The 55,965-nt window shown below is 60.4% G+C and carries 52 protein-coding genes and 3 pseudogenes (2 of these 55 only partly in view); 35 read left to right on the forward strand and 20 right to left on the reverse strand.

Annotation, left to right across the window (positions count from 1 at the left end):
- The 3 genes and pseudogenes from trbJ to CS1BSM3_RS08235 all read right to left on the reverse strand — a co-directional run.
- A protein-coding gene (gene trbJ, locus CS1BSM3_RS08225) for a P-type conjugative transfer protein TrbJ (protein ID WP_072386508.1) crosses the window boundary here: on the reverse strand, positions 1 to 707 show its 5' portion. Its footprint begins 19 nt before the window's first position; only the first 707 of its 726 coding nucleotides appear in the window; the start codon lies at positions 705 to 707; its stop codon lies off the left edge, out of view.
- Positions 704 to 1,726: pseudogene (locus CS1BSM3_RS08230) on the reverse strand (conjugal transfer protein TrbE); the annotation flags it as partial. The pseudogene CS1BSM3_RS08230 and the gene trbJ, both read right to left, overlap by 4 nt.
- Positions 1,719 to 2,429 (reverse strand): annotated as a pseudogene (locus tag CS1BSM3_RS08235) (type IV secretory system conjugative DNA transfer family protein); the annotation flags it as partial. The pseudogenes CS1BSM3_RS08235 and CS1BSM3_RS08230, both read right to left, overlap by 8 nt.
- A gap of 840 nt (positions 2,430 to 3,269) precedes the next feature.
- Between CS1BSM3_RS08235 and CS1BSM3_RS08245 the strand changes: the two are divergent.
- The 6 genes from CS1BSM3_RS08245 (at position 3,270) to CS1BSM3_RS08275 (ending at position 7,456) form a co-directional block, all read left to right on the forward strand.
- Complete coding sequence (locus CS1BSM3_RS08245) at positions 3,270 to 3,590, forward strand: DNA -binding domain-containing protein (protein ID WP_174263650.1); 321 nt, start codon at positions 3,270 to 3,272, stop codon at positions 3,588 to 3,590.
- A gap of 95 nt (positions 3,591 to 3,685) precedes the next feature.
- Positions 3,686 to 3,907: a helix-turn-helix domain-containing protein gene (locus CS1BSM3_RS08250; RefSeq protein ID WP_072386511.1), complete on the forward strand. Its 222-nt coding sequence runs from the start codon at positions 3,686 to 3,688 to the stop codon at positions 3,905 to 3,907.
- A complete protein-coding gene (locus CS1BSM3_RS08260; RefSeq protein ID WP_083528433.1) occupies positions 3,900 to 4,589 on the forward strand; it encodes a S26 family signal peptidase in 690 nt (229 codons plus the stop codon). The genes CS1BSM3_RS08250 and CS1BSM3_RS08260 overlap by 8 nt, the downstream gene beginning before the upstream one ends.
- 241 nt (positions 4,590 to 4,830) lie before the next feature.
- The gene (locus CS1BSM3_RS08265) at positions 4,831 to 5,478 is read left to right on the forward strand and encodes a VOC family protein (RefSeq protein WP_072386751.1); all 648 of its coding nucleotides are present in this window, start codon (positions 4,831 to 4,833) and stop codon (positions 5,476 to 5,478) included.
- Between the two features lie 212 nt (positions 5,479 to 5,690).
- Positions 5,691 to 6,764, forward strand: a complete 1,074-nt coding sequence (locus tag CS1BSM3_RS08270) for a threonine aldolase family protein (RefSeq protein ID WP_072386512.1) — start codon at positions 5,691 to 5,693, stop codon at positions 6,762 to 6,764.
- A 206-nt stretch (positions 6,765 to 6,970) separates the two neighbouring features.
- Entirely contained in the window at positions 6,971 to 7,456 is a 486-nt protein-coding gene (locus CS1BSM3_RS08275; protein WP_072386513.1) for a GNAT family N-acetyltransferase, read from the forward strand.
- A 92-nt stretch (positions 7,457 to 7,548) separates the two neighbouring features.
- Here the strand turns inward: CS1BSM3_RS08275 and CS1BSM3_RS08280 are convergent, their stop codons facing one another.
- Positions 7,549 to 8,175, reverse strand: coding sequence for a LysE family translocator (locus CS1BSM3_RS08280; RefSeq protein WP_072386514.1), 627 nt, complete (start codon positions 8,173 to 8,175; stop codon positions 7,549 to 7,551).
- A gap of 928 nt (positions 8,176 to 9,103) precedes the next feature.
- The gene (locus CS1BSM3_RS08290) at positions 9,104 to 10,315 is read right to left on the reverse strand and encodes an MFS transporter (protein WP_072386752.1); all 1,212 of its coding nucleotides are present in this window, start codon (positions 10,313 to 10,315) and stop codon (positions 9,104 to 9,106) included.
- Positions 10,316 to 10,461: 146 nt separating this feature from the next.
- On the opposite strand from CS1BSM3_RS08290, the gene CS1BSM3_RS08295 reads away from it, so the two are divergent.
- The 4 genes from CS1BSM3_RS08295 to murA all read left to right on the forward strand — a co-directional run bounded on the left by CS1BSM3_RS08295 (position 10,462) and on the right by murA (position 14,164).
- Positions 10,462 to 11,076: a LysR family transcriptional regulator gene (locus CS1BSM3_RS08295; RefSeq protein WP_072386516.1), complete on the forward strand. Its 615-nt coding sequence runs from the start codon at positions 10,462 to 10,464 to the stop codon at positions 11,074 to 11,076.
- Positions 11,077 to 11,357: 281 nt separating this feature from the next.
- The gene (locus CS1BSM3_RS08300; protein WP_072386517.1) at positions 11,358 to 11,822 is read left to right on the forward strand and encodes an L-2-amino-thiazoline-4-carboxylic acid hydrolase; all 465 of its coding nucleotides are present in this window, start codon (positions 11,358 to 11,360) and stop codon (positions 11,820 to 11,822) included.
- A gap of 162 nt (positions 11,823 to 11,984) precedes the next feature.
- Complete coding sequence (locus CS1BSM3_RS08305) at positions 11,985 to 12,680, forward strand: nucleoside/nucleotide kinase family protein (protein WP_244540455.1); 696 nt, start codon at positions 11,985 to 11,987, stop codon at positions 12,678 to 12,680.
- 170 nt (positions 12,681 to 12,850) lie between these two features.
- Positions 12,851 to 14,164, forward strand: coding sequence for a UDP-N-acetylglucosamine 1-carboxyvinyltransferase (murA, locus tag CS1BSM3_RS08310; protein ID WP_072386754.1), 1,314 nt, complete (start codon positions 12,851 to 12,853; stop codon positions 14,162 to 14,164).
- Positions 14,165 to 14,398: 234 nt separating this feature from the next.
- On the opposite strand, the gene CS1BSM3_RS08315 is transcribed toward murA, so the two are convergent.
- Entirely contained in the window at positions 14,399 to 15,298 is a 900-nt protein-coding gene (locus CS1BSM3_RS08315) for a LysR substrate-binding domain-containing protein (protein WP_072386518.1), read from the reverse strand.
- A 107-nt stretch (positions 15,299 to 15,405) separates the two neighbouring features.
- Between CS1BSM3_RS08315 and CS1BSM3_RS08320 the strand changes: the two genes are divergently transcribed.
- From CS1BSM3_RS08320 to CS1BSM3_RS08330, 3 genes are all read left to right on the forward strand, one after another.
- The gene (locus CS1BSM3_RS08320; protein WP_072386519.1) at positions 15,406 to 16,800 is read left to right on the forward strand and encodes an SLC13 family permease; all 1,395 of its coding nucleotides are present in this window, start codon (positions 15,406 to 15,408) and stop codon (positions 16,798 to 16,800) included.
- Positions 16,801 to 17,119: 319 nt separating this feature from the next.
- Positions 17,120 to 17,482, forward strand: coding sequence for a GNAT family N-acetyltransferase (locus CS1BSM3_RS08325; protein WP_174263651.1), 363 nt, complete (start codon positions 17,120 to 17,122; stop codon positions 17,480 to 17,482).
- Between the two features lie 416 nt (positions 17,483 to 17,898).
- Entirely contained in the window at positions 17,899 to 18,387 is a 489-nt protein-coding gene (locus CS1BSM3_RS08330; RefSeq protein WP_072386521.1) for an NUDIX domain-containing protein, read from the forward strand.
- Positions 18,388 to 18,423: 36 nt separating this feature from the next.
- Here CS1BSM3_RS08330 and CS1BSM3_RS08335 read toward each other — a convergent pair whose 3' ends face one another.
- The gene (locus tag CS1BSM3_RS08335; RefSeq protein ID WP_348532893.1) at positions 18,424 to 19,149 is read right to left on the reverse strand and encodes an HD domain-containing protein; all 726 of its coding nucleotides are present in this window, start codon (positions 19,147 to 19,149) and stop codon (positions 18,424 to 18,426) included.
- 52 nt (positions 19,150 to 19,201) lie between these two features.
- Between CS1BSM3_RS08335 and CS1BSM3_RS08340 the strand changes: the two genes are divergently transcribed.
- The 3 genes from CS1BSM3_RS08340 to CS1BSM3_RS08350 all read left to right on the forward strand — a co-directional run bounded on the left by CS1BSM3_RS08340 (position 19,202) and on the right by CS1BSM3_RS08350 (position 21,684).
- Entirely contained in the window at positions 19,202 to 19,633 is a 432-nt protein-coding gene (locus tag CS1BSM3_RS08340) for a hypothetical protein (protein ID WP_072386523.1), read from the forward strand.
- Positions 19,634 to 19,785: 152 nt separating this feature from the next.
- Complete coding sequence (locus tag CS1BSM3_RS08345; RefSeq protein ID WP_072386524.1) at positions 19,786 to 20,385, forward strand: glutathione S-transferase family protein; 600 nt, start codon at positions 19,786 to 19,788, stop codon at positions 20,383 to 20,385.
- A 24-nt stretch (positions 20,386 to 20,409) separates the two neighbouring features.
- Positions 20,410 to 21,684, forward strand: a complete 1,275-nt coding sequence (locus CS1BSM3_RS08350) for an alkaline phosphatase family protein (RefSeq protein WP_072386525.1) — start codon at positions 20,410 to 20,412, stop codon at positions 21,682 to 21,684.
- A gap of 226 nt (positions 21,685 to 21,910) precedes the next feature.
- Here the strand turns inward: CS1BSM3_RS08350 and CS1BSM3_RS08355 are convergent, their stop codons facing one another.
- Together CS1BSM3_RS08355 and CS1BSM3_RS08360 are read right to left on the reverse strand one after the other, a co-directional pair.
- Positions 21,911 to 23,599: a hypothetical protein gene (locus CS1BSM3_RS08355; protein ID WP_072386526.1), complete on the reverse strand. Its 1,689-nt coding sequence runs from the start codon at positions 23,597 to 23,599 to the stop codon at positions 21,911 to 21,913.
- Between the two features lie 256 nt (positions 23,600 to 23,855).
- Complete coding sequence (locus tag CS1BSM3_RS08360; protein WP_072386527.1) at positions 23,856 to 24,917, reverse strand: serine hydrolase domain-containing protein; 1,062 nt, start codon at positions 24,915 to 24,917, stop codon at positions 23,856 to 23,858.
- Positions 24,918 to 25,186: 269 nt separating this feature from the next.
- Between CS1BSM3_RS08360 and CS1BSM3_RS08365 the strand changes: the two genes are divergently transcribed.
- Positions 25,187 to 25,792, forward strand: coding sequence for an HD domain-containing protein (locus CS1BSM3_RS08365; protein WP_072386528.1), 606 nt, complete (start codon positions 25,187 to 25,189; stop codon positions 25,790 to 25,792).
- Positions 25,793 to 26,054: 262 nt separating this feature from the next.
- Positions 26,055 to 26,588: an isochorismatase family protein gene (locus CS1BSM3_RS08370; RefSeq protein ID WP_083528437.1), complete on the forward strand. Its 534-nt coding sequence runs from the start codon at positions 26,055 to 26,057 to the stop codon at positions 26,586 to 26,588.
- Between the two features lie 295 nt (positions 26,589 to 26,883).
- Here the strand turns inward: CS1BSM3_RS08370 and CS1BSM3_RS08375 are convergent, their stop codons facing one another.
- The 4 genes from CS1BSM3_RS08375 to CS1BSM3_RS08390 form a co-directional block, all read right to left on the reverse strand.
- Entirely contained in the window at positions 26,884 to 27,261 is a 378-nt protein-coding gene (locus CS1BSM3_RS08375) for a DUF2200 domain-containing protein (protein ID WP_072386529.1), read from the reverse strand.
- A complete protein-coding gene (locus CS1BSM3_RS08380) occupies positions 27,258 to 27,620 on the reverse strand; it encodes a YciI family protein (RefSeq protein ID WP_072386530.1) in 363 nt (120 codons plus the stop codon). The genes CS1BSM3_RS08375 and CS1BSM3_RS08380 overlap by 4 nt, the downstream gene beginning before the upstream one ends.
- Before the next feature lie 60 nt (positions 27,621 to 27,680).
- Positions 27,681 to 28,178, reverse strand: coding sequence for a GFA family protein (locus CS1BSM3_RS08385; RefSeq protein WP_072386531.1), 498 nt, complete (start codon positions 28,176 to 28,178; stop codon positions 27,681 to 27,683).
- A 311-nt stretch (positions 28,179 to 28,489) separates the two neighbouring features.
- Positions 28,490 to 29,467: a hypothetical protein gene (locus CS1BSM3_RS08390; protein WP_072386532.1), complete on the reverse strand. Its 978-nt coding sequence runs from the start codon at positions 29,465 to 29,467 to the stop codon at positions 28,490 to 28,492.
- Between the two features lie 194 nt (positions 29,468 to 29,661).
- On the opposite strand from CS1BSM3_RS08390, the gene CS1BSM3_RS08395 reads away from it, so the two are divergent.
- The 4 genes from CS1BSM3_RS08395 (at position 29,662) to CS1BSM3_RS08410 (ending at position 36,574) form a co-directional block, all read left to right on the forward strand.
- The gene (locus tag CS1BSM3_RS08395) at positions 29,662 to 30,444 is read left to right on the forward strand and encodes a phage Gp37/Gp68 family protein (protein WP_072386533.1); all 783 of its coding nucleotides are present in this window, start codon (positions 29,662 to 29,664) and stop codon (positions 30,442 to 30,444) included.
- Positions 30,445 to 30,473: 29 nt separating this feature from the next.
- Positions 30,474 to 31,733: a three-Cys-motif partner protein TcmP gene (locus CS1BSM3_RS08400; RefSeq protein ID WP_072386534.1), complete on the forward strand. Its 1,260-nt coding sequence runs from the start codon at positions 30,474 to 30,476 to the stop codon at positions 31,731 to 31,733.
- Between the two features lie 142 nt (positions 31,734 to 31,875).
- On the forward strand, positions 31,876 to 32,493 hold the full coding sequence (locus CS1BSM3_RS08405; protein ID WP_072386535.1) for a hypothetical protein: 618 nt from the start codon (positions 31,876 to 31,878) through the stop codon (positions 32,491 to 32,493).
- A gap of 193 nt (positions 32,494 to 32,686) precedes the next feature.
- Entirely contained in the window at positions 32,687 to 36,574 is a 3,888-nt protein-coding gene (locus CS1BSM3_RS08410; RefSeq protein ID WP_143149108.1) for an nSTAND3 domain-containing NTPase, read from the forward strand.
- A 278-nt stretch (positions 36,575 to 36,852) separates the two neighbouring features.
- Here the strand turns inward: CS1BSM3_RS08410 and CS1BSM3_RS28550 are convergent, their stop codons facing one another.
- A complete protein-coding gene (locus CS1BSM3_RS28550; protein WP_174263652.1) occupies positions 36,853 to 38,907 on the reverse strand; it encodes an SEC-C metal-binding domain-containing protein in 2,055 nt (684 codons plus the stop codon).
- A gap of 991 nt (positions 38,908 to 39,898) precedes the next feature.
- Between CS1BSM3_RS28550 and CS1BSM3_RS08420 the strand changes: the two genes are divergently transcribed.
- From CS1BSM3_RS08420 to CS1BSM3_RS08445, 7 genes and pseudogenes are all read left to right on the forward strand, one after another.
- Positions 39,899 to 40,213: a cupin domain-containing protein gene (locus CS1BSM3_RS08420; protein ID WP_072386538.1), complete on the forward strand. Its 315-nt coding sequence runs from the start codon at positions 39,899 to 39,901 to the stop codon at positions 40,211 to 40,213.
- A gap of 3 nt (positions 40,214 to 40,216) precedes the next feature.
- Entirely contained in the window at positions 40,217 to 40,840 is a 624-nt protein-coding gene (locus CS1BSM3_RS08425) for a LysE family translocator (RefSeq protein ID WP_072386539.1), read from the forward strand.
- An 83-nt stretch (positions 40,841 to 40,923) separates the two neighbouring features.
- On the forward strand, positions 40,924 to 41,775 hold the full coding sequence (locus CS1BSM3_RS08430; RefSeq protein WP_244540456.1) for a creatininase family protein: 852 nt from the start codon (positions 40,924 to 40,926) through the stop codon (positions 41,773 to 41,775).
- A gap of 31 nt (positions 41,776 to 41,806) precedes the next feature.
- A complete protein-coding gene (locus CS1BSM3_RS08435) occupies positions 41,807 to 42,448 on the forward strand; it encodes a glutathione S-transferase family protein (RefSeq protein ID WP_072386540.1) in 642 nt (213 codons plus the stop codon).
- A gap of 361 nt (positions 42,449 to 42,809) precedes the next feature.
- Positions 42,810 to 43,631: a class I SAM-dependent methyltransferase gene (locus CS1BSM3_RS08440; RefSeq protein ID WP_072386541.1), complete on the forward strand. Its 822-nt coding sequence runs from the start codon at positions 42,810 to 42,812 to the stop codon at positions 43,629 to 43,631.
- 179 nt (positions 43,632 to 43,810) lie between these two features.
- Positions 43,811 to 43,948, forward strand: a pseudogene (locus CS1BSM3_RS28555) (N-acetyl-gamma-glutamyl-phosphate reductase); the annotation flags it as partial.
- A 272-nt stretch (positions 43,949 to 44,220) separates the two neighbouring features.
- Positions 44,221 to 44,934, forward strand: coding sequence for an alpha/beta fold hydrolase (locus CS1BSM3_RS08445; RefSeq protein ID WP_072386542.1), 714 nt, complete (start codon positions 44,221 to 44,223; stop codon positions 44,932 to 44,934).
- 268 nt (positions 44,935 to 45,202) lie between these two features.
- Here the strand turns inward: CS1BSM3_RS08445 and CS1BSM3_RS08450 are convergent, their stop codons facing one another.
- Positions 45,203 to 45,619, reverse strand: coding sequence for an ester cyclase (locus CS1BSM3_RS08450; RefSeq protein WP_072386543.1), 417 nt, complete (start codon positions 45,617 to 45,619; stop codon positions 45,203 to 45,205).
- 289 nt (positions 45,620 to 45,908) lie between these two features.
- Complete coding sequence (locus tag CS1BSM3_RS08455) at positions 45,909 to 46,487, reverse strand: TetR/AcrR family transcriptional regulator (protein WP_072386544.1); 579 nt, start codon at positions 46,485 to 46,487, stop codon at positions 45,909 to 45,911.
- Positions 46,488 to 46,566: 79 nt separating this feature from the next.
- On the opposite strand from CS1BSM3_RS08455, the gene CS1BSM3_RS08460 reads away from it, so the two are divergent.
- The 3 genes from CS1BSM3_RS08460 to CS1BSM3_RS08470 all read left to right on the forward strand — a co-directional run bounded on the left by CS1BSM3_RS08460 (position 46,567) and on the right by CS1BSM3_RS08470 (position 49,858).
- The gene (locus CS1BSM3_RS08460; protein WP_072386545.1) at positions 46,567 to 46,917 is read left to right on the forward strand and encodes a hypothetical protein; all 351 of its coding nucleotides are present in this window, start codon (positions 46,567 to 46,569) and stop codon (positions 46,915 to 46,917) included.
- A 62-nt stretch (positions 46,918 to 46,979) separates the two neighbouring features.
- Positions 46,980 to 47,948, forward strand: coding sequence for an NAD-dependent epimerase/dehydratase family protein (locus tag CS1BSM3_RS08465; protein WP_072386546.1), 969 nt, complete (start codon positions 46,980 to 46,982; stop codon positions 47,946 to 47,948).
- A 365-nt stretch (positions 47,949 to 48,313) separates the two neighbouring features.
- Positions 48,314 to 49,858 carry a serine hydrolase domain-containing protein gene (locus tag CS1BSM3_RS08470; protein WP_072386547.1) on the forward strand — a complete coding sequence of 515 codons (1,545 nt, stop codon included), beginning with the start codon at positions 48,314 to 48,316 and terminating at the stop codon, positions 49,856 to 49,858.
- 525 nt (positions 49,859 to 50,383) lie between these two features.
- Here the strand turns inward: CS1BSM3_RS08470 and CS1BSM3_RS08475 are convergent.
- From CS1BSM3_RS08475 to CS1BSM3_RS08485, 3 genes are all read right to left on the reverse strand, one after another.
- A complete protein-coding gene (locus tag CS1BSM3_RS08475) occupies positions 50,384 to 50,728 on the reverse strand; it encodes a hypothetical protein (RefSeq protein ID WP_072386548.1) in 345 nt (114 codons plus the stop codon).
- A gap of 30 nt (positions 50,729 to 50,758) precedes the next feature.
- The gene (locus tag CS1BSM3_RS08480; RefSeq protein ID WP_072386549.1) at positions 50,759 to 51,043 is read right to left on the reverse strand and encodes a hypothetical protein; all 285 of its coding nucleotides are present in this window, start codon (positions 51,041 to 51,043) and stop codon (positions 50,759 to 50,761) included.
- Between the two features lie 118 nt (positions 51,044 to 51,161).
- Positions 51,162 to 51,881, reverse strand: coding sequence for a hypothetical protein (locus tag CS1BSM3_RS08485; RefSeq protein WP_072386550.1), 720 nt, complete (start codon positions 51,879 to 51,881; stop codon positions 51,162 to 51,164).
- A 190-nt stretch (positions 51,882 to 52,071) separates the two neighbouring features.
- Between CS1BSM3_RS08485 and CS1BSM3_RS08490 the strand changes: the two genes are divergently transcribed.
- From CS1BSM3_RS08490 to CS1BSM3_RS08500, 3 genes are all read left to right on the forward strand, one after another.
- Positions 52,072 to 52,941, forward strand: coding sequence for a helix-turn-helix domain-containing protein (locus CS1BSM3_RS08490; RefSeq protein WP_072386551.1), 870 nt, complete (start codon positions 52,072 to 52,074; stop codon positions 52,939 to 52,941).
- Positions 52,942 to 53,236: 295 nt separating this feature from the next.
- Positions 53,237 to 54,244: a phosphotransferase gene (locus tag CS1BSM3_RS08495; RefSeq protein WP_072386552.1), complete on the forward strand. Its 1,008-nt coding sequence runs from the start codon at positions 53,237 to 53,239 to the stop codon at positions 54,242 to 54,244.
- Positions 54,245 to 54,447: 203 nt separating this feature from the next.
- On the forward strand, positions 54,448 to 55,080 hold the full coding sequence (locus tag CS1BSM3_RS08500) for a LysE family translocator (protein WP_072386553.1): 633 nt from the start codon (positions 54,448 to 54,450) through the stop codon (positions 55,078 to 55,080).
- 859 nt (positions 55,081 to 55,939) lie between these two features.
- Here the strand turns inward: CS1BSM3_RS08500 and CS1BSM3_RS08505 are convergent.
- On the reverse strand, positions 55,940 to 55,965 hold the final stretch of the coding sequence (locus tag CS1BSM3_RS08505; protein ID WP_072386554.1) for an IS110 family RNA-guided transposase. Its footprint extends 1,015 nt past the window's final position; only the last 26 of its 1,041 coding nucleotides appear in the window; its start codon lies off the right edge, out of view; it ends in the stop codon at positions 55,940 to 55,942.

Below are 55,965 nucleotides of genomic sequence, written 5' to 3' on the forward strand. Positions count from 1 at the left end.
CCGGACCCCGTTCCGACGAACGACTTGAAGCGCTGGCGGGCTTCGTCCTCGGTAGCGAGCTCGCGGGCACGGGCCGTGGTCTCGGCACGGGCTTGCGCAGCGAGCAGGCCCTGCAGCGCGAGGGACTGCTTGACGGAAAGGCCGGTGAGCTCGTTGCCGGCCTGGGTTGCTTCGAGCGCTCCCCCGGCATTGCGAGAGCGAGCCATGGCATCGCCGAGCAGAGTCGTATCAGCGCCGATGCTGTCGGCAATCTGGCCCTGCAGCAGCGCGGCACGGCGCAGGCTCGCATGTTCCTCCTCCCATCGCGTGCGGGCGTTGCGCACGACGTCGTCGGAAGACAGAGCGCTTGAAACCTGGCGCGGGAACAACCGCTCGTAGTTAGCTTGCGTCGCTTCGAGTCGGAGCGCGATGGCTTCGCCGGCACGGAGTTGGGTCTGGATGCCAGCAAGCGTGCGCTGCAGGTCGGGCGAGATCGTCGACCCGAGCGCGACCAGGTTCTGATCCATGCGCAGGATCATCTGCACCTGGTTCTGGAGAGCGCGCACCTGATTGTTGATCTGCTCCAGTGCGCGCGTAGCGGTGAGGAGGTTCTGGCTGTAGTTGGTCGGATCGAACACGGTGAACTGGGCGATAGACGGTGCTGGCGTGCTGGCCAGAATTGTGACGGCGATTGGCGTCGCGAGAAGTGCTCGGCGTAAAGCAGTCATCGCGTGCTCCTCTTGACCTTGGACGGGGGGACGCGGAATGGCGACAACCGTTGTGGCATCGAGCTGCCGCCAGGGAGACCCGGAAGGATCGGCCCATCGCTTGCTGGCGCGAATCGGTGCGGCGGTGTGGTGTTGGCTGCGTTTGCCATTTTGTCAGAAGCAACGTGCGCCTGCGGCAATTGCAGCGGTCGGGGCTCGGGCGGCGCGGCGCTCACCGCCTGCGGTCGGGCAGCCACGGATCTGGGAAGCGGAGGCGGCGTTGCTATTGGACGCCAGCGCTGGAGCAGCTCCCGGGTCCACGGGAGCTCCTTGGCGGCGAGGAAGTCGGCCGCGAACCCGTCCGATCCGGCGCTCCGCTGACACTGATCGATGAGCCGTTGGTCGTCGGGTGAAGACGATCCGCATAGTGCGAGCGCGACAGGTCCGAGGCCCAGCTCAAAGAGCCGATTGCCGCGCGCGGTCTGGGCATAGTAGTCGCGCTTCGGCGCTGCGACGCTGAGCGTTGCGATCTGGCGCGCATTGAGCCCAAAGCGCTCGTAGACGCCCCGTGTCTGTGGCTCCAGCGCGCGATCGTTGGGTAGAAAGATGCGCGTCGGGCAGCTTTCGATCAGAGCCGGCGCGATGGTCGAGCGCTCGACATCGGCGAGCGATTGCGTCGCGAACACGACGGCGACATTTCTTTTCCGCAAGGTCTTGAGCCATTCGCGGATACGGGCGGCGAACAGCGCATCGTCGAGAAAGGTCCACGCCTCGTCCAACACCATCAGCGTCGGGCGCCCGTCAAAGCGGGCCTCGAGGCGATGGAAGAGGTAGGTGAGCACCGGCGGGATCAGCGCCTTATGCCCCATGAGCGGCTCCAGCTCGACGTGCAGGACATCGGTCGTGGCAATCTGCTCCGAGGAGCCGTCAAGAAGCCTGCCGTAGGCGCCTTCGAGGGTGTAGGGCGACAAGGCCGCGACGAGCTCCGCGGACTGAATCAGCACCGCGAGTCCGGTCAACGTACGCTCCTGCGGCGCCGTCCGGGTCGACCAGGATGTCGGCGATGTTCTGGATGTCGCGTACCTCGTGGACGCCTTTGCGCACCTCCAGCAGCGGATTGAACCGCGCCGATCGCGGATCGGTCGGATCGAACAGCAGGCAATGAGAAAACCTGGAGCGCCAGCCGGCGGTCAGGGCCCAGTTCTCGCCCTTGATGTCGTGGATGACCGCAGAGCCAGTCCAAGTCAGCAGCGTCGGCAGCACCAGGCCGACACCCTTCCCGGACCGCGTGGGTGCGATGGCGAGGACATGCTCGGGGCCGTCATGTCGCAGGTAACGATCGTGATGGAGGCCGAGAACGACACCACGATCGTCGAGCAGGTGTGCTCCGGCGACGTCGGAAGCGTCCGCCCAGCGGGCAGAGCCATAGGTCGTCGCGACGGTCCTGCGGCTCGCCCGCCGGGCGGCTCCCCCAAGCGCGACCGCGCCGCCAAGCAGTCCCCCGACTGCAGCAACGGCGCCGGCTCGCGCGAACACATCAGGCGCCTGGTGGTCGAAGGCGATCCACCAGGAGAGCACCTGCCACGGCGCGTAGATCTTGATGCCGAGAATATCGATCCATGCTGTCCCGAGCGCCGGCTGATAGGCGAGCATCGCCGCGGCCCATTGGGTGCCAGCCCACAGGCAGACGATGGCGAGCGACAGGGCTGCAACGGCTTCCAGGGCGTATGTGCGGTCCAGCATGCGGGTTCTCATGAGCCAGTAGTGGATCGGTTCTGAGCATGAGCGCGGTCGCTGTTGCCGCCCATAGGGAAAGCAAGGGAAACGAAGGAAGCGGAAGGAGCGCGGAGGAAACCGGGGGAAGTCCGCGCGAAGGGTGTTGTGCCCGCAGTCAATGTCGACTGTGGTGCGGGGCACTGAGGTCGATATCGCCGGACAGCAGACCAGGAATTGGATTTTGCCGCGGCGATCTCGGCGTGGGCTCAGAGCTCTCCGCGGCTCAGCGAACCGAGACATCGGTCAGCTGGCCGATACGCTTTGGTCCAACTACCGTCTGTTAACGATCAATCCCCGGAGCTGAGCGGATGGCACATCCCCGTCACTACGTCGGGCCGGCGCGATGGCCACCTGCGCCCAACGCCTACGACTACGCACTCGAGCTTTGCCACAGCGACCTCGCCTGGGAGTATCTCCGCCGCCAACCGCTCTATCAGCGCGACTTCCAACTGAGCCGTGCAGGCCTCACACCTCCGATTCGACTGCGCTCAGGGCTATATCTCACGCGCGCACGCAAGCGTGCGCACCTCGCCACACGCTGGCTGCTCTGTTCCTTTCGTCGACCCAACGATCACGGCGCTTGAGGCACCGATCACTTGGCACAGCGCTTCCGCGGCGCCAACCATCCAGGTTGCAACGCGACACGCAGCCGATCCCGCGGCGCCCCATCTCTCATTTGGCCATCTGAAGACGTCGGTGCACGTCACCGCAGGACCGGGACAAACACAGCTTGTCATGCTGCGGGATTCGAAGCACGCACTCACACTACACTGCCGGGGTGCTCAAGTCTTGCGGTGCCCAGTCGATGTGACCCTTCAGTATGACGGTGTGCCGAATCCCGCCGACGTCGTGCAGTCCGTCGTCATCTTCGAGCACCTCATGCGCCGGCCAGAACACACCATCGATCGCTCCCTATGGCGCATCCTACGCCGCGACGGACTTGCCTGCCTCGACGGCAAGGCACTTGGCGCCACCTATCAGGACATCGCCAAGGTGCTCTATCCCCATCGCATGCGGGAAACTCGATGGACGCGGGACAGCAATCCCCTTAGAGAGCATCTGCGCCGCGCCTATGCCGTCGGCCAAGATCTACGCGACGGCGGCTACGTCGACCTTCTCAACGCCTAAGGGTGTCGCGGGTCATCCCAAAACTCCGACATACCCGGTCGTCGCCCATCTCGCCGATGATCAACCGGGGGGCTTCTTCGCTGTGAGAGGTCCACATGATCCGACGGCGCAGCTCGCAATTGCTCACAACCGCCGAGGCTGCGGTGGTGCTCCGCCTCAAGCCACACTCGCTCGAGAACATGCGCTGTGACGGCACGGGACCGCTATACCGGAAGCACGGCAATCGCGTCTTCTACCACCGCGCCGAACTCAACGCCTGGTCCAAGGGCCGCCGCCTGAGAAAGACGTCGGGAGAGAAGGGCGAGGCCAATGGATGATCAGGACAAGCCCGCTGCCACCCTGACGACCGCTGAAGCCGCCAGCTTACTCAATGTGCAACCGGACACGCTCCGCCGTCTGCGTCTGCGAGGGGCCGGACCGGCGTTCGCTCGATCGGGCCCCCGGGTTCTCTATCATCGCGCCGAGCTCGACGCATGGGCGACGGCGTCACGCCGGCGCAGGCGCGCGCGATGGTCGATCCTCATCGCGACAGCGGCCGTGCTGGCGCTTCTGGCCGTGCTCTATCTTGGCAAGCGGCCGATGTTTCTCTGGAACACAACGCCAAGCGTCCCACTCGGGCTGTACCTGATCACTTCTGCCCCATCCTCGGCCGGCAGCATCGTTGTTGCTCGATTGCCATCCAGCGCCGCGCAGCTCGCCGCTCGGCGCAGTTATCTCTCAGCGACAGCCTATCTGCTCAAGCCGGTTGCCGCGACGAACGGCGACCGCGTCTGCCGGTTCGGCGCGCACATCTTCGTTCGCCACAAGCTCGCCGCGCTGGCCCTCGCAACAGACCATCGTGCACGTCCACTGCCCCGCTGGCAGGGTTGCCGGACGCTGCGCGCCGGCGAGGTCTTCTTACTCGGGGCCACTCCCGACAGTTTTGACAGCCGCTACTTCGGACCGATCGGCTCCGAAATGGTCATCGGCACCGCAGCACTCATCTGGCAAGCCGGCTGACCGAGCAATGGTCCGCGTTTCGATCCGGAGCTAAGCAGAGTTTGCGTCGCTGCCGACCGGCGCCTTCCGCTGCTTACCGGAACCGGACGCAAGCGAGACGACTCGAAGAGCCAACAAGGGACATCGCTGCCGTTGACAGTCTGCCCTCGACGCTGGCATTTTGACAGAGTTGCAGTAGGGCGCATCGGTAGAAGCCGAAGGGGCTATGCCCACCTACGATCCGCGAACCGTAGTTGCGCCCATGCCGAATCTCGAAAACCTGAAGAAGCAGGCCAAGCAGTATCTGCGCTGGCATCGTGAGCGATATCATCCAGTCGCCGCGGAGATCAGAGCCTCACTGCCTCGATTTCAGCACCTGGATGACCATCAGGTGTTGGAGGCGACGTTCAAGCTCAGCGACGCACAGGAGCTTGTGGCACGCCAATTGGGGTTCGAGGGATGGCAGGCGCTCAAGGCAGGAGCCCTAGCCATGAATACTCAGGTCAAGCAGACAACGGCACGTACGATCCTCAGCAGGACGGAAGCCGTACTCTACGTCGCTGACTTCAAGGCGTCGTGCGATTTCTTCACTTCTAAACTCGGATTTGCAGTGGAGTTTGCCTACGGCGAACCGCCGTACTACGGCTTGGTCAAGCGGGACCATGCGCGGCTTTGCCTGCGCCGTGTTTGCGAGCCGGTCTTTGTCGGGGATATTCGCGAGCGCGAGCAGTTGCTGTCGGCCTCGATCACGGTGGATTCGGCAGCAGAGATCAAGCAGCTCTTCCTGGAGTTCCAATCCGCCGGCGTGAGCTTCCACCAAGGGCTCAAGAAAGAGCCTTGGGGCGCGCGGAACTTCATTATCCTCGATCCTGATGGCAATCTCATCTTGTTCGCGGGGCCCGCCGACTGAACGCAACTCCAGACAATGAGGCGAAGGCAGCTGCTAAGCCTTCGCCTTGTTCCGCTAAGGGGTCAGCAGCATCGGTTCGACCACCGGACGGCAGATTCCGCTCAACCTCCACGAACAGACATAGGCGGCAACGGGTTGCCACGTCGCAATGGGCCAGTAGACGACGTGGCGTGATGCTCAGTAATGTCGAGGCCGCAGAAAAGGAGCGATGAATGTCCGCCGTCCTGAAGCACGCCTGCGCAAAGCACCTCTCGTACGACCTTCCGGTACGCGCCGCCGATGTATTGCGCGGCTTGGCTGATTACGCAGGCGACGCCCTAGTCGAAACCCTAGGGCATGGGGCGTGGGCTGACCAATTGGCGGAGAGAGTGCGCTCGCTGCTCGGCTGTGAAGCCGCCGTGTTCATGCCCTCAGGCAAGACCGCTCAGAACATTGCCTTCAAGCTTTGGTGCGAGCGGCGGGGATTCCACGCGATCGCCGTGCATCCTCGATCCCACGTCGAGCAATGGGAGGGGAAGGCCTACGCACATGTGTTCGGGTTGAATGCCGTGGCTTTCGGTGATTACGACCGGCAGACATCGCCGTCAGACATCGATACGCTGCCGACGCAGTTGGGTGTGGCAAGTATCGAGCTGGCACTGCGCCCGCTCGGATGCCCTGTCATTCCCTGGTCGGATCTCACATCGATTTCACAGCGCTTGAGGACACTGGGCGTACCTTTCCACGGCGATTGCGCGCGGATCTGGGAGGCTCAACCGCACCTCGATCGTCCATTACCGGACATCGCCAAGCTCTTCGATAGCCTCTACGTTTCACTCTACAAAGGCCTCGGCGGCCTAGCCGGCGCAGTCTTGCTCGGCCCAGCCGACCTCATCTCGGAGGCTAAGACTTGGCAGCGGCGCCTTGGGCAACGGCTTCCGGGCGAGTTCCCCTTTCATTTGGCGGCACTCAAAGGCCTAGAGGAGCGGCTATCTTTGATGCCGGCGTTCCGTACCAAGGCACGCGACCTTGCCAAAGCCATTACGCGTATCGACGGCTTGCGCGTTACGCCAGACCCTCCGCACACGAATGCCTTCCAGGTCATACTTGGTGGACGCCGCGAGAAGATGGCCGCAGCACGCGACGAAGTTGCGCGGCGAATGGGTTTATGGCTCTACGAACTCACCCCACCCAATCCAGTCGATGGGCTTGTCACTTTCGAGGTCCATGTTCGAACAGCTGCGCTCAAGCTCGAAGAGAGTGAGGTTGCAGAGGCGATTGCGATGTTCAAGTCGCTGATCCGATAGCAACGCGTTGGGTTCGCCCATGCCCGAAACGGGTCATAAGTAAGGTCATCGATGATGTGCGTCGCGCTGACGAGTGGACTGCACAGGACCCGCCTGCAACCGACGTGTAGGGCCAATCGCGCTGGTGCAAACCACGCGGATATACGTCCAAGCTTCCATGGGGACAATGGGATGGGTCGAGGAGAGGCAATGTTGGGGCAACTTGGATGAGCGCAGCAAACTTCAGTATTGGCCCAGAGGATCCGCGCCATCCAGAAGTTCGCAAGTTAATTGCGGAGTCGGATTCTTATATGCAAGAGCGATATCCAACTGAGAGCAATCACCTCGTAGACGCTAGTGCTCTCGCTGGGCCGGGCACGCTATTCCTGACGGCTCGCCTCAATGGTCAACTGGTGGGGTCTATAGCATTTCAAACTTTTGCCCCTGCGCACGCAGAGATGAAGCGTCTCTTCGTGCGCTCGAATGCCCGCGGAGCTGGTCTCGGACGTCACTTGGTGGAAACCCTCGAAGAGATCGCGCTAAGTCGGCATATTTATCGCATCAGCTTGGAGACTGGAGTAAGACAACCAGAGGCAATCGGTCTCTATCGTGCATCTGGTTACATCGAGTGCCCACCTTTCGGCGCCTACAAACCAGATCCACTTAGTTTATTCATGACCAAGCAACTCAGCTCGCAACCAATTGGCGCATAGGGTACGCTACCGCCGCGCTCCTTATCTGACTTGCTCGCCGCTGCATCACATCAGAGGCGCACATATCAAAGAGTTCGCCTTTGATCATCGGGCTAACGAGTGAGTGCTAGGCGGAGCCCAAGGCACACCAGAAGCCCCCCCATTACGGCATTTATGCCGCGCTGCGCACGTTCATAATAGCTCCTGATTGGAGGAACTGTAAGAAATATCGCAACTGAAGCCCACCAAGCTGCTGACACAAGAATGGCGGTGGATACGGCCGCAGCCAGTAGCCAGTCCGGCGAGTCTTTTGGCATCACGACCGCGAAGATACTAGTATAATACGCCAGAGATTTTGGATTGGTCATGCTGGTCGTGTAGCCTGCCCGAAGCGCCAGCATCCCAGAATGAGGTTGCTTGTTTGCGCCCTGCTTCACCGCAGAATTTTCGCGAAGAGCTCCAATCAGCAGTTTTCCCCCAAACCAAATCAAGTAGAGCGCTCCTGCCAATTGCAGAGCTTGATACACATACGGCATTCGCAACATCACGACGCCAACACTGGTTGCAGCCAGTAGAGCCCAAGTGAGAGTTGCCAACAAGATGCCGCAGCTTGCAAGCAAAGCCAGCCGGCGTGAGCCGTTGATTGCATAACTCGTCACGATCATGAAGTTTGGCCCGGGACTGGCGGCCCCAAGGAACTGGACTACCGCGATAGTCAGCAGAATGCCGAAATAATCCATGGTGAACTCGCTCAGGTTCCGTCGATTGGTCGTGCTTAGCCTTGACCCGTGGAGACCTGTCGAACGTCGATCAAGTTCTTCACGGCGTTGATCCGTGTGACGTGACGAGCTTAAGCAGACGAGGTGACACTGCGCAATCTGGGTGCCTGCTATTTCCGCAATGGGTCAAAATCGTCGATCGCGCCGGTACCGATCATGTCGCTAGTGCGCCGGGTAGCTACCGCCAACTACGGTGCAGCGATCGGTTGCGATGGGCCAGCAGGAGAAGTGCGTCATGCTTCTGCAAATTCGCTTCAGCACCCGGAGCATGCAAGAGTATGCACATAGGATCGCCCCCCGGCTCGTTCTGGAACAGCATGCTCAGAACTCGACGCCTCATACTCACCAAGTGGGATGATTGCCACCGCGAAGCGTTCGCATTGATGCACGCCGATCCTGAAGTAATGGCAGATCTCGGAGGGCCTATTGATCGGTCAGAGAGCCATTTGAAGTTCGAGCGATACTGCGTAGCCGAGCGCGAGCACGGTGTCTCGCGATGGGCGGTTGAGGATTCAAGTGGTGCATTTATCGGCTACGCAGGTGTGATGCCTCGACTATCCAAGGATCATCCGCTGGGGCTGCATTTCGAAGTCGGCTGGCGGCTCGTTCGTGCGGCCTGGGGACATGGCTACGCCACGGAAAGCGCCAGGGCCGCTCTCCGTCACGCTATTCGTGACGTGGGGCTGAGTGAGATAATATCGTACACGAGCCCCGATAACCTCCGATCTCAGGCTGTCATGACGAGACTGAACTTGGTGCGCGACCCATCGCGCGACTTTACATTGCGCACCTCAACCGGCCAGCAGTGGCAAGGATGGGTTTGGGCTGTGCCACTGAGCGTTTAGACCGCTCTGGGCCAATAGCCGACTCTGAGTCGAGACATACTCCATCATCTCGACGCTAGCGCAACGCGCCCGAGCGTCTGCCGCAACAGCCAAATGACGATCACCATGTTCACGATGTTCCAGCCGATGCCATTGATGAGTGCGGCGGCGTAGGAGCCGGTCCAGTCGTAGATCGCCCCCGCCAGCCAACCGCCGAGCGCCATGCCGGCAAGCGTGGTCGATATGGCAAGGCTGACGCGAAGACCGGCTTCCCGCGCCGGGAACAGTTCGCGGATGATCACCGCGTAGCTCGGCACAAGGCCACCCTGCGCCAGACCGAAAGTGGCCGAAATGACGTAGAGCGAGACGAGCCCATCGAAAGGCAGATAGAGCGCGAGAGCGATGGCCTGCATGACGGAGCCCAGCAGCAGGGTCCGCAAGCCGCCGATGCGGCTGAACACCCAGCCGAAGATCAGACGGCTCGCCACGCCAAAGCCGAGCATGACAGCCAGCATCTCGGCGCCGCGCGCTGGGCCGTAGCCTAGATCGGCGCAGTAGGCGACCAGATGGACCTGCGGCATCGCCATGGCCACACAGCAGCACAGGCCGGCGAGGGTCAGGAGGGCATGTGCGACATTGGGCGGCAAGCCGATGGCCTGGTTGGCATTGCCGGCGCTTGCAGCTTCCATGGCCGGTTTGTGGAATACGGGCCGCCGCCGCAGAACGAGAGCGAGCGGCAGCATGGTGGCCATGCAGAAGATGCCGATGCCGATATGAGTGTGCCGCCAACCGACCTCAGCGATAAAGTGCTGGATGATCGGCGGCCAGACCACACCGGAAAGAGAGCTGCCAATAGTGGCCAAGGAGATAGCGAGGCCGCGATGCCGATCGAACCAAAGCGAGGCGTCCGCCACCAACGGTGCGAAGCTCGCCGCGCTGCCAAGGCCGATGGTCAGACCGGAGACGACGGCGAATGCGGGCAGGGTCGGGGCGTAAGCCGTCAGGATGTAACCGGAGCCCATGAGGATCGTGCCACCGGCAAATGGCGGTAGGATGCCGAAGCGATCCGCAAGCCGGCCGACCGTGATGCCGCCGATCATGAAGCCGATCATCGTGAGCGCGTAGGGCAGAGAAGCTCCGGCCCGTTGCACGCCGAAATCCGCCTGCACTGCCGGCAATGCAACGGCCAAAGACCACAGGCCAACGCAGCCCAATGTACTGAGAGTGATCGAGGCGAGGAGGCGGATCCAGGAATACGAGGTCTCGATCGAGGGCATTTCGGTCGGCGCTGGAGAAATCCATTGACGGGCGCGAAGGCTGCCATCCGTATGGACGGGCTTCGCCTGCGACAAAGCAGGATTTCTCCTTTGTCGCCCGAGTGGGCCTCATGCATGCTTGCGGGCCGCACCTCCCGGAGCCAGCCATGACTTACCTGCTGCCGCCTCTCAATGCCCTGCGCGCCTTCGAGGCGGCGGCTCGCCACCTCAGCTTCAAGCAGGCCGCGCACGAGCTGCACGTCACTGCAGGCGCGGTCAGCCAACAGGTTCGCCTGCTGGAGGAGCGGTTGGGCGTGCAATTATTCGAGCGGTTGGCACGGCAGGTGGTGCTGACTCCCGCCGGCGAAGCCTATCTGATCCCGATACGCAAAGCGTTTGGTCGTATTGCCGAGGCGACCGCCGAGCTCAAGCCCGAGGGCATCACGAACCTGTTGCATATCGGGGTACATGGCTCAGTCGACATCGACGATTTGCGGAGGCGCCTCGCGCAATTCCGCCGGGCTCAACCGCAGGTCGCTGCCCGCATTAGTCAGCCGGCAGGCCTGCACGAGTTGCTCGAAGGCAAGATCGATGTGCTGATCGAGGGTAGCCTGCGGCGCCATCCGGGCTACCGCTGCGACCCTCTGGAGAACGGTTTTCTGATCGCCCCGCTCGGCACGGCGGATTGTCCGGAGATCGAAACGCTGCGTTCCTGCCTGCTCGCTGTCAGTCCGCCTTCCACAGTGCAGCGACGGGCTGCGCGATCGCGCCTCACAGCATAGTGGGGCGGGCGGGATAGTCCCTCGTCGGGCTGTTCCGCTCGGGGTCAAACAATGACCGCCGTCGATGATGGGCGTCGCGCCGCCTTTGCCTCAAGGCGGACGGGCGCGGATGGGCCTCCAACCGAAGCGCAGGGCCGACAGCAGATTCGATCGGCCTCGCTCCTCTCAGCAGGAGCTTCAACCGCGCTGCGAGATTCGATTGATCGCGCGATGCGCGGACTCACCGTGATACATCGTTTTGAGAAAACCGACTCTAATGCGAACTCCCGAGGAGACGATACGTGGCGACTCCGGTCATCGAACAGGCGAAGATCCAGGCTCAGGTGTTGGTGCCGCTGATCAAGACGCTCCAAGCCGAACTGGGCGAGGAACGCGCGAACGCTCTTGTTCGCAAAGCGATTGGCGAGCTCTATCGTCGGCTTGGCCGGGACTGGTGGATCAGGAAAAAGTCAGAAAGTATTGGGAGCAACATGGCATCCGCATTTGCCTCGTTCGCCAAGGCCAACGCTCTCAACTACACAGTTCGCACGCAATCTGATGATGCCTACGAGATCGATGTCACTCGGTGCCAGTACGCGGAGTTCTACAAGGAATTGGGCGAGCCCGAGCTTGGCTTCCTGCTAATCTGCAGCGCGGACTTCCCGTTCGCTGATGGGTTCGGGGCTGAGGTGGACCTCACGCGGACAAAGACGATCATGGAAGGCGCCTGTCACTGCGATTTTCGATATTCGCGCCAGCGCTGCTGATGACTGCAACGGGTCATCTGCGTCGGTTCGGCTCGTGGACGGCCGTTTCCGCTCAACCGCCGCGAACGGGCACCCCGACAACAAGTGTCAACGTTGCGACGGGCCAGTTGCGGTCATACCAATCCTCAGTCAAGTTCTTCGACAAAGATAATAGGAAGCGCCATGACCATGGAAAGAGCGGTCGTCCTCGAAAGGCTCGCAGCAAGGCTCACAGGCCTTTCGTTGGGCCGACCTGTTAGGATAGCCATTGATGGCCGAACGGCCTCCGGTAAAACGACCTTGGCGGATGAGATCGCATTGCACGTTCGTCGCAACGGCTACCCCGTCATCAGAACGTCAATTGACGGCTTTCATCGCCCAAAGACCCAGCGCTATGCTCGTGGTCGCTATTCTGCTGAAGGCTACTACTACGATGCACGTGATCTGGCTGCGGTTATGAAGCTGCTGCTTGCCCCATTAGGACCAAAAGGAGACCGTCTTTATCGCACGCAATCCTTTGATCTCGAAAATGACGTCCCCGTCGATCAGGCACCGCAATTGGCGCCAACCAACGCTATTCTTATCGTCGACGGTACGTTTCTTCAGCGGCCCGAGTTGCGCGAAGGCTGGGACATAGCGGTCTTCGTGAAGACGTCGGAGCGAACGTCTGAACTGAGAGGCGTGTCCCGTGATGCTGATCGCCTGGGCGGTGAGGACATGGTGAGACAGCTCTATGCTGAGAGATATCGCCCTGCCTTCGATCTTTATGAACGCATATGCGCGCCAGAGAAGAGTGCTGACGTTCTGTTCGTCAATGAGCACTTGCAACTCCCGGAAGTTTATATACGGCACGACGGAAGGGTCGCGGACAGCGCTTGACCCGAGGGTAGACAGATTTCTCTACAGCAATCTGTTGCCGGTGATGACCGTTGAGGGCCAATAGGGTGCATGGCACGTACCACACAGTTCGTTGTCCAGTCTGATCGGGAGCAGACGTGCGAAAACTAGCAGTTGCTGCTATGTCGAGTTCGGGACAGCGGGGGCTTCACATGGCAACATCGAGCGCAACCGAGAACATCAGGTACGTCGTGGAAGGCGGGCATAAACTCTCAGGCTCAATAGAGCCGAGCGGGAACAAGAATGCTGCTCTGCCGATCATCGCGGCCACTCTTCTCACTGACCAGCCTGTTCGGCTGTCGAATGTGCCCCGCATTCGGGACACTGAGACACTGGTTGACTTGATTGGCTCGGTAGGGGTCACTGCGGATTGGACCGGACAGAATGAGCTGTCCATTCAGGCCAAAGAGGTTCGGCCAGCGAGCCTCGATCCCGAACTGTGTACTCGGATTAGGGCCTCTATACTGCTCGCAGGGCCTATGCTCGCGCGATGTGGCACGGTTGAGCTTCCACCACCTGGCGGCGATGTGATCGGTCGCAGGCGCGTCGACACCCATCTGCTTGCCTTGGAGCAACTCGGCGCAAGTATCACTGTTGATCAGTCGTACAGGTTCGTCGCATCGCAATTGCAGGGAGCCGACGTTTTTCTCGATGAGCCGAGCGTGACGGCAACGGAAAACGCGCTCTGTGCGGCAGTCGCGGCCAAAGGGACCACGGTGCTGCGAAACGCGGCGTCCGAACCGCATGTGCAGGATCTCGCGCGCTTTCTTTGTGTACTTGGTGCCAGGATAGAAGGCGTGGGTACCAACACACTCAGAATCCACGGCGGGCGGTCACTAGCGGGCGGCGACTTCCGCATCGGACCTGATCATATCGAGGTCGGCTCACTAATCGGTCTAGCCGCCGTCACACGATCAAGCATTACGATCAACAATGCCGGCGTCGAGCATCTGCGATCGACACTAATGAACTTTGATCGACTAGGCATCTCTTGTCGAATTCATGGTGACGACCTCCACATCAGCTCCGACCAATCTCGCAAGGTAAAAGAGGATTTCGGCGGTCACATTCCGAAGATTGAGGACCAACCCTGGCCTGCGTTTCCTGCAGACACGATGTCCATCGCCATCGTCACGGCAACGCAGTGCGAGGGCGTCGTTATGATGTTTGAAAAGATGTTCGAAAGCCGCTTGTTCTTCGTCGACAAGCTCATCGCAATGGGCGCGCGAATTGTGTTGTGTGATCCTCACCGCGCAATCGTCGCCGGCCCATCGAAACTGCGGGCGGCGCGCCTCGAAAGTCCCGACATCCGAGCAGGCATGGCAATGCTTCTCGCAGCGATGTGCGCCGAAGGCACCAGCACAATCAACAATGCTCAACAGATCGAGCGCGGTTACGAGCGGATCGATGAACGATTGAATGCCTTAGGTGCAAAGATCATCCGGCAGCCTTCCCGCGATGAATGAGATCAGCCGCTTGAGAGGCAGAAGCAGGCATTGCCAGCGTGTTGGTGCAATCCCTCACTATGACCGCAACGGGTCATTCGCGAAGCGCTCGCGAGGCCGTGCATTGACCGTTGATCTGTCAGCCGACACCCCGGTACTGAAAGCATGTCGCAAGCGCTCGGAGCAATCAAGCAACGACGACGCGATCCTCCAGTGCGGCCGTGTTGAAGCACAGATTCCCGCAAGCACGTCGCACTATTGCCGCGGGCCGACACCGTGCCGCGTCTGTGCCTTGATCCAGGCGCGAAAGGCGGTGGTCTTCTCCAGGCTGGGCGTCCTCCTCGGATGCAGCAGGCAATAGGCGTTTCCGCTCACCACAAAGCCGAAGGGCGCCACGAGCCGCCCGCTCTCGAGGTCGTGCTGCACAAGGGGATAGGAGCCGATGGCGGCGCCGAGACCGCTCACAGCCGCCTCCAATAGAAAGTAGGTATGCTCGAAGCGCGGGCCCTTGGCCGGATCGAGTCCGTCCGCACCGGCAAGGCGCTGCCAGTCCGCCCAGGCCTGGGGCCGCGTGTCCGCGTGCAACAGCGCCACGCGGCCGAGATCGGCCGGCCTCTTGATGCGATGACGCGCGAGCAGCGCGGGCGCGAGTACCGGCCCGACGTGATCGGCGAGAAAGGGATACGCGGCGACGCCGCGCGGCCAAGGCGGCTTGCCGAGACGGATTGCGACGTCGGTGCCGCCGTCTGCGAAGGACACCGGCGCGTGGGATGCAGAAAGGCGCACCTCGATGCTCGGATGGGTGGCGTTGAACGCATAGAGCCTCGGGATCAGCCAGCGCATCATGAAAGTCGCCAGACATGAGACCGTCAGCGGCCCTTGCCTCGTGTGCGCTGCCACGCGTGCGGCCGACGTCTCCAGCACCTGCATGGCCTGCCGCACGGCCGGCAGGAGCTCAGCGCCGGCAGCGGTGAGCTCAATGCGGCGGTTGAAGCGCCGGAACAGCGCCACACCGAGATGGTCCTCGAGCGACTTGATCTGGCGGCTCACCGCGCCGTGCGTGAGGCGGAGCTCCTCGGCTGCAGCGCTGATGCTCGCGCGCGTGGCGGAAAGCTCGAATGCGGGAAGCGTCTTCAGCGGCGGGAGCCGGCGCATATCCTCTGCCCTTCTTCGTATGATTTTATCTCACATGACAGGGACAAAGCATCGCTTGTCAATTGCCGCCTCTCCGGCCCTCATCTGGAGGGCTATTGGGGGCGACCATGTCGGATACGAAAATGTTTCACGCCAAGCTGCTCTGGGTGGCCTTGGCGCTTGCGGTGTTCGCTTCAGCGCGACTCGCGCCGCCGCTCGATGGTCTCACACCGCTCGGTCAGTCCGTTCTCGGCGCGGTACTCGCCGGCACCATTCTCTGGGTCTCCGAGGCGATCCCCCTGGGGCTCACCGCCCTCCTCGTAACCGCGCTCCTCGGGCTATGCCCCGGGCTGCGCCTGCCCGATGTGGTCAACGGCTTTGCCGGCGAGGTCGTTTTCTTCCTGATCGGCGCGGTCGGTCTTGGCGCCGCCGTGGAATCGAGCGGACTTGCCGCTCGTGCGGCGCGCTTTCTCTCCCGTAGCGCAAGGGGCAGCCCGGCGCGGCTCTATGTTCAGATGATCGCCGGCTTCCCGGTTCTGGCGCTGTTGATCCCATCGGCCATTACACGCAACGCCGTTCTGATCCCCGCCTATCGCGATGCGCTCGGCGCGATGGGCTTGGACCAATCGAGCCGCACCGGGCGCGCCATCATGCTGGCGCTTGGCATCCTCAATCCGCTCGCCTCCTCCGCTTTCCTGACCGGCGGCATCACGTCGATCACGGCGGCCACGCTCATCGGTGGCTTCTCGTGGCTCGGCTGGTTCTCGCTCATGGCCGTGCCCTACTACGCTTTGTTGTGCGGCGGCGCGATCCTGCTGTGGGTTCTGGTCGGGGGCTTCGAGAGCACAGGCCATGTCCGTGAGGCGGAAAGGGCGCGGCAGCCCTATGCGGCTGCCGAAAAGCGCACGCTCGTTGTGCTGGTGCTTACCGCCACCCTGTGGCTGACGGATTCTCTTCACCAGCTTTCGCCGGCAATCCCCGCCATGATTGGTGCTGCGATCCTGTTGCTGCCGGGCGTCGGCGTCATCTCCTGGAAGACCTTCGAGACTCGCCTGTCATGGGGCCTCATCCTGACTGTCGGCACGTCGCTTTCTCTCGCAACCCTCATGACGAGCACAGGTGCTGCAGCGTGGCTCGGACAGCTTCTGCTTGGGCATCTGTCCGGGCTGGCGTCCGCGCCGCTCCTGCTGATCGCGGCCCTGATCGTCGCGGCCGTGCTGGTGCATCTGGCGATCACGAACCTCGCCGCCTGCATCGCGCTGCTACTGCCGATCAACGCGACGGTAGCGACCGCTGCCGGCCTGAACCCGACTGTGACGGCGCTCGCGCTGACCATCGCCGTGGACGCGGTGATCCTCTATCCGGTTCAGACCGCGGCCAACCTCATGGCCTACGAGGCCGGATACTTCAGACGGACAGACGTGGTGAAGATGGGGGTCGGCATGCTGGTCCTGACGCTCACGGTCGTCATGCTCGTCATACCCTACTGGTCGATGCTCGGGTTGACTCTCAGAGCACAGTGATCGCTTCCGACAGACGTGGGCAGTCGAAGGTCTGAGTCTCCTCCTTCGATAAGTGCTGCCATCTGCGTAATGTTTCCAACGCGCAGGCAGACGAACCAACCGCCTGACAGTCGAGGTTGCATTCGTCGGCTTCGGAGGGGACAATGAAGCGATCTGCCATACCGTATCGCCATCCATGCAAATTCGGGCACCAATGAAAGCACCGGACAACCGACCGTTGATACGCGCTGCCGGCTCAGACGACGTTGCGCGGATGCGTGCGATCGCGCAGGCCGCCTATGCTAAGTATGTGCCACGCATAGGCCGAGAGCCCTCGCCCATGATGGCCGACTATGACGGTGAGGTCGTCGCGGGCCGTGCCGTGGTCATAGAGGTGGATGGAAGCGTGGGCGGCTATATGGTCGCCTGGCCGGAAGGGGACGCCTACTACATCGACAACATTGGCGTCGATCCGAACAGGCAGGGCGCGGGTTTGGGACGGCGGTTGATCGAGCACGCCGCGGCCGAGGCACGGCATCTTGGTCTGCCAGCGCTGCGGCTCTACACCAACGTGGCGATGGTCGAAAGTCTGGCCATGTACACGTATCTCGGGTTCGTCGAAACACATCGCGGCACAACCGAGAAGGGCTTCGACGTGATCTATATGCGCCGGAGCCTGATTGCCTCACCGCCGCCTGCCTAACGGTCCAGCCCTGACGCGGATACTTGATCGCCAACGAAGAAGCGGTGGTAATGCCTCACGCCTAGCATGACCACCTCAATGAGCAATCCGCGTCGCCCCCTCGTTCTCTTGCCAGTGTGCTAGCCGTAGGCGAGGCGCTATCCCGAACGGCGCGCCCAGCAGCGACCCCCGGGAATCTCCCGGTGGCGATAAAGGCACGTGCCTGCTGCCGGCCACCTTTGGCGAGGACTATCCTCCGACAAAGACGAAGCTTGTAGCGTGAACTTCCGTCAGCGAAATTGCGAACCGCCGCTTCTACAAGCTCGATGCCGCAAAGTGATGGCCGCTCGCAAGTCTGCTTTGCGTCACGCGTTCCCAGACAAGGCCTTGCGGTACTATGCTGGTCATGTCATCTCCATCTGACCGCAGGCGCGCCCATGCCCGATTTTGCCAGCAGCTATCTAGGACAATTGCGTAAACTTGTTGGCACTCGTCTCCTGCTGGTTCCAGGTGCGCGCATCGTAATTGAGCATCCGTCGCGAGAGATTCTCCTGCAGAGGCGGAGCGACTTCGGTCTATGGGGCCTCCCCGGCGGCAATGCCGAGGACGGCGAGAGCCTCGAGACGACGGCTGTTCGCGAAATCGCCGAAGAGACCGGCCTGAAGGTCTTCGATTTGAAACCGTTCGGCTTTGGTTGCGATCCAGGGATCGAGACCTTTACTTTCAACAATGGGGATCGCTGCCAGTACTTCGTACTCAACTTCTATACCCGCTCGTTCTCGGGCTCCCCAAGAGTCGCCGACACGGAAAGCACCGCAATCGATTGGTTCCGGATCTCACACCTGCCGGACATGCTCCCAAACATGCAGCGAAGCGTCGAGGCATACGCGCGCTTCCTGCGAACGGGCGAGTTCCAAATGATCTGAGCATAGTTCTGATTTGGGCTGAGATCGGGACAGGGCTCAACTCAGGCCCAGTCGCCTTTTTACGGCATCAACGTCAACGCCCGCCGCAAGCATCTTGGCTTCCGCCTGCTCCTTGACCGCGCCGCACAACTCGACAAGAAAGGCGTCGTGTGCGCAGACCTTATCCATCTTTGTGTAGACGAGATCGTATTCGACCGGCTCCCAGGTATCGAGGTCAGCCAGATTGTGCTGCATCTGGACCTCAAGATAGTCCAGCGCCCCCGCAAACCTCGCCTCTAGGGTCTCTCGAGCTTCGAACTCATGCCATAGATCATGGATCTCCTGGCCCGTCTCTCCCCCAACCCGCGATCGGATCTCCTCGATGGCTGCCAGCTCCCTGGCCGCCTTCGCTTGCTTGCGCTCGCCGACCTCGAAGAATGGAACATCACCCGCAAGCGCTTCCACGAGATCGTGCACAATGATCATCTTGAGAACAGGCTCGATCCGAACGGGCACCTCCAGGTGCCGATGCGCCAGAAGGGCGAGCAGAGACATATGCCAGGTGTGCTCCGCAACGCTTTCCCTTCGGCCGTCGGAAAGCCAGCTATGGCGGAGCTCTCGCTTGATGCGCTCCGCAATGACAAGAAATTGGAGGATGTTGGCGGCTGTCTTTTTCATGATCGAAGGATAGCAGCAGCGACCGGAAGGGCAATCATTTGCACGGCCAGTGAGAATGGCCTTGGAATAGCCGCCTTGGGTGGCGAGAGCCACTGCTCGCGCCATTCAAGAACCACGGTGCCGCAAATCCATCCCATTGCGCATCCATGTTGGAGGAATGATCTACATCGCCATCTTGACAGAGAAGTCGGCCGATGAGGTCAATGCCGTGTGCCGTCGAATTGCCGAGAGAGTCTCGCAATTCGTGGAAGACTATCCCGACCGGGAAAACACGTTCGTCGAGCCTTGGCTGGAGGCACCGGACATCTATGTTCAGCAAGCGCGGGCGCGGAGCGGTTTGACTGCGGTTATCGAACGCCGGCTCGATCGTTGCGCACGCGTCCTCTATTTTGAGGGACCCGGCAACCCCCACGAGTGCCCCGATCAAGTCTCGATCCTCAAGCTCTATCTGGAAGCTCTTGCGGGCTCGGTGATCGAATGGGGAGACATCGACTACGGCTGGCCGCTCATACAGCTATCGGAGGATGCACTGGCATCCCTGAGCGCGCTTCCCGATGAGCCCCGGCTTTCCGCGTATGACATCGCGTAGAGCAAATGGTCTCCTTAGATCTGTTGCCGTTACGGTGGGTTCTTCATCGGAAGCTGCCGACCATCACCGATGTCAATCCAATCTCGATGGGCCGATAGGTGAATTGCCGAATGCGAGTTCCGCGAACGGGCTTCCCTCTATAGAGTGGTTGCATGAAGCTCATCGGCCGCTATGACTCGCCGTATGTCCGTCGCGTGGGGGTAACGCTCCACGTCTTGGAACAGCCGTTCGAGCACGTTCCGCTATCACCGTTCTCTCAGGTCATAGAATTTCGCAAGCACGCCGCGATTGGCAGGATGCCAGTGCTGATACTCGATAGTGGCGAGACGTTGATCGAGAGCGCCGCAATTCTCGACCACTTGGACGAGATCGCGGGCCCGTCAGCCGCACTCATTCCCAGCGGGGGGCCGGAACGAAGGAGATCATTGAAAATTTTAGCGTGCGCGACTGCTGCTTGCGACAAGGCTATTGCGATCAACTACGAGCGACGGAGACCAGTCGAGCGGATTCTTGATGATTGGATCGAAAGATGCCGGACGCAACTGGATGCTGCCTTTGCAGAACTTGAGTCCTTCCATCTGGAGCTTCGCGGTCATCGGAGGCTGCAACAGATCGAGATCACCACAGCCTGCGCCTACGCATATGTCAGACGCGTTGAACCGGATGCGGTGCAGGCGAAGCGCTACCCATGGCTCGAGAGGCTGAGTTCGGCCTGCGAGCTGCGCCAGCAGTTCTTGGCGTGTCCCCAGTAGTTTGCCACCATATCTCTTTCGAACATGATCAATAACCACACGCTTCGCCAATTCGAGCCGTTCAGCAAAGGGCTCGTGCGGCCGATTTACGACGGCTATTCGTTTGCGCTGCTGCCGGCGACCTTGCACTTCCTATTGACCGGAGAGCGGATCGGTCCTTTGCTGGCGGCCGATTGCTTCGGGGGCGACTATCCGAAGCCAAGACGCGTCATCCTGTTCTTCATCGACAGTTTCGGTTGGCGATTCTGGGAACGTTACTGGGATCGCTCAGTGCTGTTGCGCCGGGTCGTCGAGCACGGTGTGTTGACGCCGGTTTCAGCACTGTTTCCATCCACGACTGCTGCTTCCGTAACAACCCTGCACCTCGGCGTGCTGCCAGCACAGCATGCTGTCTACGAATGGAACCTCTACGTCCCGACCTACGGTGAAACGATCCAGTCGCTGGCCTTCGCCACGCTCGGCCGCGACAGCATCTCGTGCCTGCGCAAAGGCTATGACATTGGCGAGATGATCGTCGGACGCGAAACGGCGTATCATCGCCTCGCCCGGCATGGCGTGCGCTCGATCCAGCTCGGTCATCGCAACTACATAGATGGGCCGTACAATCGCGTCGTCAGCGCGGGAGCGGAGGTTCGCGGACACCGTTCATGGCCGGAGGCGCTAACGCACCTGCGGGACGCGCTCGATGAAACATCGAGCACAGGCGATGCGGCCCTGATCAATCTTTATTGGGGCGGATTGGACCTTGCCGCGCACATCCATGGTCCGGGTTCGCCAGTGCATGACGCCGAGGTCATTGCGTTTCTGGCCGCGATGGATGCGCTTCTCGCTGATGTACGGGCAAAGGATGCACTTGTCATCTTCACCGCCGATCACGGACATGTCCGAGCGATCGATGACAAGACCCACTATGTGAACGAACGCTGGCCCGAGATCTCGGGTTGCCTCACCCGCAGCTCAACCGGTGGGACGATTTGGCCGAACGGTTCGCCGCGCGACATGTTTTTGCACGTCGCACCAGAGTTCCGCGATTTGGTCGTCGAAACCTTGCGCAATGGGCTGGAGGGGCAGGCCGAAGTCCTGTCGATGGATGATGCCGTCGACGAGGGCCTGTTCGGGCCGCGGTCCATTTCCGACGATCTGCGTCGGCGTCTCGGCGATGTTCTCGTGCTGCCGCGTCCCGGCCACTTCGTTTGGTGGCGCGAGCCTGGACTGCTCGAGAACCCCTTTCTTGGCCATCATGGTGGACTGTCGATTGATGAAATGGCGACCGTGGTCGGCGTCATGGACGGGTTGTGATCGAGACAATCAGCAATCCGACGTGATCGGAGGACAAACGGATCCTCTCTGAATATTCGATTGTAGGGCAGAGATGGGGTCATCAGCATTGATCCGGCTTGTAAACGACCATCTCTGCTCAACCTCGACGAACGGACACTACCGACAACAGGTGCCGCTGTTGCGATGGGCCACGAGCGGACTGAACTTCTTTTTGGCGGGATGCCGCTCGGTTCGCACGTCGACTTCACGCCAATGCACGGTTGCGAAAGGCTGCAATGGCGGCGTAGTTCAGGTCCAAAAGCGGCAGATCAATTGTCTTGCCAAAGAGGCTGAAGCTCTTGTTGCTCCACCCCTTGATGGCAGTTGAGCGAAGAGCATCCAATTCCTCAGCCACGGCCCCATCGAGCTTTACAAATGAAAAATCGCCTTGTTCGACCAGCTTGTTGAGCGCGACCCGGAGCAACACGGGGTTCAGCGGGATGTAGCCGGAGATGCCGATCCACGCCTTCTCCGTGCCAAGACATGTGCGGACCAGTATCGCGCTGCTCCACTCGACACGATCAAGCTTTCTGCCGATGGCCGCCGATGCGATCGCATCTCTCTCTTTGCCACTCAGATTCAGAAAGCGGCGTATCTGTTTGGCGCCTTCCAAGGTCCGTGACTCGATTTGTGCGACCATCCGGGCGCCTTGGGGTGGTACGGCAGCTTTCGCCTGCACGTGAAGGGCCGAATTCGATGCCTCGTGGTACGCCAGTAGATCGATCTCCCCGCGCTCCCACTTCGCGTTCTGCTTGATCTCGACGCCGGGTATTGCCGACAAGCACTGCACCGCATCAGCCAGCAAAGCAGGTTCAAGGTGGTGGGAAACAACCTCGTCAAACTTGGCGCGGTTCGTTCGCAGCAGTGCGTACAGAAGGTTTCTTTCGGGCATCATGCGCTTGACGGCATGGGGGGAGAACAGCAAGGCGTCATCTAGCTTCAAAAATGGAGGAAAGAATCCTTCTCCGCCGCCCGTATGCGCGAGGTTGTCAAGGTCGAGAGTGAATGTGTCGACGATCTGCTCGGCCACGTCCGGATCTACGCCAGCAAGGGCTGCATTGAATCCAATCATGTGGTTACGTTTGAGCAGGGGGGATATCCATTCAAGCACTTCCTGTGTGTATTTCTGCCTCCGGGGACTCGTCACGGCAGATGCAGCGAAGAATTCCGCCGCGTCGGCTATGCCAAGACAATAGTCCGCGTAGGCCATGAGCGCGGCGCGCTGGTGGATGAAATCGTGTCGCGAGAATCCAAAGCTTTCCGTGAATGCTTCCGCGCTGATAAGAGGCAGCTCGAGGACATTGTTGAGGTAGTGGTGATAGGCTGCCTGCAGCACGTGGACGAGGTCATCACCCGGAACAATCGGCAAGGCCTTCGCCATACGTTTGTAGGCTTCGATAGGGTGGGGTGGAAGCCTGACATCGTGGGGTAGGGCCAGCTCCGAAAGAAGAACGTCATTCTCCTCCAGGGTAGCGAACTGTCGGTTCGGATGATGCAAACGAAAGCCGGACGCCGTGCTTTCTACGCTGAAGGCACCACGCCGCACTAGCGGCATGACCTCGCAAAAATGGCCGTAGCCAAATAGGTTTTCGATATCGACTTTCATACTCACATCGAGCGCGCTCAGCGCGTCATCGATGTTGGCGCCGATCTGGCGCGTCCCTCGCTCGAGTAAGTTGATGACATGGGACATGCGAGTGATGATCGCTGTCCCTGCTTCATCGTCTATGAGGCCTCTCTTACGCTTGAAACGTTCCCCAACGTACCGGCTGTCTGCAGCCAAGTAGATCGCTGAAAGAAGGCTGCGAACGGGCTGTCGCAAAACGGGCAGTTCGACGACAGCGGCATCCGCGTGCTTTTCAAACTCTGTTAGCTCTTGCAAGGCGTCTGACATTTGAGGACTCGTCCGAACAAGAGAAAAAAATAACAATCCCCTCGTTCTGGGGGCAAGTGAACGCAAACCGACGACTATAGGCGGCGAATTTCCGCTCAGGGTCACCAACGTCGGCGCGAGCAGCTTACAGTAGCTTCTGCTCAACCTCCACGAACGGACACTACCGACAACGGCTGCCACTATTGCGGCGGGCCAAGAGCACACGTAGCCAGCGCAGCGCAAGGCGCACCGCAACCAACTGCCTGTCTCCGCCCAATCAAGAAGCCATAGCAGCGGGGAGGACAAACTCGTTCAGCAAAATGGACTCTGGAAGACTCATATTGTTCGGCAGCCATGCATGGACAAGCATAACGATGCCCAGGTCCGGAACGATCATCAATCGCTGACCAGCCCATCCCATCGCACCGAACCATTCGATGATACTTCCACGGCAGAACGAGCGTCCGAGCCACCAATGATAACCGTACAGGAACAATCCTGGTCCGTTGTTGTGAGGCTTGATCGACTCCGCAATCCAGGCCGACGGGACAATTTGTCGGTTATTCCAGAGGCCGCGGTTCAGCACAAGCTGACCAAGCTTCGCCCAGTCGCGCGGACGTGCCCGCAGCGCACCGCTCGCCTGCGGCTGGCCATCCGGCAATCTGCGATGCCATTCGACATCGTTGATGCCCAGCGGCCCGAATAATTCGTCCCTCTCCAGCGTATCAATCGACTTGCCACTCACCCTTCGCAGGACGGCGCCAATTAACTCGGTCGCTCCGCTGTTGTAGTTGAAGGTGCGGCCCGGCGGCGCTTTGATCGGCCGTTCCAGAACGTAGCGATACGCGTCGTTCGCGCCACGCATCTTCCCGAGGCTATCGAACGGCGGCTTGAGCTCCGACCAGTCAAGGCCGTCCGACATCGTCAGTAGATGATGAAGCGTGATCGCGCTCCTTTCCGGCGTGGCCAGATCGGCATACTCCGGAAAGTAGTCAAGAACCGGCGTATTCAGTGCTTTGATCCACCCGCGCTCCAACGCGATGCCGACTAGAAGCGAGGTCACGCTCTTCGCCATTGAGTTGCCGTTATGCTTGGTCGTCGCATCAAAAGTGGTATGCTGTGCCGCTTCTATGCCGTTCTGGTCCTGCCCGGCCGCGTACTGCTCGTAAACGAGTACACCATCACGCGCGACAATGATGGCATGGACGTTGTCGAGCTTGCCCTCGACGACACGCCGCCGCATCTCCTGAAGAAGTGCAGAATCAAACCCGTGCCTTGCGGGATGTCCGACAGGCCAGCCGTCGTCGAGTTTCGCAGGATGGTTATCCTCTGAGTCCATCGCGGCTCCTCCGGACCTTCCATGAATAGAGAATGCGGAACTGGATTTTCTGACGGGAGTGCTATGTCCGCAATGGGCCCACAAGCGGCCATGACGGCCTTAATTTCTCGACTGTCAGCCCCGTCGGTCTTGCGGAAGAGCAGGCGTCCGGCATCCGCTTGGTCAACAGCATGTGGCACCTCCGTTATTAGCCGCGGCCGAAGAGCCAGCACACGGGACACTGGCTTTGCCGTCTGGTAGGATGCGCGGCAACCGCAAGGCTAATTGAAATGCCAAAATCCGAGAGCGACGCGCTCAAGAAGCAGCTTGAATTCTTGCTGGAACTTGACCGACTGAAATTGATCGTCCGCCAATCACATCTAGCGAATGGTGCTAGGCGGGAGAACTCGGCGGAGCACTCGTGGCATCTCGCAATGTTTGCGCTGGCACTGAGTAGTCATGCAGATGCGAAAGTTGATGTAGCTCGCGTCATCCAACTCCTGTTGCTGCACGATATCGTAGAAATCGACGCCGGCGATGCGCCTATCCATGCGGCCAATGGTTCGAAAGCCGATCTCGCAGCCGCAGAACAACGAGCTGCAGAACGCATTTTCGGCATCTTGCCGTCTGATCAGGCCGCGGAGTTTTGTTCAATCTGGCTTGAATTCGAGGCCGGTCAATCACCAGAAGCGCGGTTCGCTAAGGCATTGGATCGGCTACAGCCGCTGCTGCTCAACGTGGCGGTCGGCGGCGGTACGTGGAGTGAAAACGGAGTCGGTGTGACGCAAGTCATCGAGCGGTATGGGCCAGCGATTGCGGGAGGATCGACGATGTTGTGGGAAGCCGCCCGAAAGCTTGTCGAACAGCATTTTTCCAAGGCACCATCTGGCGGGTAACTGCGAGGTGCGGCCGTATCTCATGTCTCAGATTGGCAGTGACGCAATCGACAGACAACCGGACGCAATCGCAGCAATTGGCGAAAGGTCGATACGGGTCACAATGCTGCTCCCTGAGTACGACTGGCTTGGCTGCTCAGCCACTATGAGCTGACGTTCGGACGCGCCAGTACTGACGCAGTGTCGGACCAGAAGGAGACATGGACTCAGGTACTGCAGCCAACGCAGTTTCTTGCTAGAATAATTGTGTGCTAAGGCAGAGATGATGGACGCACTGATCGTCGTCGACATGCAGGTGGGGCTCCTGAATGGCGCAACCAACCACGACTTGCCTAGCGTCATCAATCGCATCAATTCTTTGTCGAGTATGATACGAAAGGGCGGAGGCAAAGTCGTCTGGATCAGGCATTGCGGCAAGGCCAACGACGGCTTCGAAAGAGGCACTCCTGGTTGGGAATTCCTTCCAGAACTGGGCCGCCACGATGACGACCTCGTGGTGGAGAAAACCTTGAATGACCCCTACGTTGGCACGCCTCTCGCTGAATTGCTTGCTCGAATGCGGCCACGTCGGGTTTTGGTTGCAGGTTGGGCAACGGACTTCTGTGTTGATGCGACGGTCCGATCAACCGTTTCACACGACCACCACGTCGTTGCTGTCAGTGATGCCCACACTCTCAGTGATCGGCCCCATTTGCCTGCCAAGGCAATTATCGCACATCACAACTGGCTTTGGAGCGACCTTCTCACAAACCGTACTGTCACCGTAGTCTCGACAAGCGAGCTCCTCGTCGAGTAGCGCGGCTGCAAGTGCTGCAAGATAGCCGTTGTGGGTCATCGGCGTCGGCGCGGACAGTGGACGGCAGCTTCTGCTCAACCTCCACGAACGGACACCACCGACAACGAGTGCCAACGTCGCGATGGGCCAGTAACCGACATTCGGTCCACGTAGATCTGTTTCGCGCGGATCGGTGCACGTATACAGAAGCAGACATCGAAGGAGGCTGACTCGACGCCGTCGTATCGTAAGAATGGCGTGTCCGCTCTCGAAGGGCTTCGGCGGAAAAGGCCCCCGCAATCCACCGCGCGCGAGGCTATTTGCGAAGGATCTTTTCCATAGCCTTGCCCTTGGCGAGCTCGTCGATGAGCTTGTCGAGGGAGCGGATCTCGCGCATCACCGGCTCCTCAATCTCCTCCACGCGGACGCCGCATACGACGCCGGTGATCAGAGATCGAGACGGGTTCATCTGCGGCGCGTGCGCGAAGAAATCCTCGAAGCTCGTCTTCTTCGCAAGCTCGGCTTCCAGCGAGGCCTGGCTGTGGCCGGTGAGCCAGCGGAAGATCTCGTCGACCTCGGCCCGGGTGCGGCCCTTCTTCTCCGCCTTGGCAATATAGGAAGGATAGACGCTCGCAACGGGCATGGCATAGACGCGGCGCCAGTTAGCGGCGGCCCTGGCTGTTGCTTGCTTCATGGCGGCTCGTCCTCTGGTGGCCCTGTGACGACAGGCATGACGTCGATACCGTCGCCGGGGAAGATGGTGATGTGCGGATGGTCCTGGAAGAGGTCGGCGGCGGCGGTGATGTCGGCGGCTTCGACGATCAGAAAGCCCGCGATCTGGTTCTGCGCATCGGCGATGCCGGATTTGGTGACGCGCCTGGTCTTGCCCACCATGACGTCGGTCGCCACGATGGCGACGGCATTGCGCTTGCTCCACGCCTCCCACGCCTTCAAGCCGACCTTGTCGATTGCTTCCTGCTCGGATTTGGGGCGCTTGCGGAAGGCGGCGACGTCTTCCGGCTTCATGGTGTAGACGGCGACGAAGCGAGGCATGGGCGTGCTCCGGACTTGGTGGGATGCCCATCATAGCAAGGTGCCAGCAACGCTCGCATCTCACGGCTCGAAGGGCATGTCGGGCGCCGTGGGACGTTTGCGCCGTTTCGGTCCAGTCCACATGACGCCCGGATACCCTTTTAAGGGGCGCAGCCTTTCGTAGCGATAGGCCCATTCCGGCGAGTCCTCGATGGCGACGTGATAGAGCAGTTCGCGACCAGTCCGGCCGTCGAACAAGGCGCGCGGTATATTCACCATCTTCGATGACCGCCCGCGCGTATACGCAACGGGGGTGCCGCAGCGGGAGCAGAATGCGCGCGTGTCCCCGGTCGCCTCGTCTTTGAAGCGGGTAAGCTGGCTCTCGCCCTTGGCCACGCGGAAACGGCTGCGCCAGCAGCCGACATACGTCGCGTAGGCGGCGCCATGCGCGCGCCGGCTGGCCCGCGAATGGTCATGCCACGCCCAGAACGCTGGAATCGTGATCTCGACCTGCACCTTGCCGCACAAGCACTGCCCCGTGGCGATGCCTGCTGGCGCCTTGCCGAACGCCTTCAACATAACCCGGCTCATGTCACACCTCTGGAAGGACTAGCGCCATGGCGGCGCGAATGGCCCAGCTATACATAACCAGGCACTGGCGGGCGCACCCGTCAACGCTTCGACTGCGCCGATGGACACTGTCCCTATCGGGGGCAGACGCGACATCCCAAGTAGCTAACGTAGCCCAGTGACTGACATCGGTTGGCAGCGGCGCTCGCCCAAGGTCCGCTCTTAAAGCATGAGCGGCGTTGAATTGGAGAATGAGGTCATGTGACGAGCTTGGACAGCGTCAGTGGACGCAATAACCCGTCTTCTCGAAGTGAGGCCAGCTACCGTTGTTTCGGATACGAGCCAGCTTGTTCAATTAGGTCAAATATTGGCATAAGGTTCAACTGCGTTGCGCGACCACCGCCCGACCGCTTCGGATCGTCGAGCACAATGACAATCTTGCGCAACGACGGGGAAGGTGCCGCGAGCCAAAATGCCAATCGCTGCGTTTTGGGCGTGATCGTTCGTGGCAGCCGGTTCACAATGCCCCTGACCGGCAGTGACGAAACGTTTGTCAAAGCGGTGATCAACTCGCATGTCGCTCCGGCTGCGAGGTCTGCGATGGCCGCGCTGTCTTCAATGAAGAGCGTGCCATCGTCGCTCTGGGTTGTCCCAACGCGAATATGACCGAGATCGTGGGCGGCCAAGTTCGAATAGACATTCCCAAAGAGCTTAGTGAGCTCTGTGAGCTGACGCTCGTTGGACGCTATCTCGTCCTGATCCACAATCCAGTATACGTTCTGGCCATGGCTGCTCGTTTCTCTTACGCACAAGGCCGCCAGGTACAAAATTCGTGTCAGGTGCTCATGAACGCTGAGCTTCCAGGACGAGAGCGCCGATCCCGATTTCGCTGTCGCCGCTGAAAGAGGTCCGAAGTTTTTGGCAATCGCGAAGACAACGAGCGAACCCTCGATCTCGTCTACTGCTCGAAGAAACTGAGGCAGTACGCGTTGGCGCACCTTGTCGTTCAACGACTTGAACGACATTCTTCGACGGCCGAGCTGCTCCGAGCTCCGCAGTGACTGTTGCAGCCAACGCCACCTCGCGTTTCGCTCCAAGTCGAGATGAAGAAAGGCGTACGTATAGAACTGCGCCCCAGTATGTAGACCGCCGAAATCGCCGATCGAAAGGTGGGTCTCGCCTCGTTGTGAGTGTAGGCGGCGCGCATCGATCAGCGCATCAGCCAATATCTCCTGCAAAGCACCTAGCAGATTACGCGACTGGCGAGGAGCAAGCTCGTCTTCTCCAGGGTCTGCCATTGGTAGCGTCGCCTATCTCACAGGACTTAAAGGGCCACCGCTGAAACCAGCGTCCCCATGTCTGGAAGGCACATACGAGCATCGCTCCCATCATCGAAGATCACCTTTGGCGCGCGCGATTGCGATAGCTATGATATTCCTGATTCGTTCTATCGGAAATCCTTTCCGATTTAGATGTCGGAGCGCTCGTCGGCATGGCGACCACGGAGATCGAATGGACTGATGCGACCTGGAATCCAGTGGCGGGATGCTCGATCGTGTCGAAGGGATGCACTAACTGCTACGCCATGGCATTGGCGCGGCGCCTGGAAGCGATGGGCGTCGACAAGTACGAGGGGCTGACGCGCCAATCAGGCAAGCGCGTGGTCTGGAATGGCGTCGTCAGAGAAGACCACGCAGCGCTTACCATTCCCTACGCGTGGAAAAAGCCCCGGACGATTTTCGTCAATTCCATGAGCGATCTGTTCCATGAGCTGGTCAGTGATCGATTCATTGAGGCAGTCTGGCGGGTCATGAGGGAGACGCCTCGACACCAGTACCAAATTCTCACCAAGCGCCCCGAGCGGATGGCGCAATTCGTGAAACAACGCATTCGGCATGTGCTGCCCAATGTTTGGCTCGGTACCAGCGTCGAGAACGCGGAAGTGGTCGATCGTATCGGCCATCTTCGCCGCGCGCCGGCTACCATCCGCTTCATCTCCTTCGAACCGCTTATCGGGCCGGTTGGCAAAGTCAATTTGAAGAGCATCCACTGGGCAATAGTGGGGGGAGAGAGCGGTCGCGGGGCGCGCCCCATCCGCGAGGAATGGATCGACGCCATCTATGAGCAGTGTGTGGCAAGCGACACCGCGTTCTTCTTCAAACAGTGGGGAGCCTGGGGAAAGGACGCGAAGCGTCGGTCGAAGAAGGCTAACGGCCGTGAATATCGCGGCAAGATATGGAATCAAATGCCCCTACCGGCCGCCACTGCTGACTGAACGCCATCCCGCAGGCCAATGGTAGTCCCATGACCGAGAAGCCATATAACTGGTCGGACGGAGCCGAGCTTGCCGAGCACTCGCATCGCAAGCACAAGATCGTGCGCGAGTATTTCTCGGACTATTTGCATGTTCGCTGCCGGTTGCCCCAGCAGTCGAAATTTCGCCTCGCCGTCGTTGACGCCTTCGCAGGTGGCGGGCGTTATGCGTGCGGAACTCCTGGCTCCCCCATCATCTTTATCCAGGAGCTCGAGCGCGTGGTCGAAGCGCTCAACGTCACGCGCGCCACGAACGGCATGGCGACGCTAGACGTCGAGGCGCTGCTCATCTTCAACGATCGAGACGTCGCTGCCATCGCGGCCTTGAAGCAGGTCGTTGCCCCCCTGGAAGCCCAGATCAAATCGTCCTGTTCGCGCCTTCATCTGCGCGTCGAGTATCGCAACGATACGTTCGAGAACGTCTACCCCGACATCAAGGCGCTGTTGCGTCGGGGTCAATTCTCCAATGTGCTATTCAATCTCGATCAATGCGGTCACACTCACGTCGCCACACCCACGCTGACCGACATCCTTCTATCTTTCCGCTCCGCCGAGATCTTCTACACGTTCGTCATCGACACTCTGGTCAACTTCCTCAACACATCGAAACCGGCGATCTTGCAGGCCCAGCTCTCGCCTCTTGGCATCGCGCCGGAGCAGATTATCTCCCTTCAGAGCGCCATGTTGAGCAGGCAAGAATGGCTTGGAGCTGCCGAACGAATTGTGTTCGATGTGTTTAAGGGGTGCGCGCCTTTCGTTAGCCCGTTCTCTATCAACAATCCCGAGGGCTGGCGCTATTGGCTCATCCACTTCGCTAACTCTCCCCGCGCCCGGCAAGTCTACAACAACGTTCTGCACGACAATAGCTCTATGCAAGCACACTTCGGGCGTTCCGGGCTCGACATGCTTGTCTACGATCCGCGCCATGATGCCCCGGATCTCTTCCTATTCGATGGGCCGAGCCGGCAGCGTTCAATGACCCAACTGCTCGACGACATTCCGCGGCTGGTCTCTGCACGCGGCGATGTCATCTCGGTCGAGGAGTTTTACCAAGCTGTCTACAATGTTACGCCTGCCCACTCTGATGATATCCACGCAGCCATCGCCGATCACCCGGATATGGAAGTCATCACTCCCACAGGTGGCGAGCGACGCCGAGCCAACACGATCACCATTGGTGATACCATTCGGCTAAAAAATCAGAGAAGCTTCTTCCCAATGTTTGGGCGAACTGGGCACAACAGCAAATAGGCGTATAGCGGCATTCTGCCGAACACAAATCCACAGAAACAAGGGGAAACATCCACGTGTACAGGCCGACTCTGCCGCAACGACTTATGCTCGTTCTGGCGCCTTGGTTTCTCGACTGAACGAGAGCTCCAAAGGGGGAGATATGGACGCTGCGACCTACAGGATTGCGCCCGGCTATTCGTCCAAGGATTGGAAGCGGCTCCGGCTGGATGAAGAGAAGCCGGACTCGGCTGATTGGCAGCGCGCAGTGGAGATGTTCAGGAATCGCATCAACGGGAGATTTTTCGCACCTGTCGATACGCTGGTTGGCCTTCAAGAGGGCTGCAACCAAACATTTGGCTTCGCCATACTTGCCCTCGATTGTTTGGTGATCGAAACGATCCAGGGCTTCCGCCGCGGTATCGTGAATCATAGCGGGAGGAGCAAGGAACTCTTCGTTGAGTTTCTCACAGGATGGTCGCTTTTCAAGGTGGCCTTGCCGAGGGGCGCCGACGCCCTCGCGCTCGCCAAGCTCGTCTATACGGATTGCCGATGCGCCCTGCTCCACAGTGGCGCCACCGGCGGCGGACTGCTCGTCGGCATATCCGGCAATGCGTTCGCCTTCGGGCGTGCCGGCAGCCTTAGGATCAATCGCACTGCTCTGCACAACGGCCTCAAAGAGGAATTTGAAGTCTATCTTGCTGGGCTGTTGGATGTGAACGCCGTCGTTGCTCGGCAAAATTTCAAGAAGAAGATGAATGCGCTCTGCGGCGTGGACTGACACGGCAATAGGCTTGGTCTCGTGCAAGAGCCTGCCAGCCCAGACGCACAGATCTGTCCTGGCGGGTTGAGACGCCCGACTGGGTAAAAGCGAGCTCAAAACGAGCGGGTTCAAGAGCGTGGCAAGACAGGCCAAACGAGCAGCGGGCGGATCGGGTGGCGAGGCAGTCGCCGGATACGAGTATCAGATCGATGTGTCGGTCTGGCTTACCTTGGATCTATTGCTTGAGGCGAAGCTGGCCGATGAAGTGGTCCTCGAGCCAGCGAGCGAAGAGGATCTTGAGGCTGAGCTCCGAGAATACGAGCCGGGCTCAATCACCGGCCAGGTAACGATGGGTGACTACCAGCTCGTCGTTCAAGCCAAGCTTCGGAGAGGCGACGCTTGGACAGTCAACGGCCTCAAAAACCTGCTGGTCCATGGTGGCGAGAGCCGTCAATCGGCAGCCAAACGTTTAGCGAATCCAACGACCAAATATTTACTCGTGACCAGCGCCGCACTGAACGGCTTGACGCGCGATCTCGGCGTGCACAGCGCAGGTGTCTGGCCGAAGGCGCCTCTGCCGAAAAGCATCGCACCGCTGATATCTTGTGATGCCACGGGACGGGTTGCAGTCATCGGCAGCCAGGATGAGGCTCGCCTCAAATCAGAAATCAAGCGTTTGCTCACGGAGAGCTTCCGCGTTCCCAATGCCCGATGGCAGGCCTGTTGGACGAAGCTGCGCGAGGAAGCGCGCGTGCGGATCTTGGGTGGAGGGGGAGGACGCTGGCTGCGTTCCGAATTGGAGCATCTGATCACGGTGCACGATGGCTACTTAGCAAGCTCACCAGAGCTTGCCCGCTACGTTCATCCCACCAACTGGCACGAGCTGCGCTCAAGGATCGCCGAACGCCATGCGGCACTAATCATCGGGCAATCCGGCACCGGCAAAACCCTAGCGACCAAGAAGCTCTTCGAGGAGCTGCGCAAAGAGATCCCTGGGCTAGCCCATGTCCAGATCACCCATGGCCCCCATCAGCTGCGGAACGATCAAACACCGCCGCCGGTACTTTATGACATCGAGGATCCTTGGGGCCGCTTCGATTTCGATCCCAACAGCCGGCCGTGGAACGACCAAGTCGCCGGTCTCCTGGCCGGTGCTCGCGCTGACCGCATGATCATCGCTACCTCCCGACTCGATGTCGCCAACAGTGCGGATATCCTGAAGGACGTGAAGCCGTGGATCGTCGCGCTCGAGGCGGAGCACTACGGAAAGCGCGAGCGCAGCCGGCTCTACCAAGCACGCATTGCCGATCTCCCACGCGCGCTGCAACTCCTGGCAAAGCAAAGCGAAAAGCGGGTTCTCGACGAGCTGGCAACACCGCTCGAAATTCAAAAATTCTTTGACGCGCTGACCACTCTCGATCGCACGGAACTCAACAATCCGCCCGGCTTCATCAGGACGGCCATAGCGCGCGCCCACGAAACGTCCATCGAGCGGACTGTCATCGACCAAATCGAGCAGCGCAACGACGTGCGCGCGGCAGCCGTCATATGGGGGATGTTGAAGGCTAGCGACAAGCTTTCTCTGGGGGTATTGCGCACGCTCGAAGAGGGTCTGATTGATCGCGACCCTGAAATGAGCAACGGAGTTCGCCGGCTCGTTTCTTTCTTTGTTGCGGCACGCAATCTGCGACAGTCGGCTGAGGTCATCACCTACTACCACCCTCGGGTGGAGGCAGGAATCGAGCGGACTCTGGAAAAGCATGACGCCCCCACGCGCCGAACGCTGCGCCACTTGATCGACGTCCTGATGTCGCCGGACGGTCCCGACGAGGCGTGGGGCGTCTCGGCTGCGGCGCGCCTGGTCGCTGCTGCCGATCAAAGTGCAGATCTCAAACCCAAGCCGTCCCCGAAAGCGCAGGCCAAGATTGATAATTGGCTTGCCAACGCGCTGCAAACGGCAGGCAGGGAATTGGAAGCGTATTTGGCACTGGCGGCAGCCGCGGGATCCGCCGATTGCAACGTGTCTGAAATCGCGCGGTATATTCTGCATCGGCCGGACAAATCCTTCCCGGCTTTCTTAACCTGGGGAAAGCCAGAGCACGGAGATGACTGGTACGCCCGCATCAAGGCGGACCCGGCCACCAAGCCGTTACTCGAGTCCTTCATTCGCGAGGTATTGCCAAGCGATCGCCACAACTACGGCAAGGCATTTGCACAGGACGTGGAGCGGCTCGCTCCGAATCTATCCGCAGCATTCCTCGCTGCTGCCGCAGAGGCTGCGCACTACGGAGTTTCCAACGCCACGGAAGCAATTCTGCACGGCGCCTTGAAGGACTTGGATGGCTTTGAAGCGGTGGTTGACGTGGCAGTTGATGTGCTCGATCCCGCTCACGGCGATGGGCAGCGGGGCAGCGAAACATGGCTCGCGATCGTCAATGAAGAGTATAGCGATGACTACGCAGAGCATCTCGCCGACGATAGTGGATACACCGCCCGCGAGTACCTTAAGGCGTATGCGGGCGCGATCCGACGCCGCCGCGGCTGGCAAGCACTCGCTCAGCATCGCCATATAGCCCGACTGCGCTGGTATTGGTTCCGGGCTTTGAGAAATGGCGAGAAGCCGAAGCCTCTCCCTGAGGAGATCGCGGGGGCTTTTGCCTCTGGATATGGCACAAACGATGAAGATGACCTCTGGCCGCTACTGGAGAAACATTGGGACCCCCAGTTCCGGAGCCCGCTGAAGGATAGAACAATCGCGGGGCATGCATCTAAGGACATTCGACTCGCCGCGCTAAGCTGCCTTGTCGCATGCGCGACCGACGATATCGCAGACATTGTCGATCGCTTCGTTCGTGACGATAGTCGGTCTCGTCTTGTTCAATTGGCACTTGATCTCGCGAGCCTGCTCAAACGAAGTCAAGGCATGGAGGCACATGGCGCTGTTGCGGCGGTCAAAGTGGCGATGACGACACTGCCGAGCCCGTATAGCGACATCAGTGGAGCCGCCCTCACGCTCGAAGCGAACGGAGTTCCAAGCCTTGGATCTGAAGGGCGGCAACTCTTGGCATCGATCGCTCCTGTTGACGAAGAGCTGCGATGTTTCCGAGTGCTATTGGACAAGCATCTTGAGCTGCCAATTGAGGACGACGTCCGCTGGATCCTGGAGCATTCTGATGACAGGGATGCCGCGGTGACCGCCATCGAAGCAGCCATCCGGCACGAGATGGGCCCCGAGATCCAAGCGGCCCTGACGCATCGCTTTGCCCACGTTAGCGCTCGGGCCCTCGAAGCCGTTGCGACCTCACTGTCCGCTCCATTGCCAGCCCACATCCTGTCCTTGGTCAACATAAAGGGCAGCCCAATGCGCAAGGTTCTGGTCGCATTGCTCGATCGCATGCCACACGTCGACCATCTGCCGACGCTCGTCGAAATGGCGAAGGACACTTGGTCGAGACATGCCAGCTATGAGCACGAAAACCAGCACTATCCCATCGCACAAGCTGCAGTAAATGCTCTCGCAAAAATCGGACCTTTGCCCGCTCCAGTTGCTCAGGCGCTTCTTCATGTCGCAACAGAAAGTGACGATCCAAGATTGAGGGCCGGTCTTCTTACGGAGCTTGTGCGCTTCGGTGGCAGGGACATGCAAGATCGTATTCTCGATCTCGCTCTCTTACCAGGGCGCTTGGCAATAAGGCGTGCAGCCGCAAACGCACTGGTTGTCGTAAGTGATGCTCTACCCCACGAATTGGTGGCCCGGATTATCCCTGATTTGCTGATCTCCCGGACAGAATCTGTTGCATCCATGCTGGCCGTTTTGCTGTCCCTGCGTGGCGATATGATGAGTGTCGATGCGGCAGCTCAGAGGCTGTCGACGAGCGCCGAACGGCGCGTATTTCTGGTGCTCATGATCTGGAAGCTCAATGGCCGTGATCCATCGGCGGCTGGCCGTGTCGCGAAGTTTCTGCCGCGCGGACACATTGCGGCCGCATGGGCGCTCGGTGCTCACACCGGCATTGTCGCCAACGACGCACTCGATGACTTAGGTAGTCCGGCTGCAGTGGCCCAGGTGCTACCGCATTTGAAGCCCGCCAAGCCGTAGCCGTCCTATCCGGAATGTGCTGACTGGCTCACGCTTTCGTGCTGGGTCGCCGATAAGTCCAGCGCATTCCTGCATCGTGGCTCATCCAATATCTCTTGGCTGACACTCCCAATGCGCTTCGCAGTGAGGACTGCGACGCGACTTCGATCCGGTGTCTTACCAAAATCCCACTTGCAGACCTTGGACACTCCACGATCTACGGCGCAGCGAGCACCGCCAGCCAAGTCCGCTATGTTACGCATTGTGTCAGTGATCAGAGATCGATTTCTCGCGTCACTTCAGGCCATGCAGCATCGCTTATATTTTCTTCCGCTACCGCAGGGGCAGGGATCGTTGCGACCTGGCTTGTGCCGAGCCAGTGGGCGAAGCCTGATGTCCTTCTTTCCCTGTGGCAGATGCCGGACGACCGCGTCCATGTGCGGGTCGGAGCTCCAAGGGAAGTCGAGCTGCAGGCCGAAGCGCGTCGTTCCGGTGTCGGGCCGGAGCACCAGCCCGAACCACGTTCGAGCCTTGCTGGAGTACTTGCGCGCCTCGCAGTGTCGGCGCAACGCCTCCGCGGCCTCCGGGTCAGGCGCCGGATTGCAGTGGATGGTGATGCCGCTCGACGCCGTACCGAATCCCAGCGTGATGTCGTGGTTTCTTCCATCGCGTGCGGCAGCGTTTAAGGCGAGACGGATGCCCCTGTTGAGGTCGTCGGCAGATCGCTCGTTCATCTGAACCAATAGCAGCCCGAGGCCGATCGTCGACGGGTCGGCCCGGGCCTCGATCTCGGCAACAATCTTGCCAACCGGAGTGTTGACCAACCGGGTCAGGATGCCGACCGGTGTTCGGCGCCCCGGCAGCCCCTCACGGCGTACCGCCATGGCGATGTCGAGATCGGCGGCGATGTTGTCCTCGAGTGACATGCTGTCATACTCGTCGTCGACCCAAAGATTGCGCTTCAGGTGGTACGACAGCATCATGTGCTCATGCATCGCCGTGATCTTCGAGCTGAACCGGGCTCTAAGGTCGATATAGCTCAGCATGTGGAGCGGCGCGGCCAGCATCTCGGTCATCGCGTCGAGAGCGAAGACGTCAATGACGAGTGCTGCACTGATGACGTTCGTGGGATGCTCCCTGAGCAACTCCTGCGCCTGCGCTGCGAGCGCCGGATAGTGGTCCGAGACGAGGCAGACGGGATAAATGATCCTCGGTGAATGCTCGATGGCAATAGGATTGCCGTCAGCGTCCGTCAGCAGCGGCGAGCCCGCCGCAATTTCTGATGCGCACAGCAGGGCCTGGTCGTACGCTTCCTGAACCGCCTTGCCGAAATCCTGCTTGATCCGCTGATCATTACCTTTGCGCGCCTCGAGGGTGAGCTTCTTGGACTTTGCCTGCAGCACGACGGCGCGGTCGCCGAACAGCACTAGGCAGTCGATCTCGCCGAGCTTGTCGCCGCCCTTCCTCTTCCACACATCGACATTGACGTGTGCGTGCTCACCGAAGATCACCTTCAACCGCTCGAAGGCTAGCTGCTCGGTAAAGTGTCCTCTATGCTTAAAGGCGGTCGGGGCGTACTTCTTGTCGGCGCCCATCCAGTAGAACGGTGCGTCGTAGAGTGCCTCGAACAATGAATACTGGTGGAACAGAACATACTGCTGCGGCGCAGGACACAGCAGTGGCGTACCGTTCACGGCATTGTAGTCATTGAGCGTGGTGAAGCTTGCGTTGAGGTTGCCTGGCGGCAGACAGAACGCCGCAAGAACACGATCGACAACCGATGGGTCGAGCGCGCAGAGTGCGGCAAGCTCGTCCGGTGTGATCGTGAAACCGGGCAACATCGTCCACTGCTCCGGCGCCGATGTCCGGAGCGATTTGAATGTGGCAAGAGCCTTCTGATCCTGAAGCCGTGCGACGGCTGCCACGACGTCGCATGCGTCGGCGATGCGGAAGCCCTTGTTCGCCAACAGCCAGTCGTCGTCCCTGGCATACTTGCAGCGAGCGAACTCGCGATACTGAAAGCCGTATGCGGACTCTCCGCCATAGAAGATCGGTTCGCGCAGTGCATTTCCCGATTTCTCCGGATTGACGATCAGTGTGCCATCCGACACATCGAACATGTCGGCGAACATTGCTGACGACAGGTTCTCGTGCAGCTTCGCCAGCAGCCGATCACTCTCGGATATCAGGCGGTCGATCTCGGCGATGCCAGGGTGCGCATAGTCAACCGGTTGGCGCACCATCAGACCGAGCAGCGTCATTATCTCTGTTCTGATAAGCCGCGACCGGGAGAACATGTGCTCCATGTCGGCCGTCTTGATCTCACGGCCGTAGCGCACGAAGTTGTCGCGCAAGCAAAGACCCGCTAGCGCGTGAACGTAGCCCGGAGACGCGCAGAGGGCTGCAAGCTCCTGAAAGATGGCTGGCTCAGAGGTCACGGCGGTTCTCGAGTGTCTCGAGTTGGGCAATTCGCATTCGACCCTCGATGCGACTAATGGCCTACTAGCCGCCGCACTACATCGATTCGCGAGTGAGATTGAGAACAGACCTCTCTGCACCCGCTCGGAGCTCCGGTTGCACCCCGGGAAGTCTGCTTGCTGCAAGTATGCAGACGACGTCTGCGCCTCCTGTCGCGCATCTTGAGCACCAAGCCTCCATGTCCGGAATAAATCTGCGAAGCGACGTTGTATGCCGCGAGGAACCGAGCGTCGCTGAGGTCTGTTACGGGTCAAACTGAGAAAGACTTTTCTGAGCATATTGCGTCCGAGATACCTCAGAGAGCCGACGTCTTGGTGAGATGACGTGCATTGTTTGGGGCCCATCCCCGGCCGTCCCGGCCGGGGACCGCGCCCTATCGCGCGGCCGGCATTGGCCGCGCGACCGAGCCCCGCTTGGCCGGAGGCCGCGGGTCTCGGCACATTCGTGTGACGGTCGCTTGTCCGAAGACCTACGATCACTCCGCGCGTCACGCCCCGAGCACGCGACGAACCATGACGTTACGAGTGCCGGCATACGCACTGCGGTGACACCGCCTATCCAGTTCCTCTTTTCGGTCTCAGCACCGGTGTGCAGCAGTCGTCAAGGATGGCTCATTGCCGCCGAAGACCTATCGCTGCTCTTGACTCTAGCCGGTCACTACGAGCTGACGCATGACGACTTGACACGAGCACAGGCAGGTGCGATCTCTCCAGCCCATGAGCAAGCCGTCGACCATCATCCGACGCCGTCGCCGCACCGGCCGAAGGGCGCGAGCGCGATGACGCTATATGCGTTGAACCGCGAGCCGCGCCTCTGAGCGCGGCTTTTTTATTTCCGAGATCAGATATCCAGACCGAGGAGGCGACCATGCTCGAGAAGCATGAGCTCAAGACCCTTTCCGATGCTGTGAGCGACGCCTGGAAGAACGTCAATTTCGCAAAGGTGAACGGGCTCGATGTGCGCCTTCGGATCGTGACGGATCGCGCTGCAAACTTCCACACACACGAGGACAGTGACGAGCTTTTCTGCTGCCTCGAAGGCGTTGCCAATTTGGATACGGCTGATGGTGATACGACGACTCTGAAGCCCCAAGAGCTGGCCATCGTCCCCCGCAATACGTCGCACCGCCTCAGGGTCGAGGGCAGAGCCGTCCTGCTCGTCATCGATGCGATCGAGGGGTGAGCCATGGCGGACATCCAGACCTTTCTCGTCTTCCTGGCAGCGGCATTGCTTGTGGCGGTCACTCCGGGGCCTGGAATTTTCTACGTTGCCGCGCGAACGCTTGCCGGCGGCGGGACCGAAGGGCTTGCGTCGAGCATCGGCCTCGGTCTCGGCGGTCTTGTGCACGTTTTCGCCGGTGCGGTCGGTATCTCCGCGCTGGTCATGGCGAGCGCCGAGGCGTTCACAATGCTGAAGCTCGCCGGAGCCCTTTATCTCATCTGGCTCGGGTTGAAGATGTGGCGAGAGGCTCGCATCGTCACGCCAACCGAGGTAAGGACGACCGGCGCGCGTCGGGCATTTCGCGACGGGATCATCGTCGAAGCCCTGAACCCGAAGACAGCGGCCTTCTTTCTCGCATTCATCCCGCAGTTCATCGACCCGACGCAGCCCGTTGCTCATCAGTTCGTTGCTCTTGGCCTTATCTCGGTTTTCCTGAACACCACCGCTGATCTCGTTGTCACCTACTGGGCAGCGATCGCTCACAGCGCTGCGGAGAGCCGACCCGCGCTCGTCATGCGAGCACGGCAAATCTCCGGCGCCGTAATGTGCGCGTTGGGCGCCTCTTTGCTCTTCGCGCGACGCTCCTGACGCCACATGCGTCGCCGCCCTCGCCCCGCAACTCTTGCGCGCGGGCCGTCCCCGCCAACCCGAACCTACGAAAGAAGCAACTCATGGATCTCCAAACCACGCCGCCGGTCATGGATACCACCGCTCGAACGGATATGACCAAAGATCAAAGCTCCACTACCGAACTGGCCTGGAACAGAATGACTGCGCAGGAGCTCGTTGCGGCCGCCGAAGCAGATGCCGTAGTGCTTCTGCCCGTCGCATCTACTGAGCAGCATGGTCCACACCTGACGACCGGTGTCGACACGTTCCTGGTAACTGAGGGGTGTCGACGCGTCGCGTCGATAGTCAGCAAGCAGCGCGCGATCGTCGTCGCTCCGACTGTATGGATGGGCCTCGCCGAGCATCATGTCGCGTTTGGCGGCACGTTCTCTCTATCTTTGACAACGTACCATGCTTTGCTGCGCGAGCTGTGCCGATCTATTCTCCGTGCGCGCTTTAAGAAGATCCTGATCGTGAATGGCCATGGCGGCAACATTGCTGCATTGGCGGCCATGACAACGGATCTCGCGCAGGAATTGTCGGCTCCGATCGCAACCACGACCCTGTACGATTTCGCGCATCAATCTGACGCCTACGTGTCGATTTTGGAGGATCAGACGGGGGTGCAGCACGCATGCGAGGCGGAGACCTCGATGATGCTCGCGGCGTTTCCCGATTGTGTGCGGACTGACCGGATTAGCGAGGCTTTCAATCCCCGTGGCGTGCAAAAGGATCGAAAGCTCGGGAACTCGACGCCTCCGCTCAACCGTTGGCGCTCATTCTCAATGATTGCGCCCACAGGTGTGATGGGGGATGCCCGCAAGGCAACAGCAATCAAGGGAGAGTGTCTGCTCGACGTGGCCGCCGAACTTCTCGCCGCACGCCTGATAGATGGTCAGCCTTGGTCGGACTGACTGCGTCAATCCTTGGAAGGAATTGCATCCCATGTATCGCCTTCACTGCTTCTGCCAGTCGGGTAACAGCTTCAAGGTAGCCATGATGCTGAATGCTGTGGGCGTGCCGTGGACTCCCGTTTTCGTGGATTTCATGAACGGAGTGACACGAGAGCCGAATTGGCGGCAGGCAATAAACGAGATGGGCGAAGTGCCGGTGTTCGAAGATGGCGCATTGCGGCTTACACAGTCGGGCCTGATCCTCCATTATCTGGCAGAAAAGCATCAGCAGTTCGCAGGTCACGGCCAGGATGAAAAGCGCGAAGTGTGGCGATGGATTCTGTTCGACAATCACAAATTCAGCAGCTACTTCGTGAGCTACAGGTTTCTCAAGTCCTTCGTAGCGAGGCCTCCCGATCCCGCCGTGATGGCGTGGCTCAAGGGCAGGATCGATGCCGCGTTCGCAATCGCCGACAGGCATCTTGCAACGCGTTCGTTCGTTGTCGGCGAGCATCCGACGATCGCCGACATGTCTATGGCGGGATACCTGTTCTATCCGCCCGAAGAAAGCGGCTATGAATTGCAGAGCAGCCATCCCAACATAGCGCGCTGGCTGGAGCGGGTCCGTGCCATCCCTGGCTGGGCACATCCGTACGACATACTTCCAGGCACTCGAATTCAACCGTTCCACTGATCGCGCCCAAGAGAACGCTATCGCAATCGCCGCGAGATCGAGCAAATGGTTGCTGTCCTGGACGACATCCTCCGCAACATGAATGAAGGCACATAACATCTAGAGTTAAGTTCACTTCTGGGCCTGCTAACCGTGTTAGGTTGCTGCCGGCTGCAATGGTGGCCCCTGGGGCTGTCTTCCTGGCGTCCTCCGCTTGCACCGTTTCCGGCATGGTCCTTCGCGCTGCAGGTGGACGCTTCTCTGCCGCAAAGTGGACTGGCAGCACCGGTATCGATCTGGGAGCCGACCCAATAGGACCCGAGGTGATAGCTGCCCGCTGGCCCGAAATTTTAGGCTCCCAGCTACGAGAGGCGAACCGCCGATGGACACCTGCGCGGACTGGCGAGAGCTCAATCGCGCCATGTGGGACGCGAAGACGCCCGCACACCTGAGATCACCCATCTACGATGTGGATGGTTTCAAAGCAGGGCGGCTTTCGCTCCGATCGCGCGAGATTATCGACCTCGGTGACGTCAGCGGAAAGGATCTCGTCCACCTACAATGCCACATCGGGTTGGATACCCTCTCCTGGGCCCGCCTTGGCGCCAGAGTGACCGGATTGGATTTCTCGGAGCCCGCTGTGCAGGCGGCGACTGCCTTGGCCCGAGACATCGGGGTCGAGGCGCGCTTCGTGATGTCAGATGTGTACGACGCGCCCGCGGCTCTGAACGGCAGCACTTATGACATCGTTTATACGGGCGTGGGTGCGCTCTGCTGGCTTCCGGACATGAGCCGATGGGCCGGAGTGGTTCGCGATCTGCTTCGACCCAAGGGCCAGCTCTACTTGTTCGAGTTTCACCCCGTGATCTGGATGCTGGAGAGCAGCTCAACGACCGAGCTGGAGATCCGGTACAGTTACTTCACGCCCCACGAAGGTCACCGGGAAGCGGGTGCCGTCGACTATGCAGATGCCAGCACTCCTGCATCTGCAGAGTCCACGGTGCAATGGAACCATCCGATCGGCGAGGTGGTGACTGCGCTCACCAATGCAGGGCTGCGGATAGACTCACTACACGAGCTCGATCGAGAGGTCCTTCGCCGATGGGAAATGATGGAGCCCGCCGAGGACGGCCTGTTTCGGATGCCGTCCATCAAGCCATCACTCCCACTCATGTACGTGCTGCGCGCACACCGCCCCGCATGAAGGCCCTCAACCGGGATCAGCTTCACTTGTAGTATCCAAAGGATCGGCCGTCGGCTCGCCCCTCGCGCGCAGCCTTAGTCGTCGCTCATCGCAGCTGCTGGGCGGACGACAAGGAACTACCGGACCGCCCCAAGTCGGCGTGCCATCGCAGCAATGGTTCCCGCCGTTTCGGCGGGACGGAGCCCAACTTGGTGATCGCGATGGGCGTAGTTGACAATCTCGGCAAGGGAGCGGCTGGTCAGGCTATGCAGAATGCGAACCTGATCTGCGGACTACCCGAAACCGCAGGTCTGGACAGCGCACCTGTTTGGCCGTGAGATCGTAGGTTCGCTACAGTACCTATGAGCGGACACCATATCAGCGTCGGCATCCAACGGTTGACGGTCGAATCTGGCCCTTCGCGGCAATCGTGCGACGCATTGGTCACGTCAGCTGCTTGCTAGTGAGCGGAAACATTCGCCGGTCCGCGCAAACGACGTCGCGGACGGCGGAGAGGAGCAGGTCATAACAGCAACCATCCACTTTCGACCGTCGCTGACGCGACTAAGATGGCCTTGCCCTTCGTCCGCTCCTCCGTACTATTGCCGACATGACACCAAGCTACCTTCTCGTCCCTGGCCCGCCTGTACGCGCCTCAAGTTGGCAGCCGACTGCCGAACTGTTGCGCAACACAGGATTCTCGGTTCAGGTGCCGGACGTATTGGCTGGCAATGCATCTCCACCAAGCTGGAGTGCATGGACGAGCCACTTGCTCGAACTGATAACTCTGGATGAGAGCTCGATTGTTGTCGGTCACAGTTCCGCGTGTGCACTAGCGGTAGAGCTGGCTACCAAGAAAGCCGTGCGTGGCGTCATCCTTGTGGATGGCGACATTCCTCCGCCTCAGGGCGCCGCACCACCGGTTCGGCCTGCGTTGCTTGAGTTCATTGCAAGCATTGCGGACGAGACCGGTACATTGCCACCTTGGTCCCGCTGGTTTGCCAATGACGCGGCTCGCGCATCGCTTGTGGGCATCGATGTCTTGCAACAGGATGCGGTTGCCTTTGCGCGCTTTGAGCAAGAGCTTCCCAGGCTGCGTGTCGAATGGTTCAACGACGTAGTTGAGCTTGGCCGATGGGATCACGTGCGCGCTGGCTACATTCAGGCTTCCCAGATTTATGATCATGCGTCAGCTGAGGCCATTCGGCGGGGATGGCCAGTTGCAAAGCTGAATGGCACTCACCTGGATCCTACGACCCGACCAGTTGTGATGGCTGAAGCGATCATCTCGATGACACGCTTAGTGGGATTGGTTCAGGACTGATGGAAGTACATCCGAGCGCCTGTCGCCATTTTCGCAAGCAGACAATCGGCGGCACATAAAGCCGACAAACTCCGATGTCTCTTGCGGGTCAGGAGCACGCACTATGCCGTCCTGCATGTAGGTCTGCTGCATCTGCAGAAGCCGCCGTACGGCTCGAAAGTGTCTGCTTGGCCTCGACGACCGGAAGCGGGCTGCGCTTCGCCGAAGGTCCGCGTCGGGCCAGCAGCGGAAGTCCGGCATCTGTGAACATGTGGGGGTCGACCACACCTTAGGGGACAGAGCTAGTCCATGTTTCCTGAGCAACCGCATCGGTCCACGCAGACCCAATGGGCTGAAGCACAACCCAGGTTTCAGCGAGTTTGCTGTCTTCGATGCGATAGGATTGCATTCCCGCGTGCGTCCGCACTTCACCGCTTTGTGGGTCCGTCCACTTCATTGTGAAGCGGTACCAGGCGCGATCACCGCCAAACGCGTGATCGTAAACGATGATGCGGATGTCAGGCCGGTTTCTCTTCAATTCTGCAAGCTCATCTGCATAAGCCTCGCGCGTGACGGTCCGGTCGCCCGCTTCGTCGTGGCGGATGTAGCGTGGCGCAACGCAGGTTGCCACAAGGTCGAATTCTCCCCGATGCCAAACGCGCTCCCAGTAGTCAAACAGGTCTCGAAGCGCCGCTTCCTTGCTCATCCTTGAGTCCCTCCATGCTCAGGCTCACGATGCAACAGAGCTACTGACAGCATTACGTCAGCAGCACGAAGGGCAAAGAGCGCAAAGGTGAGGACATCCTCACCCGAGAGCTATTCACGCGCTGGAATACGATGTATCCGGCTTCACATACGACCATCTGCTGGCTGCGATTGCCGATATTCGAGGTGGTCCAATAGCGTCCGTCGGCTAACCGGTGCTACGGGCCATAGCTTGACATAGGGCTCGCTCGTCGCCGCTGCCGCGAATGCCGCGAAGGGGACGCGTTCTTTTACGCATGACGGCGCCGCGCAGCGCCGTGTCCGGCAGTTCGCGCGCCAAATCCGATCCGCTTCAGCTCGCCCACCATCTGCGCTAGTGCTTCGCCGGTAAGCTTGTTCCTGCTCAAGGCCGCGCCCAGATAGGCCCAGTAAAGCAACTGAGCACGCGTCGCCGCGGCCTCGGGCGCGATCCCCGCTTCCGCAAGCAGACGCTCAATGTAGTCGCGCCGCCGGCGGTCCACGTCTCTGATAGCTCGCGCAGCCTCCGCGCTTTGATCGGCCCAGGCTCGCAGCCGGATCTCGACCACGCTGTAGTGGCCGAACGCACGCAGCAATAGGACCTCAAGGCGCTCCTCGGGCGATTGATAGCCCGCAAGATCGGCGATGATGGCTTCCGTCGCCGCCTGCTTCCAATGCTCGATCACCCTTGCGTGAAACGCACCCAGATCGCTGAAGTGCCAATAGAAGCTGCCGCGCGAGACGCCAAGCTTGCGCGCAAGTACGTCAGCCTTCAGAGCCTCGAGCCCGTCCCGGGCGAGCGTCTTCAAACCGAATTCAATCCAGTCTTGCGCAGTCAACCGCTTGGTCATCGAGTCGCACCATACAGGCCTGTATTGAATCCCACAACTCGCCGCCCTACGTTACATACACTACTGTATGGAGATGGTCATGCGAGATTTGTCGCTTCAAGCAGCAGGCGGGCTGGCCATTCTTGTCGCGATCGCGCACGGCGTGATTGCCGAGCTGCAAGTTTTCTCCCGAGCGCGCATAGAGCCGCGAGGAACGCAAAGGCTTTTGCGCATGGTCTGGCAGGCCAGCACAGTCGACTGGATCGCGATCGGCTTCCTGCTCATTGCCGCGTCCGCGCTCGAGGCGGAAAGTGCCCGTCCATGGATCATTGCCGTGGCTGTCATCGTTTATGGATATGCCGCAATCGGAAACGCCGTTGCGACGCGCGGGCGGCATATGGGCTGGATCTTGATGCTCATTGTTGTTGCCCTTGCATTGATGGGTCTCTAGCCGGAGCACCAGCATATGAGCCCAGGTCACCACCCCAAGAGCAACCATGGGAGCTCAGGGTCATGCGTATCCTCGTAGCCGGCGCGACCGGTGCCATAGGTCGCGCCCTTCTGCCTCGCCTCGTCGACGCTGGACATAGCGTCGTAGGCACCACGCGAACTGCCAACAAAACCACCCACATCCGCCAAGTGGGGGCCGAGGCGCTCGTCGTGGACGGCCTCGATCGCGAAGCGATGGGCCGAGCCGTCCGCTCCACCGGCCCGGATGTGATCGTGCATGAGATGACAGATCTTAAAGGCGCTTCGGATCTACGGCACTTCGATCGGGCCTTCGCGGTCAGCAATCGCTTGCGCACCGAGGGAACCGACCACTTGCTGGCAGCGGCGCGGGACGCGGGCGTTGGGCGCTTCATCGCGCAAAGCTTCTGTGGCTGGCCCTATGCGAGGACCGGCGGCAACATCAAGAACGAGGGTGACCCGCTCGACCCTGACCCGCCGCAGCAGCTGCGCCGTACACTGGATGCGATCCGCTATCTTGAGAGCACAGTCACGCAGGCGCCCGATGTCGGCGGCATCGTGCTTCGGTATGGCGCCTTCTATGGCCCCGGAACCGGCGTGTTCGACGGTCCGCTTGTCGAGCAGATTGCCCGACGGCGTGTGCCTCTTGTCGGCAGCGGCAACGGCTGGTGGTCGTTTGTCCATATCGAGGATGCGGCAGCCGCCACGGTGTTGGCCATCGGCAAGGGTTCGCCTGGGAACATCTACAATGTCGTCGACGATGATCCTGCCCCGGTGCGCGAGTGGTTGCCGGCTCTTGCCGCCATGCTCGGCGCCAAGCCGCCGCGGCGCATTCCCGCGTGGCTGGCGAGAATCGCCGCCGGCGAGCACATGGTTACGATGATGACGCAAGCGCGCGCAGCCTCCAACGCCAAGGCAAGGTGCGATCTCGATTGGCATCCAATGCACCCGAGCTGGCGGGAGGGATTTGCCGAGATCATAAGACTGCGCGGGACTACAGCAGCTGCATCTTAGATCTTCTGGCCTTCCTGACGCGTGCATCTGTAAGGTAAGCGTCGCCTTGAGGCCATGTTGCGTTCGAGGCTGGGGCTGACAGTCAATCGGCGGCGACTGTCCTATCCGTTCGACGTCCGTTGTGTGAGCGTAGCGTCACTGCCCACACTTGCATTGCTGTGGGTCATCTGCATCGGTCCGGCTGGTCGGGCAACTTCCGCTCCATCTCTCCAAACGGACGGCGCCGAAATGGAGGTCATCGTCGCGATGGGCCAGGAGCTGCCATTGGCAACCGCCATTAGTAGGCATCTATCAAAGACTCGGTTTGCATGACCGTACGTTGTTTGCCGCGACGGACCCTTCGCGTTCCCTGGGGAGATCGCAGTATGAATTTCAACGGTGCGACGACCGCAGTGCTCCTGGCTCTTGCCGTGGCCCAGACCTTCGCCTTCAAGACGGAGGCGCAAGAACGCCAATTACTGACGTGGCCCACGAAGGCGTGGGAGGTCTCGACGCCGGAAGCGCAGGGCATGGACTCTCGCGCAATCGCCCGCTTGATCGACGATGTTGGCACCTACAAGCAGGACAGCTTGTTGATCGTCCGCAATGGAAAGATCGTTGCTGACGCCTACTACGCACCCTACGTTGCCGGCATCAGGCACGACCTGCGCTCGGTGACCAAGAGTTTCGTAGCGACCATGATCGGCGTCCTCGTGCAGCAGGGAAAGCTCGAGAGCGTCGACCGGCCAGTGCTCGACTTCTTTCCCGACAGGACGATCGCCAATCTCGACGACCGCAAAAAGGCGATCACGGTCCAGAACCTCCTCGACATGGCCTCCGGAATTGCTTGGGTGGAGCGCGCCTACACACCGGACGAAACCCTTATCCGGATGTACAGGAGCCCGGACCCGACCGGGTTCGTGCTCGACCAGCCAATGTCCGATCCACCGGGAGAGAAGTTCTACTACAAGGGCGGTGATCCTTATCTTCTCTCGGCGTTGATCAACAAGCTGACCGGGCAGAACGCGCTCGCGTTCGCCAGAACGGAGTTGTTCGCGCCACTCGGCATCACCGACGTCCGCTGGACTCCCATCGACAAGCAGGGCGTCGTGACAGGCGAGGCCGGGATGCGCCTCACGCCGCACGACATGGCAAAGCTCGGTTTCCTCTATCTGCGCGACGGCGTCTGGGACGGAAAGCGGATCATCCCCTCCGCCTGGGTCGAGCGGGCGAGGAAGGGCAATGTCACGACCCTTTTCGGCAAGTATGCAAACCTGTGGTGGTCGATCCCGGACAGGGATGCGTTCATGGCGCTCGGGCGGCACGGCCAGTTCATCGTCGTGCTGCCGAAGCTCGATGTTGTCGCGGTCCTCACCGGCGTCGTGCCCGACGGCGAGAAGCGCTTTCCTTGGTCTTCGTTGATTGATCAGATCGTGGCTGCAGCTAAATCGGATAAACCGCTACCGCCTGATCCTGAGGCCGTGGCTGCGCTGAACGCGTCCCTGCTCAACGCCGCGACGGAAAAGGCAACGCCGGTCGGTCCGGCGCCAGAGCTGGTCAATACAGTGTCCGGCAAAACCTGGCGCTTCAACGACAATGCGCTGCGTGTCAGGGCAGTCAGACTGAACCTTGCCGGCGCAGATCCCACGGTCGAGGCGACGATCTACTCCGCCAAGCCGGGCGGCGAGGAGACAAGTTTATCGGAGCCAATCGGGCTGGATGGCCGCTCGCGCGGCAAGGCAGCCATCGATGCCGTCGTTGCCAACAAAGGCAACTGGCTGGACGATCGCACCTTCGTGCTCGAACGGCGCATCCTGGGAGACGGTACAATAACCTACTGGACGTTCCGGTTTGAGGAGGACCACCTCAAACTTCGATTCAGAAACACGGGCGGATACGTGACCGAGCTGCGCGGCGAAGCAGTGAATTGACGCGCGTTTCGCCCTAGCGTGGGCTCAAGCATTGATGGGGTCGGTCCAGCGATGGCCGCGAAGTAGGAGGGCAGCTTTGGGGCAAGTTCGACAATTTAGCCAAGTAGCGATCACGTCAGCAGCGCCCACATAGCTGTCACTGACTGCGCCGCAGCGATCAGCTATTGCCGGCCCAAGGGCTGCGTAGGTAGCGGTGACAAACGGTTCTTGTCATTTGCGAGAGGCGCGAACACCATTGGAATCGAAAGGGTGTGCAATGAAGAGGCCCGGTGAAAGAATAGTCTATGGCGATACGCGGGCAGATGGCTCAACGCCCTTCTGGAGGATGCCAACAATCTGGTCCGTGGCCGATGGTAAGCCCACAACGACCGTCACGATTGAAAGCTTGAACATTCTTGATGACGTCGTTTGGTTCGTTGGGCCGTTCGGTCGCGGAGCACGGCTCAACTTGCGGCAGCCCCGTATCCGTTGCTGACTTCGCTCCGGTGGTGGGACATGGCGCCTGCGACCTCGATCCCGGCCCCGTTAGAAGTCGAACAAGCACTTGGGCGGGTTACCGCCCACGTAGCCACCGGGGCACGATGCCTTCAACTTCTGCTTATTGATCTGCTTCACGGCCGACCCATATGGATTGGGTAGTTGCTTCTTCCCTTGCCCGAGCGCCTGCGGCCCCCGAATCGCGCGACCCGGTCCGACCTTACGCCTTTGCTCGCGTGCGCTGGCGCCGCCGACAATCGCCGCCGCAGCAAAGCCAGCGCCCAGGACGAGCGTGCTCAGCAGAGCGCGGCGACTGATGCGCTCGGAGGAAATGTCGGCCTTCGTCAGTGCGACCAGTCCGTCGCTCGATGTCTCGTCAGCCGTGCGGGGCATCTGCACTCCTCCTCCAGGGTTGTTGGGGCCCTACTTGGCCTGAAGCCGGCGTTTCTTCGAAGCGGATGGACTTGCGCCGGAGCTGATCGACTGGACCTCGATCTCTCCCTTGTGCTCGTCCTTGGACGCATGCGGGCGTTGCCCCGAGAGCGAGCTGGGCTGTTGCGCTTTCTTGGGCTTTTTCAGGTATTGAAATTTTAATGCCTGGTAGGACATGGCGGGGTTGTCTGGAAGGCCCTGGCTAAGGGCTTGGGCGCTTGCGGTCACCGACAGCATGGCGGCGATGGCGAGGCTCGATAGGATCGTGTGGGTCATTGCGGTTCTCCCTTGCCGCTTCAGTCGCGAGATGGCCACTGTGACTCCGCTCCCGCCTCCACCAGAAGCTGCTCCTTGTTCGCTAGAACGGGCCGGTGGGTTCAAGCCGCCCGCCCACTCACGGCGGGCACGGACGGGCCGAGGCCGTGCAGTTCCAGGTGCCGGCGAACTGGCAGGCGGTCTTGCGGTCTCTGGCGTTGTTCCAGTTGCCCCAATCGTTCGGGTAGCGCTTCTTCACCTCCAGCGCCCAGCCAGCCTCGGCAGTGCGCTTGCCACCCACCCGCGTTATGGCCGCGAGCCTTGTTACCGAGATCGTGTCGCCGCATTGCTTGACGGGCTTGCCGGGGCCGGCCTGCTTCGGGATGGGACGGCCGTCCGAGCCGGGTTCCTTCGACGCATCGACGGGCCCCTTCGCCCGCGGGCCCTCGTGGCCGGGAAGGTCGGAAGAGCCGCTCGTCTTGGCCGATTTCCGCACCTGCGGCCGCTCGCAGCGGAAGTGATTCTTCCCCACCAGGGTGCGGGTGACGTTGAGGCCGCAAGAGCAGCCCCGCACGCCGTTCGACGCGGTCTTGATCTGGCCGCCTTCACAGACGATCTGGCTCACGTCCGACGACTTCTTCGCCCTCGGGCCCTTATGACCGGGGAGATCGGAGGACTTCGTCGTCTTGCTCGACTTGCGCACCTCGGGACGCTGCGCAATCAGCACGGGCAGCTGCGACACCGCCGGCTGCCGACCGCCAGCGACGAAATCTCCGACGCCGGCCGTGGCGATCGCCGTCCCTCCCAGACCCAGCGCGCACGACAGCACCAGCGCATCGACAAAACGCACTCTGGGCATGGTGAGGCTCTCCTCTCATTGCGCCACCTGACGCGAGACGCTGCACCGGCTAGTGTGCCTGTCATGCGCGGTGAACCTCGCGGTCAGTTCCTGCGACAAAGCAGGAGCAGCCCGGAGTAGATGATCCGGGCACGTCGAGAGCAACGATATCGCGCCGGGAGCGGGCGTCTTGTAAGAATCGGCAGCAGCCATGGAACACGGCGATTTCGAGATCATCACGCCCCCGGAGCACCTCCGCCCCTTCGTGCGACGCTATCTCTACGCCAACAGGATTCTGCAATCGGGTGTGACCTTCCATGCCAAGCCGACGGGCTATGCGTACGTTTCAAATTTCTTCGGGCGGTACGGAGGCGATCACGGCACGATGGATGGCCGGGCCTTCGAGCGCCTCTCGCGCTTCTTCTTCTTCGGCCAGATCACCGATCACGAGGTTTTCTTCCACCACACACAAAGCCTCCAGCTGCTTGTCTGCGAGCTGACGGCAACCGCGCATCATCGCCTGTTGGGCCTCTCCGGCGAACGCGTTCTTGGTCTTGCGGCTCCGCTCGACGAGGCCGCGCCGGGCGTTGCGCCCATAGCCCGCGAGTGCTTCGTTCTCGGTGCGGAGTCCTCGCGCGACGGTCACGTCGGGGAGGCGAACGTCTTCGTCTCACACCTCGCCGAGCGTGCCCTCCCCGCGGATCCCGTCGTTGAACGCGCCGTGGCCCTTTCAGAGGCCAGCAACGGCGCAGTTCGGATCGCCCAAGTCTGCGAGGAACTCGGCGTCAGCCCGCGCGAGCTCAATCGCCGCTTCACGCGCATCGTCGGCGTCAGCCCCAAGTTCTTCGGCCAAGTCATGCAGATCAACTGGGTGGTCGGCCTGCTCTACGCAAATGACAGGGCCGGCCTTGCGCAGATCGCGCAGGACGCGGGCTTCTACGACCAAGCGCATTTCAATCGCGCGATGCAGCGCTTCTTTCGCGAGGGGCCGCGCGAGTTCCTGCAGAGCAACCACCCGGCGTTCCGCTCCTTCCTCGCAGCGTCGCGCCGTTTCGGGCCGTCCTCAGCTGCGGAAGACTGAGTGCCGTCCTGCGCTAATCGCGTTCGAGCGCAATGAGGACGGCACCTCCCGCAAGGCCGCACCGGTGCCATATCGTAGCGTCTGGGCAACATGGTCGTTATGGGTCATCAACGTCGATGCAAGAGTGTCCGAGGCACGTCCGGTCATGTCTCAACTCCGCCAATAGGGGGCTTGTCCACACAGACGGTTGAGCCGGGCCAACAACCGCCACCCGGACAGTTCGGGTTTATATCGACACTTTCCATAGTCGCGGCTCGTCTGTAGGTTGTGCTTCGTCAATAGTTGAGTGCAAGAGATGGCGAGCGACGCCTTCATCGCCATTCCGGCTGAGATGCGGCTTGCGCTACGGCAGGCGATCACGACCGTTTTGGGGCCGGTTGGAAATCCGAGCATCCGACCCTTGGAAGGTGGGGTCTCGGGAGCCTCCGTGTTTTTGATCGAAGCGAGCAATCAGCGCTTTGTGCTGCGGATAGAGGGTTCGGCAAGCCCCTTACGCAATCCCCATCAGTATCTCTCCATGCGCATCGCCGCGGAGCAGGGAATTGCACCCCGTATTCACTACCTCAACGCCGACGATCGGGTAGTGATGATGGACTTCATCGAAGATAGGCCACTTGCAATGTACCCGGGTGGTGCCCCTGGGTTGGCCCGGGCGCTTGGAGCAATGCTTCGGAAGTTACAACAAGCACCCCTTTTTCCATGCTTCGTGGAGTACGGGGACATCGTAAGCCGGCTATGGACCCATGTTTGCAACACAGGGCTTTTCGCTGACGGTCTATTGGACGAAGCTACTGAACGACTGGTCCAAATTCGTGAGGCATATCGACCGAGAGCGGAGGACTATGTATCCAGCCACAACGATGTACTTCCTCGAAATGTGCTATTCGACGGCAGGCGGCTATGGTTGATCGATTGGGAGAGTGCCTACCGCAACGATCCTCTTGTTGATCTGGCGGCCGCACTCGACAACTTTGCGCCATCACCGGAACTGGAAGAGGTGTTGCTGCTCGCTCGGCTTGGCAACGAGCCAGATTGTCGTCTGCGCAATCAACTAGCCCAGGTGCGCGCGCTAACTCGACTGTATTATGCAGGAGTTCTGTTCAGCGCGGCGGCCGTGGCACCGCGAAATAAACCTGATACCAGTATTTGCGCACCCAGCTCCGCCCAGTTTGAGCGCGCGATCCGCGATGGACGACTCGTGCCAGCGACTTCGGAAACAAGCCTTATCCTAGGCAAGATGTTCCTTGCTTCATTCCTCTCGGGCTCGGTCCCGCCAGGGCTGCCGCCAATGTATATGCGTTAGCAGCCGATGCTCCGCGGGAGATTGATACGCGGGTCCGCTTCGGGTCATGAGTATCTATTCGGTTGCTGGGTGGCAGCTTCCGCTCAACCTCCACGAACGGACACCGCCTACAACGGGCCATCGTCTCGATGGGGCCATAGAAAGACGAAGTTTGTTCGTGCTGGTATGCTGTAGCGACTCAACATGTGGGAACAGCACCAGACATGCTCGACTTTCAAACGCTCGCAATGTTCTCACTCGCGTGTCTCGCACTGACCGCGACGCCGGGACCTGACATGCTGCTGATTGGAAGTCGTAGCATCGCCCAGGGGCGTACTGCGGGCTTCGCAACACTTGCGGGCATACAAGTCGGAACGTACTGCCATGCATTGGCGGCAGCCTTCGGACTTTCGCAGCTTTTCCTCCTCGTTCCTATTGCCTACGATGTAGTTCGCTACGTGGGCGCTGCGTACCTTCTGTATCTCGCGTGGCAAGCGTTCACCTCGAAGAACGTAATTTCATCGGTGCCTCAAGAAAGCTTGCGCTTCTCAGCGATAGTCATGTTTCGTCAAGGCTTGCTCACGAACCTGCTCAACCCCAAAATGGCATTGTTCGTTTTGGCTCTTTTCCCTCAGTTTGTTCGGGCCGATGCAGGGGGAGTAGCATTTCAAATCATGACTCTTGCGACAATCCTCAATGCGATTGGGTTGCTTGTAAATGGGATGGTTATTCTCGCAATGAGTCGTGTTGGCGCGACCATGTTTGGTCGCGGCGGACTCGGGCGTTGGCCTCAGTATCTTCTTGGGACGGTGTTTGGTGCTCTTGCACTGCGAATGGCTTTCGAGAGCAAACGCTAGCCATCGACGCGGATCCCGGGCAAAAGCGTCGACAATGAACCATTGACCGCAACGGCAGAGACCCTGACGCTCATCAACACTTTAGACAAGATAAACATTCGCCTGCGGTGACGTCAGTTCGCCAAGCAGCGTTTGACGTTATTTGACGCTAGTGGAATCCATATCCAACCGATCATGTGGCAAAGAAAGTCTGGGCGGTCCCGCCCGCGAGCTCAGGCTCCCGGGCGGTCGGGCTCTATGGCGCAAGAGCGCCACCGAGCCACCGGCGAAGAGCCGGCGTCTCGGCACATTCGTGTGACGATCCCTTCTGTAATCCGATCGGTGGCGTCAAGTAGTTCGCTCTTCACTTTTCCGGTCGCGCACCTTTCTGCGTGTCGGTGGATGAGCTCCATGTTTGCAGCAGTGATGCATTAAGATGCGGGCGGGCCCTCCCTTCGGGAGGGACGCGCTCTCTCGCGCGCCAAAGATTGGTCGCGCGACCGAGCCCCGCCAGGCCGAAGGCCGCGGGTCTCGGCCCTGCCGGGTATCGATCGCTCCCGCAGAAGTGCTGCGGCGACGATTAAAACGGACTGACCAACTCAATCGTCGGCAAAGTGGCAAGGCCATCCAATCTCCCGGCGCGAGAGCTACAAAGCGCTCCCAGGGATCGTGCCGGATTGGCCGTCCGATTCTCAGTATCTGTCTGCGCCACCGGGCCCGTGCTTCTGTCCGGTGTCAGCCCCGAAGGGTGCACCATGATGGGGGTCCGGAAGGCTCGGCCGTCCATTCTACCTGCACGCGCCCTCAAGCAGGGCGCAGGGATCGTGACGGACTGACCGTGCCCCTCGTCCTCGGAAGAGCAGACGATCGACCGGCCCGGCTACGCCTTGACGGCGTTCCGCGGGG

It is taken from the genome of Hyphomicrobium sp. CS1BSMeth3 (genome assembly GCF_900117415.1).
Classification (GTDB): Bacteria; Pseudomonadota; Alphaproteobacteria; order Rhizobiales; family Hyphomicrobiaceae.

Bases quoted from the DNA above. Each gene is read 5' to 3' on its own strand.
- CS1BSM3_RS08250 (WP_072386511.1), top strand. From the start codon at position 3,686: ATGATCCGACGGCGCAGCTCGCAATTGCTCACAACCGCCGAGGCTGCG.
- CS1BSM3_RS08260 (WP_083528433.1), top strand. From the start codon at position 3,900: ATGGATGATCAGGACAAGCCCGCTGCCACCCTGACGACCGCTGAAGCC.
- CS1BSM3_RS08265 (WP_072386751.1), top strand. From the start codon at position 4,831: ATGCCGAATCTCGAAAACCTGAAGAAGCAGGCCAAGCAGTATCTGCGC.
- CS1BSM3_RS08270 (WP_072386512.1), top strand. From the start codon at position 5,691: ATGTCCGCCGTCCTGAAGCACGCCTGCGCAAAGCACCTCTCGTACGAC.
- CS1BSM3_RS08275 (WP_072386513.1), top strand. From the start codon at position 6,971: ATGAGCGCAGCAAACTTCAGTATTGGCCCAGAGGATCCGCGCCATCCA.
- CS1BSM3_RS08280 (WP_072386514.1), bottom strand. From the start codon at position 8,175: ATGGATTATTTCGGCATTCTGCTGACTATCGCGGTAGTCCAGTTCCTT.
- CS1BSM3_RS08290 (WP_072386752.1), bottom strand. From the start codon at position 10,315: ATGCCCTCGATCGAGACCTCGTATTCCTGGATCCGCCTCCTCGCCTCG.
- CS1BSM3_RS08295 (WP_072386516.1), top strand. From the start codon at position 10,462: ATGACTTACCTGCTGCCGCCTCTCAATGCCCTGCGCGCCTTCGAGGCG.
- CS1BSM3_RS08305 (WP_244540455.1), top strand. From the start codon at position 11,985: ATGACCATGGAAAGAGCGGTCGTCCTCGAAAGGCTCGCAGCAAGGCTC.
- murA (WP_072386754.1), top strand. From the start codon at position 12,851: ATGGCAACATCGAGCGCAACCGAGAACATCAGGTACGTCGTGGAAGGC.
- CS1BSM3_RS08315 (WP_072386518.1), bottom strand. From the start codon at position 15,298: ATGCGCCGGCTCCCGCCGCTGAAGACGCTTCCCGCATTCGAGCTTTCC.
- CS1BSM3_RS08320 (WP_072386519.1), top strand. From the start codon at position 15,406: ATGTCGGATACGAAAATGTTTCACGCCAAGCTGCTCTGGGTGGCCTTG.
- CS1BSM3_RS08325 (WP_174263651.1), top strand. From the start codon at position 17,120: ATGATGGCCGACTATGACGGTGAGGTCGTCGCGGGCCGTGCCGTGGTC.
- CS1BSM3_RS08330 (WP_072386521.1), top strand. From the start codon at position 17,899: ATGCCCGATTTTGCCAGCAGCTATCTAGGACAATTGCGTAAACTTGTT.
- CS1BSM3_RS08335 (WP_348532893.1), bottom strand. From the start codon at position 19,149: ATGGCGCGAGCAGTGGCTCTCGCCACCCAAGGCGGCTATTCCAAGGCC.
- CS1BSM3_RS08340 (WP_072386523.1), top strand. From the start codon at position 19,202: ATGATCTACATCGCCATCTTGACAGAGAAGTCGGCCGATGAGGTCAAT.
- CS1BSM3_RS08345 (WP_072386524.1), top strand. From the start codon at position 19,786: ATGAAGCTCATCGGCCGCTATGACTCGCCGTATGTCCGTCGCGTGGGG.
- CS1BSM3_RS08350 (WP_072386525.1), top strand. From the start codon at position 20,410: ATGATCAATAACCACACGCTTCGCCAATTCGAGCCGTTCAGCAAAGGG.
- CS1BSM3_RS08355 (WP_072386526.1), bottom strand. From the start codon at position 23,599: ATGTCAGACGCCTTGCAAGAGCTAACAGAGTTTGAAAAGCACGCGGAT.
- CS1BSM3_RS08360 (WP_072386527.1), bottom strand. From the start codon at position 24,917: ATGGACTCAGAGGATAACCATCCTGCGAAACTCGACGACGGCTGGCCT.
- CS1BSM3_RS08365 (WP_072386528.1), top strand. From the start codon at position 25,187: ATGCCAAAATCCGAGAGCGACGCGCTCAAGAAGCAGCTTGAATTCTTG.
- CS1BSM3_RS08370 (WP_083528437.1), top strand. From the start codon at position 26,055: ATGATGGACGCACTGATCGTCGTCGACATGCAGGTGGGGCTCCTGAAT.
- CS1BSM3_RS08375 (WP_072386529.1), bottom strand. From the start codon at position 27,261: ATGAAGCAAGCAACAGCCAGGGCCGCCGCTAACTGGCGCCGCGTCTAT.
- CS1BSM3_RS08380 (WP_072386530.1), bottom strand. From the start codon at position 27,620: ATGCCTCGCTTCGTCGCCGTCTACACCATGAAGCCGGAAGACGTCGCC.
- CS1BSM3_RS08385 (WP_072386531.1), bottom strand. From the start codon at position 28,178: ATGTTGAAGGCGTTCGGCAAGGCGCCAGCAGGCATCGCCACGGGGCAG.
- CS1BSM3_RS08390 (WP_072386532.1), bottom strand. From the start codon at position 29,467: ATGGCAGACCCTGGAGAAGACGAGCTTGCTCCTCGCCAGTCGCGTAAT.
- CS1BSM3_RS08395 (WP_072386533.1), top strand. From the start codon at position 29,662: ATGGCGACCACGGAGATCGAATGGACTGATGCGACCTGGAATCCAGTG.
- CS1BSM3_RS08400 (WP_072386534.1), top strand. From the start codon at position 30,474: ATGACCGAGAAGCCATATAACTGGTCGGACGGAGCCGAGCTTGCCGAG.
- CS1BSM3_RS08405 (WP_072386535.1), top strand. From the start codon at position 31,876: ATGGACGCTGCGACCTACAGGATTGCGCCCGGCTATTCGTCCAAGGAT.
- CS1BSM3_RS08420 (WP_072386538.1), top strand. From the start codon at position 39,899: ATGCTCGAGAAGCATGAGCTCAAGACCCTTTCCGATGCTGTGAGCGAC.
- CS1BSM3_RS08425 (WP_072386539.1), top strand. From the start codon at position 40,217: ATGGCGGACATCCAGACCTTTCTCGTCTTCCTGGCAGCGGCATTGCTT.
- CS1BSM3_RS08430 (WP_244540456.1), top strand. From the start codon at position 40,924: ATGGATCTCCAAACCACGCCGCCGGTCATGGATACCACCGCTCGAACG.
- CS1BSM3_RS08435 (WP_072386540.1), top strand. From the start codon at position 41,807: ATGTATCGCCTTCACTGCTTCTGCCAGTCGGGTAACAGCTTCAAGGTA.
- CS1BSM3_RS08440 (WP_072386541.1), top strand. From the start codon at position 42,810: ATGGACACCTGCGCGGACTGGCGAGAGCTCAATCGCGCCATGTGGGAC.
- CS1BSM3_RS08445 (WP_072386542.1), top strand. From the start codon at position 44,221: ATGACACCAAGCTACCTTCTCGTCCCTGGCCCGCCTGTACGCGCCTCA.
- CS1BSM3_RS08450 (WP_072386543.1), bottom strand. From the start codon at position 45,619: ATGAGCAAGGAAGCGGCGCTTCGAGACCTGTTTGACTACTGGGAGCGC.
- CS1BSM3_RS08455 (WP_072386544.1), bottom strand. From the start codon at position 46,487: ATGACCAAGCGGTTGACTGCGCAAGACTGGATTGAATTCGGTTTGAAG.
- CS1BSM3_RS08460 (WP_072386545.1), top strand. From the start codon at position 46,567: ATGCGAGATTTGTCGCTTCAAGCAGCAGGCGGGCTGGCCATTCTTGTC.
- CS1BSM3_RS08465 (WP_072386546.1), top strand. From the start codon at position 46,980: ATGCGTATCCTCGTAGCCGGCGCGACCGGTGCCATAGGTCGCGCCCTT.
- CS1BSM3_RS08470 (WP_072386547.1), top strand. From the start codon at position 48,314: ATGAATTTCAACGGTGCGACGACCGCAGTGCTCCTGGCTCTTGCCGTG.
- CS1BSM3_RS08475 (WP_072386548.1), bottom strand. From the start codon at position 50,728: ATGCCCCGCACGGCTGACGAGACATCGAGCGACGGACTGGTCGCACTG.
- CS1BSM3_RS08480 (WP_072386549.1), bottom strand. From the start codon at position 51,043: ATGACCCACACGATCCTATCGAGCCTCGCCATCGCCGCCATGCTGTCG.
- CS1BSM3_RS08485 (WP_072386550.1), bottom strand. From the start codon at position 51,881: ATGCCCAGAGTGCGTTTTGTCGATGCGCTGGTGCTGTCGTGCGCGCTG.
- CS1BSM3_RS08490 (WP_072386551.1), top strand. From the start codon at position 52,072: ATGGAACACGGCGATTTCGAGATCATCACGCCCCCGGAGCACCTCCGC.
- CS1BSM3_RS08495 (WP_072386552.1), top strand. From the start codon at position 53,237: ATGGCGAGCGACGCCTTCATCGCCATTCCGGCTGAGATGCGGCTTGCG.
- CS1BSM3_RS08500 (WP_072386553.1), top strand. From the start codon at position 54,448: ATGCTCGACTTTCAAACGCTCGCAATGTTCTCACTCGCGTGTCTCGCA.